The organism is Sphingorhabdus buctiana, assembly GCF_042680825.1.
Classification (GTDB): Bacteria; Pseudomonadota; Alphaproteobacteria; order Sphingomonadales; family Sphingomonadaceae; genus Sphingorhabdus_B; species Sphingorhabdus_B buctiana.
In genome coordinates, this window is sequence record NZ_JBHUEL010000012.1 from 1 (window position 1) to 56,593 (window position 56,593).

A 56,593-nucleotide genomic window follows, 5' to 3' on the forward strand; every position below is an offset into this window, starting at 1 on the left:
CCAATAGATGAGGCCAAGGCTCCACTAATTTACGCAGCCATCAGTGCCAAATGTTCTGACGACGGACAGACCGGCTTCGCAATCGGATCGCATGTTGATGCGGCATCTGAAGCACTGATCGCAATCCAGCAGGGCGATATGTTCGCCAAGGCTGCGGTTGAGGAAGTCGTTGCAGACGCCCTCGCAGGCGGCTCTAGCGAAGGTGCCAATGTTGATGCGTTGCTCAACGCACTGGCAGGCCCTGCCAATGATACGCAGCTTCTGGGCGATACGCTTTCCCAGCAGTTTGGCGACCACCCGGCATTTGAGGGCTTCAACCTCGCTGCCGCAAACGACATGCTCGACCAGTTGGCGAGCACCCACATGGAACTGTCCGCAGCTACCGGCCAACACGGCTGAGCTGCGGACGCAGATTTTACCGAGACCAGACAGGGAGCAAAAGCATGAAAAAGAAGCTTCTAGCCGCAGGAGGTATCGCGTTAACCATGTTTTCCGGCGGGACGGCCTATGCCCAGGCCAGCCCGCGTTCGCCGCTTAATGACCTCGGCATGTCCGAGTTGCGGTCGGAACTGCGTACGCGACACGATGCTGCCGTAGCCATGACGCAAGACAGCAATGTCGTGCGATCAACCGATAGCAAATTCCAATGGGCATCCGAAGCCAAGGCGTGGTGCGGAATAGCCGTCGGCTATGCCAAATCCTCAACCAAGGATGAGGAAAGCATCAACAAATGCGATGCATTTTATGCCCGCATGAACGCGGCCCCGCCGCCACCGCCGGCAGCGCCCTATGTGCCGCCGCCAGCGCCGCCTGAGCCTGCTTGCACGGCTTCACGCGCGACCGAAGTCTTTTTTGACTGGAATGTCGACATGCCTGCCGGTGAAGCTGAAACCACGCTTGCCGCTATCGCACAAAACCGCACGCAATGCGGCTGGGGCCCGCTGACCATAACCGGTCACGCCGATAAGTCGGGCGGCGACGCTTACAATGCGAAGCTTTCACAGCGCCGGGCAGACAATATTGCAGCCGCACTTGAGCGGCTCGGTGTGCCGCGCGGAGACATGACAGTGGTCGCAAAAGGCGAAGGCCAGCCCAAGGTCGATACCGCCGATGGTGTACGCGAACCGGCAAACCGGCGCGTTGAAATCCTCGCGCAAGAACGCGGCAATTGATTGGGAGTAAGATCATGAAAAAGAGCATAAAAACAAAGCTGATGCTTGCGACCCCTGCGGCCCTGCTGTTCGCCATGTCGGGCGCAGCGCATGCACAGAGCGTAGACCTGAAAAGCGCGGTTGAGGTGGCGATTGAAAGCCATCCGGAAATCAACCAAGCCGCGATGAACAAGGAAGCAATCGAGTTTGAGCGTGAGCAAGCCCAGGGCCTGTTCCTGCCGCGCATCACGGTTGAAGGTTCTGTTGGCGTTCGCCGCTTAGAAAACCCGACCCGCCGTGCGCTCGGCATCGCCGACAACGAACTCTATCCGATGGAAGCCGGCATTCGTGGCGAACAGATTCTGTTCGATTCGGGCAATCGTGCCAACGAACTGAAACGCCAGGCCGCACGCACCGATGGTGCAGCCTACCGCGTCGACGAGCGTTCGCAGTTCATCGCACTGCAGGTTTCGCGCCAGTATCTCGATTATCTGCTGCAGCAGCGTATTGTCGCCGCTTCGCAGGATAATGTCGCGTTCCACACCAACCTCGTGAACGACCTTCGCGAAGGCGTGACCCAAGGTTCGATCAGCATCGCTGACCAGCAGCAGGCCGAAGAACGCCTGCAGGCTGCATCTGCGCGCCTGACCGAGGCCGAGCAGGACATGGTCAACACCGGCATCGCATTCCGCACGTTGACCGGTCTTGATATCGATGCATCGGCAACGTTGCCGCAATCGCTGCGCGCGAAACTGCCCGGCTCGCTTGCTGAAGCGATCGAAAAGGTGCGCCTCCAAAGCCCGAGGGTCCGTGAAGCGCAGGCTGATCTGGATGCCGCACATGCCGTTATCGGCAAGGCAAAAGCCGATCTTGGTCCGACAATCTCGCTCGAGGGCAATGCCCGTGTCGGCGACGATATTGACGGATTTCGTGGAGAAACCAATGACTTGCAAGCCCGGGTGGTCGCACGCTGGCTGATCTTTGACGGCGGCATAAACCGCGCGAAGGTCCAGGAAATGGTTCGCCGGGCAAGCGAAACTCGTTTCCGCTTGCATCAGTTAACCCGTGAAGCTGAAGAGGACGTCCGCGTTTCGTGGAATGCCTGGACCAGCCAGGGCAAGCTGGCCGGCGAACTCGACCGCCAGGCCAAGGTTTCGGACGACCTGCTGCTTTCCTATCGTGAGCAGTTCAACGTCGGACGCCGTTCGCTGCTCGACGTGCTCGATGCGCAGAACACACGTTACAACGTGCAGGTTCGTGCAGAGACCGCGCGGTTCGCGGAAACCTTTGCCGAGTACAAGATCCTCGCGGCAGCGAATGAGCTGATGCAGGCCTTGGGTGTAGCCGCTCGGTCGGATGCAGAGGCCAATGCCCGCGAACGGTTCAAGGTGGGTCCGACGCCGCCGTCGGAAACCGATCGCCGCCGTTACTCGAATTGACGTCATGAAAGGTTGCCAAGGGCTTTCGGGCTCTTGGCAGCCCCAAAATCTAGGTTAATGCCTTTTTCGTCGAAATTAATTTATGTCGGTAATCCAGTATTTTACGACAGATTTTGCGGCAAAGTTGGTTAACCCGTTTTTGACTCTTCGAAGGTGCGTTTAGTGGCACCTGCCTCGGCAGGGCTTTGGTCCGGACTCGCTGATGCACAATGTACGGGGGTTTGAAATTGACGCTGCAAGAGTGGCATAATGCTCCGCCGCAAGGCGATGAGTTGCTTGCATGCATTAGTGTGCTCGCCGCGCTGAATGAGCGCCCGTCTTCACCTGCTTCCATACGCGCCGGTCTCGTCCTTGATGAGGCTGGCCTTTTACCGTTCCATCAGACCGAATATGCGCTCGATCAGATCGGGCTTCGTGGGGAAACCACCACGCGCCGCCTTCGTGGCTGGCAGGAACGCGACCTGCCGGCGATCCTGTTTGCCGGCCCGGGCCGTGCTCTGATCGTACACGGCGTCAATGGCAATGATTTCGAAATCCAGTTGCCCGGAAATACTGAGCGGGTCTGGGTTGACCGCGAAGCCCTTGAAGCCGTCTATGGCGGCGAGGCTGTCATCGTCGATCCCGATCCAAGCCGTGATCGTGAAGGCGAACGGCCTTGGGAAAAGGTACGCCGGAACCACTGGTTCTGGTACGAAGTTTGGAAGATCCGTAAATCCTTCCTCTATGTGATGCTTGCTGCATTGGTGATCAATCTGCTCGCTTTTGCTTTGCCACTGTTCACGATGAACGTGTATGACCGCATCATTCCGAACAAATCGGCAACCAGCCTGTGGGTGCTCGCTTTTGGCGTGTTGATCGCGATATCGGTCGAATTCGGTTTGCGCCTTGCAAGAACCCGCTTGGTCGACGAATTGGGTCGTGCGCTCGACGCACGCCTGTCGCAGCGGCTATTTGAAAAGATCCTCAACCTGCCGATGGCAGAGCGCAAGGGAAGCACCGGGGCTATGGCCCGCCGCGTCACCGACTATGAAGTGGTGCGGGATTTCTTCGCCTCGACCACGGTCGTGCTGATGGTCGACATTCTGTTCCTTGTGCTCTTTGTCGCGCTGATTGCCATCCTCGCCGGATGGCTGGCGTTGATACCGCTGGTTGCGATCATCGTGATGGCGGCTGCCGGTTATACTCTGCAGAAATCGATGGGCCAAGCCGCCCTCGATGCCCAGGCCGATGCAAGCCTCCAGCAAACGGCACTGATTGAATCGATCAGCGGCATCGAAACGCTCAAGGCTTGCCGCGCCGAAGGCCGTATGCTTGGCCGCTGGCAGCGTTATTCGACCGCCAGTGCACAGACACAGGAAAAGCTGCGCAACCTGACAGCGACCGCAGTCAATCTGGCCGCTTTGTGCCAGCAATCGACCAATATCGCGCTGGTCATTGGCGGCTTTTACATGTTCAACGCTGGCACCATCTCGATGGGTGGCATCATCGCGATCGTCATGCTCGCTGGTCGCTCACTTGCACCGGTTGGGCAACTGGCCTTCCTCATGACGCGTGGCCGCCAAGCCTTTATAACCCTCGAAAGCCTTCAAACGCTCATGGAGCAGAGCGACGAACGCGAAAAGGGAAGCCGCTCGGTTGTCCCAGTGATTTCGCAGGGACAATTGGAACTGGAACATGTCGGCTTCAGCTATCCGGAGGCGGGCAAGGAATCGCTGTCGGACATCAACCTGAAAATCGCCCCCGGCGAACGCATCGGCCTGATCGGTCGCGTCGCCTCAGGAAAATCGACGCTGGGTCGCCTGATCTGCGGCCTATATGAGCCTACTGAAGGCAGCTATCGCATCGATGGCCTCGACAGCCGCCAGCATCATCCGCATGAACTGCGCGCCGCGCTCCGCTTTGTCGGCCAGGACGCCGAATTGTTTAGCGGCACCGTTCGCGAGAACTTGCTGCTCGGCGCGCGCAACCTTGATGAAGAACGCCTGCTCGCCGCTGTCGCAGCTTCAGGCGCCGACGGCTTTATCGGTCGCGACGCAGCTGGCTTTGACCTTCATATCGGTGAACGCGGCTCGCGCCTTTCGGGCGGCCAGCGCAGCTTCATGGTTCTTGCCCGCGCGCTCGTCGAGCCCAGCAAATTGCTGTTCCTCGACGAACCCACTGGCGCAATGGACACACAAACCGAACGCCTTTTCATTGATCGTCTCAACAAGGCCATAACGCCGGGGCAGACGCTCATCGTTTCCACCCACCGCAACGCCATGCTCGCGATTGTCGATCGCCTCATCGTGATCGACAAAGGTCGCATCATCGCAGACGGGCCGCGGGATCAGATACTTGCCAAGGCTGGCCTGGCGGGAGAATGACCATGCATGCTTCGCTTCTCGATGGAACCAAGGACCAGGAAATGGTCCGCAAGTCCAACCGACCTGTGTTGATCTTTTTTGGCATGTTAACGGCGCTCGCGATTTTCGCGGTTACGATGCGCGACGCCGACCTTTCGCGCCTTCTGCCTATGCTGGGCCTTGGAGAGCCGGCCGAGGCCGCAGCCATGCCGCAGATGAGCGCGGAAGAGCGCGAAGCCCTGCTTTCGATTACCGAAGAGGCCATCGACAAGCCGGAATTGACCGGAGAAGATGCGCTGGCGAAGAATGAAGCGCTGCCCTTTTCGGACGCTCCCATCCTTGCGGCCAAACCCTTTGCAATCCGCAACTACTTCTCCGGCACCGGCCTTACAGCGCTGCAGTGCATGACGCAGGCGGTTTATTACGAAGCTGCCTATGAACCTTTGCAAGGGCGCCGTGCCGTTGCGCAGGTTGTGCTGAACCGCGTGCGCCATCCTGCATTCCCGAATTCGGTTTGCGGCGTTGTCTATCAGGGCTCGAACCAGCCGGTCTGCCAATTCAGCTTCACCTGCGATGGCTCGCTCAACCGCAAACCCTCTGCCGCCGCCTGGGCAGCAGCTGAAGCAGTGGCCCGCGAGGCACTGAGCGGTTATGTCGAGCGCTCGGTCGGCCAAGCGACGCATTACCACGCCAATTATGTCTCGCCCTATTGGGCACCCAAGCTCACCAAGATTTCGCAGCTTGGCGCGCACATCTTCTACCGCTGGCCGGGCAAATGGGGGATGCCAGCTGCATTCACCGACAGCTATTCAGGCGTGGAGAATATCCCATCGGCAACCGACCTCGCTGGTTTGGGCGACGAAGCCCTAGGTGAAGGCCAACTGACGACCGACCAGCAAACCGAGGCGCTGGCCCGTTCCAAATTGCCGCCGGAGCTGGTGCCGATGCGCGCAGCCGAAAACGATGTTGGCGGTCGCCTGGACATCAGCAAGGGCTGGACTTTGAAAATTCCCGATCCGCGAGAAACACGCCGCGCAGCTGCCGCCGTGAGCAGCCGTCAATCGAGCGGCGGAGCGGAAACGCCGAAAACAACCATGGGTGGTCAATGAAAGCCGTACTCGAATGGTACAAGAGCCAAAGCGGCTCGCGCCAGATTATCGTCGCTGCAAGTGCCGGTTTCCTGATCTTCCTGATCTGGGCCAGCCTTGCTCCGATTGAAGAAGTGACGCGCGGTCAGGGCCGGGTGATCCCGTCGAGCAAGATGCAGCTCGTGCAGGCGGCAGAGCCGGCGACAATCCGCGACATCCTGGTCCGTTCGGGACAGCGCGTTCGCAAGGGTCAGTTGCTGGTGCGCCTCGACGACACCGAATCCTCATCACAGTTGGGCCAGATTGCCGCCGAGAACCGTTCGCTTGCCGCCCGTGCTGCGCGCCTATCGCGTGAAGGTGGTACAGGCGGGGATTGCCCGCCCAATCCGGATGGCAGCCTGCCTGAAGAATGCCGCCAGGAAGCTGCGCTTCAATCGGTACGCGCCGCCGCATTGCGTAGCCGTATTTCGGCAATGGGTGCGGCAGTCGAACAGCGCCGCCGAGACTATGCCGAAGCACAGGCAACGGTCGCCAGCTTGCGCCAGAGCCTCCAGCTTGCACAGAATCAGGTCAACATGCTGGCACCCTTGGCTGCCAAGTCGATCGTTCCGCAAACCGAATTGCTGACCGCGCAACGCGAAGTTACCGATCTGCAAGGCCGCCTCGCTGCTGCACAGCAAGCATCGTCGCGTGCGCAAGCTGCAATCGCCGAGGCTCAGGCACAGGCATCCGAAGCCGGGTATCAGTTCCGACAGGATGCGCTCGACGAGCGCAGCCAGATTGCGACCAAGATGGCTGTCAACGAACAGTCGCTCAAAGGTGCGGCAGGGCGCGTGAACCGGGCGGAAATTCGTTCGCCGGTCGATGGAGTCGTGAACGATGTTCAGGTGACGACGATTGGCGGCTTCGTACAAGCTGGTGAAAAAATCATGCAGGTTGTACCCGTCGGCGACAAGCTGCTGGTCGAAGCCCGGGTGACGCCGCGCGATATCGCCTTCATCAAGGTCGGCGACCGCGCCAATGTAAAAGTCACGGCCTATGACTTTTCGATTTATGGCGGGCTATCCGGCAAGGTGGTGCAGGTATCGGCTGACAGCATCTATGATGAAGTGGCCAAGGAAGCCTATTTCACCGTCGTGGTCGAAACCGACCGGTCGTATCTGCTGTCCGCGGGCAAGCGCCTGCCGATCAGCCCTGGCATGATCTGCGATGTAGAAATCATCACCGGCCGCAAGAGCATATTGAGCTACTTGCTCAAGCCGCTGATCAAGGCTCGTTCGGAAGCCCTGCGCGAACGCTAAGGCTTTCGTTTAGCTGGTAAGCGCGGCGATCCGGATAGGCGCTTGCATGATCGGTGCGGGCTGCGCGGCATAGCCGTGCAGCCAAGCCTTACCCGCAGAATAGCTCATCACTGGCCGGTAATCGCTGATCGCCGCCGCATCAACGATGCGATCGGTGTTGTTATCGAGGACGACGAGGCGATCTCCGTTACGCACCACGAGCAACGCATGGTCTGCACGGCGGACCAGATCCTTGGCGATGACAAGGAACATGTCGTTGGTTGAGACACCCGAAGCCTCGAGCAGCTTCATCTTTGCGATGGCGTAATCCTCGCAGTCACCCTGCCCGGCTCGCAGCGTTTCTGCCGCGGTCGCCCAGCGATCGGCGACCTTGAACCGCGCCGAATCGTCGATGAAGTTGACACGGCGGTTCACCCAGCTGTTGATCATGTCGAGCTTGCGGCCCTGGTCGAGATCGCGCGCTTCACCCACCACCGTGCGCCACTCGCCACCGCGGCGCGGCAATTTCGCCGCTTGGGCACGCTGCCATTTATTGTCGAGCGGGGTGCGACCAATGGCCAACGCCACGCTGCCAAACACGTTGGGCTTGCTGGTGTCGACCGGCTGGAGCAGCAAGCCCGAATCCAGAAGCGGACGCCGCGCAATCGAAACCGCAGCAAGGCGCGCCACCCATTGCGTCGCGCGAGCGCGCGGAGCCAGCGTGGATTCTTGTGCCATCTGCGGCAGGCGCGCGAACGCCATTGCGGTGCACGGCGCGGCAATCGTGGCAGGGCCAGCCGCCGGGCTGAGCATCGCCAGCTGCACTATCGGCGCGGGAGCAGGCGCAATTGCTGCCGCGGCTGCAGCCGCCTGCTGGGCTTTCAGCTCTTCCAGCTTGCTGCGCGTGCCACCCAGAATGGCTTCTGACTTGGTTTGTACCGCTACCTGTAACGGGGCGACAGTTTCAATGCCCGTGGCTGGGCAAGCCTGCTCCGCAGTCGGAACCGGAATCTCCAATGCCCAAGCGGACGCCGGAGCCAAAGTTGCGAACAATGCGATGGTCGCCGTTGCAAAACGCGCGCTGCGCTTTTTTCCGCTGGGAGCATGAGTTTTCATGCTGCCCTAATTTGCATGTAAAATACAATTTATCGTTGAACATCATGGTTGACGTCCATGGTCTCTAAATTGTGAAGAAAGAGGGTTAACTGATTTCGGTCGGTAAAGTTTAGGCTTTTATTTCAGTGCCGTAACCAATCGAACCAACGCTGTGCCAGACGCTGCAGCCGCTCGGGCTTGCGGGCCAGACGATATTGTCCGGCAACAAATTTGTTAGCTTCGTTCCATGTCGGGTAACTGTGGCTGGCGGCCATCAACTTGCCCAATGTCAGTCCATGACGCATCGCCAACACGATTTCCGCAATCATCTCTCCAGCATGCGCGGCGACAATCGTGGCCCCCAAGATGCTGTCCTTACCCGGCGGAGTGAGGATCTTTACAAAGCCGCCCGTTTCATCCTCGGCAATGGCTCGATCAAGATGTGCAATGTCGTAGCGGGTGACCTCATAAGCCACGCCCTGTTCCTTCGCCTGCTCTTCGGTGAGCCCAACACTAGCTACTTCGGGATCGGTATAGGTGACGCGTGGCAGGAACCGATAATCCGCGCGAAAGCGCTTGAATGGCTGCGCCAGCGCATTGACCGCCGCATACCAAGCTTCGTGGCTAGCGCCATGCGTCAGCTGCTGGTTTCCGGCAACATCGCCAGCAACCAGGATATGCGGCATGCGCGTACGCAAATAGGGATCGACCTGGAGCCGGCCGTTCTCGACAAGCCCCAACTCTTCAAGGCCAAAACCGGTGATCCGGGCCCTGCGGCCAGTCGCGATGATGATGTCGTCAAATGCAAGGGTGGTGTGCTCGCCGCCTTTTTCAACGGTCAGGATCTTGCCATCAAAACGCACCGCTTTGTGGCCGGTAAGAACGCGTACCCCATCTTGTTGCAGGCATTGTGCGATGATTGCTGCGGCCTCTGCATCTTCCTTGAGCAGCAACCGTTCGGCCATCTCGACCAGTGTCACATCACTTCCAAGGCGCTGGAACGCCTGCGCCAGTTCGCACCCAATCGGCCCGCCGCCCAATATAACCAGCTTTTTCGGTGCCTGGGCCCGCTGAGCCATCGCGTCCCACAATGTTTCGCTGGTGAGGTAACCGCTGCTTTCGATACCAGGCAGTGGGGGCACCACTGGTGCCGCACCAGTCGCAATGACGAAGGCTCGCGACGTCAGGCGTTGGCTGCTGCCGTCATTACCGGCGATCTCCACCGTCCAGGGATCAACAAATCGCGCATAACCTTGCAGGCACTCGACGCCGAGGCCGCTATAGCGCTCGACACTGTCATTGGGCTCAATGGTGGTGATGGCATCGCGCACGCGCCGCATCACCATGGGAAAATCGATGCCGGATACCGATGCCGCTATGCCAAATCGCGCCGCATCGGCGACCTGGTGCGCGACTTTCGCGCTTTTGAGGAGCGTCTTTGATGGGATGCAACCGGTGTTGAGGCAATCGCCACCCATCCGCTCGGCCTCGATCAGAGTGACCTTGGCCTTGGTCATCGCGGCGATATAGGATGAAACCAGGCCTGCCGCCCCACCACCGATAACGATCAGGTTACGATCGAAACGGCGCGGCTTGGTCCAGTTAGCGGTCATGGACTTTCTTTACCGCCGCCACGAGCCCGCGCGCGATCCATGGGAACAGGCCAAGCAGCACAAACGAGCCGATGAGTGTGGGCGACAGCAGCCCTGCGGTGCTCTCGATCTTGCTGATCTGCGTCCCAGCATTGACGAAAACGATAGTCGCCGGAAACATGCCGATCTGGCTCACCCAGTAAAATGTGCGCGTCTTGATCCGCGTAAGACCCATCAAGAGGTTCACGACGAAGAAGGGAAAGAGCGGTATCAGGCGGATGGTGAAAAGATACAAAGCGCCGTCCCGCGCTATTCCATCGTCAATGGCTTTCAGGCGCTCGCCAAATTTCGACTGCACCCAATCGCGCAGCAGGAAGCGGGCGGAGAGGAAAGCAAGCGTCGCGCCGATGGTCGACGCGAACGACACGAGGATCGTTCCGGTCACCACCCCGAAAAGCGCCCCCGCCACCAAGGACATGATCGCCGCACCCGGAAGCGACAATGCCGTTACGATGACGTAGATCAGGAAAAATCCGCCGATATAGAGCAGCGGATTTGCATCCTTAGCGGCGACTATGTCGGCCTGGCGTTGCTTGAAATTTTCAAGGCTGAGGACGTTTCCAAGGTCGAACCAGAAATAAGCCGCTATCGCCGCAGCAAGCAGGACGAGCAGGGCGATGCGCTTATTCATGGGTTATCGGATCGGATCAGAACCGCTGGCCGATCAGAATGGCACGTCGTCGTCAAGATCGTCGGAGAAATCACCTCCGCCAAATCCCGATGAGCCGCTTTGCCAACCGCCGCCTGACTGACCACCGCTCGCGGGCGCGCTGCCACCGCTGCCCCAGCCATCATTACCACCGCCGCCTTGGCCACCGCGCGCGCCATCGAGCATTACCAGTTTTCCATCAAAACCGCCTACGCTGATTTCGGTGGTGTAACGGTCATTACCCGATTGATCCTGCCATTTGCGGGTGCGCAACTGGCCTTCGATATAAACCTTCGCGCCCTTGCGCAGATAGCGCTCGGCAACGCCGACCAAGCCGTCCGATTGCAGCACCACCTGATGCCATTCGGTACGTTCTTTCTTTTCGCCTGTCTGGCGGTCTTTCCAGTCTTCAGAGGTCGCAATGCGCAGGTTGGCGATGCGTCCGCCATTTTGGAAGCTCTTCACTTCCGGGTCAGCACCCAGATTGCCGACCAGAATAACCTTATTGACGCTACCCGCCATGATGTCCCCTCTTTTGGAATAGAATCGCCGTCAGCCCAGACCGGCGGCCACTGCAGTCCAGTAGGTAATCCCTGCGGCGACATAGGCAAGTGCAAACAGATAGACGACCATGAAGGTTGGCCATTTCCAGCCATTGGTTTCGCGTCGTGTGACGGCGATGGTCGAGATGCATTGCGGTGCGAAAACGAACCAGGCGAGGAATGCCAAGGCGGTCGCCAGGCTCCATTTGCCCGTGAGTTGCGTACCAAGGGTCATCGCCTGTTCGTCTTCATCTTCCGCATCAACGGCATAGGCGGTTGCCAGCGCCGAAACGGCGACTTCACGCGCCGCCATGGCGGGAACGAGCGCTAGTGCGATGTCATGGTTGAAACCGATCGGGCTGACGACCACTTCGATCCCGTCCGCGATGCGACCGGCGACCGAGTATTCGACTTGGCTTTCATTCGCGCCTTCGGGGGCTTTCGGAAAGCTGAGAAGCGCCCACAAAATGATCGTTGCGGCAAAGATGATCGTGCCTGCGCGGCGCAAGAATATCCAGGCGCGCTGCCACAAACCGATCGCAATATCCCGCAGCCGCGGCATCTGGTAACGCGGCATTTCGATCAGGAAACTGCTCTGGCGGCTGTTGGTCACGAAACGCTGGATGATCGATGCGGCCAGCATTGCGCCAACAATGCCCGCCACATACAACCCGAACAGTACCAGCCCCTGCAACCCGATGCCCGGGCCGACGCTGGTTGCCGGGATGAAGGCACCAATGATCAGGGTATAAACCGGCAATCGGGCCGAGCAGGTCATCAACGGTGCGATCAGGATCGTCGCCAGCCGTTCTTTTTGATCCATGATCGTGCGCGTCGCCATGATGCCGGGAATGGCGCAGGCGAATGACGACAAAAGCGGGATGAAACTGTGCCCGGACAGCCCGACGGCGGCCATCAACCGATCCATCACAAAGGCCGCCCGCGTCATATATCCCGATGCCTCAAGCAGCAGAATAAAGAAAAACAGGATCAGGATCTGCGGCAGGAAGACCACGACCGAACCCACGCCCGCAATCACGCCATCGGTCAGGAATGATCGGAAAAGACTGTCAGGCAAGGCACCATTGATCGCCTCGGTCAGCAGGGCAAATCCGCCCTCGATCCACCCAATGGGCGCTTCCGACCAGGCATAGACACCCTGGAACATCACAAACAGCAATGCCAACAAAACGACAATTCCGCCGACCGGATGCAGCAGCACACTATCAAGACGCCGCGTCCATTGGCGCCCTTGCGTTTCGCTTACGATGACCGAGCGCGCGATCGCATGTGCTCGCTTGGTGATTTCGGCGCGGCCCGATGGCGCATTTGCCGATGTCGAAGGCGACGCGAGTTGCCCTGCAAGCGCGGCCATTAGCGGATCGAGCCCGCGTTTGCGTACCGCAACGGTTGCAACGACGGGAACGCCTAACTCCAGTGAGAGCTTTTCGGCATCGAGTTCCAACCCATCGCGCGAAGCCAGATCGACCATATTGAGCGCCAATACAGTTGGCAGCCCCTGCCCGATCAGTTCAAGTGCGAAGCGCAGGTGGTTGTCGAGATTGCCTGCATCGACAACGACGATCAACGCATCCGGTCGCCTGTGCCCCTCCAATCGCCCGAGGACGACATCGCGGGTGACGGCTTCATCAAGGCTGTCGGGTTCAAGGCTATACGCCCCGGGCAGGTCGATTAGCTCTACCGGTCGCCCGTCAGCAAATGCAGCGCGCCCCGATTTACGCTCAACCGTAACACCGGGATAGTTGGCGATTTTCTGCCGCGCACCGGTGAGTGCATTGAACAGTGCGCTCTTGCCGGCGTTGGGATTGCCGACCAGCGCAACCAGTGGCACCGCCTGCGTCATGACAGCGGCTCACAGCTGATGGCTACGGCAACCTTGCGCCGCAAAGCCACAGTCATCCGGCCGACACGCACCGCAATGGGATCACGCCAGAATAGGATTCCCTTGTGCAAGGATTCGACGATAACGCCCGAATCAAACCCCAATGAGCGAAGGCGATGCCCTTCGGTTTCCGGAATCGCAGCCCAGTCGATCGCGACGATGCGCGCCGTTGCGGATTTGGGGAGAGTGTCGAGGTTCACGCGCGCTTTTTGATAATGTTTCGCATTAAAAGCAAGTGCAATATCTAGCGCGGTGGATAACGCAAACGTCCGATGAAACGCGACAGGCTTGGCATATGCTCGCTACGCTTTTTTGCCTGCGCCTTGGCCTTTTCGAACTGCATGACATTCTCAATGCGACGGTCGAGGAAGGCGCGTGTTTCGGCAAAGTCATCGCTGTCGTCATTGACGAACACGGCGAGCGTCGATGCATAAACTGCCGATAGCGTCGCCCGCTTGGTATAATGATTGAAATCGGTCGCTGTATCGCCTGCAAGGCGCCACATTCGGTCTGCACTGCGCCAACCAATACGCGCCGATGCCGCGACATTTTGGGGCATTGCCATGATGGCAATTGCGCGGCGCTGACCTTCCCGATCGGGCGCTGCGATTTCGAGGCGGGTCGCTACCAATGCCGTAATGCGCTCCCGGATCTTCATCGATGCCAGTTTCTCAGACGGAAGGCGGCGCGCCATTTCAGCATCGATCGATCCGATCCATACATCGATCAGCGCCATCGCCCCGCCCTTGAGCGCGAGCTTTGCCAAATCGGCATCGACGCCAACCTCCATCGCCGCAGATTCGACCGCAAGGTCTGTCCAACCGTCAAAAGCGGCGTGCGCAGCGAGATGCGGGGCAACAGCCTCTCTGATTTCGTCGAGAGTCGGGTCAGCAGGAAGTGGTGCGGCAGCCATGAGTCGCCTCTAGGCTTTTGCCCGCCCCTCGGCAAGGCGCACAAGCACCAGCGCGGCCATCACCATCGCACCGCCGATAAAGTCGAGCGGAGTCAGCGCTTCATCAAATGCCGCCCAGCCTGCAAATGCCGACAATGCTGGCTGGAGGAGCAACGCCAGCCCGATGATCAGCGGGCTGAAATGCGGCAGCGCATAGGTCAGGAAACCCTGCCCAAGCACTTGGCTCGACAAGGCAAGGATAAGTAGCGGCGTCCAGTTTCCCGGCACAATCTGCTCCCCGGCGACCCAAGCAGCGGGTAGCAGGAAAAGCGCAGCCGACCCCGATGCCAGCGCAAGCGAAGACCAGCTTTCGGTGCTTTCGCGCACCCGGATCATCGCGAGCAGGTAAAAGGTGTAGAACAGCCCGGCGAGCAGGCTGAGCCAATCGCCCTCAAAATGTTCGGGTGAGAGTTCGAAGCTCTGCCCCATCAAGAGCGCAGCGCCCGCAAAAGCGAGGAGGATGGCTATGCCTTGCATTGGCGGCGGCAATTTGCGCGCAAGGAATATCCCGTAAATGGCCAATAAAAGGCTCGCACAATTGGCCAGCAAGGTGGCGTTACCCAATTTGGTTTTGAAGATGCCGATATGCCAAGCGATAATATCGACCGCGAAAAAGAAGCCAGCTAGAAGCACCAGCCCAAGCAAGCCTTTGGGCATCGATTGGACGCGAAAACCTGCGCGGTAGCCGATCAGGGCAAGAATCGGGGCAGCAAGCGCCAGCCGCCAGAAACCGGTCGCAATTGGCCCGGTATCCGCCAAGCGCACGAGCAACGGGCCAAACGCGATGCAGACATTGCCGGCAACCAGCGCGGCAAAGGCGAATGACGCTCTTGGCGCGGGCGCCTTTTGAAAGATTTGCTTGTCCGACATAAACCCCCGTTGCAATTTGCAACCCGTATCCGCATGTTACTAGCCAAGCAATGCAATAGGGAAAGCACATAACCATGACCACCAGCCTTTTCGATCCGATACAGCTCGGCGCGATCCATGCCCCCAACCGTATCCTGATGGCCCCGCTCACCCGCGGTCGCAGCGAAGGCGTGCACGTACCGATCAGCGCGCTGAAAGCTGATTATTATGCGCAGCGGGCAAGCGCCGGCCTGATTATCGCCGAAGCCACCGGGATCAGCCAGGAAGGTTCGGGCTGGCCCGCAGCACCCGGAATCTGGTCTGCCGAACAGGTAGAGGCGTGGAAGCCCGTTACTGATGCGGTGCACAAGGCCGATGGCCGCATCATCCTGCAACTCTGGCATATGGGCCGCTTGGTCCACCCGGATTTCCTCGGCGGCGCTCAGCCTGTTTCCGCGTCGGCGACGACGGCACCGGGCTATGCCCACACTCCGACTGGCAAGAAGGACTATGTCGAAGCGCGTCCGCTGCGTCTCGATGAAATCCCGCGCGTCATCGGCGACTATGTGAACGCTGCGAAAAATGCGATGGCAGCCGGCTTTGATGGCGTACAGATCCACAGCGCCAACGGCTATCTGCTCGACCAGTTCCTGCGCGGTAACTCCAACTTCCGCGATGATGATTATGGCGGCCCGATCGAAAACCGCATCCGCCTGACCACCGAAGTGGCGCAGGCGGTTTCGGATGCAATCGGTGCAGACCGCACATCGGTTCGCCTCTCACCCAATGGTGAGACCCAAGGATGCGATGACAGCGACCCAGTCGGCCTATTCACAGCGGTTGCGGCTGCCTTGCAGAAAGTCGGCATCGCCTTCCTCGAACTGCGCGAGCAAAAAACGTTCGGCAATTTCGGCACCAGCGATGTCCCGCCGGTTTCACCGCACATCCGCAAGGTCTTCACCAATCCGCTGGTGCTCAACCAGGAATATACGCTGGAAACGGCGCAAGCCGATGTCGCAAGCGGACTTGCCGACGCCATCAGCTTTGGCCGCCCCTATATTTCAAACCCCGACCTCGTCGAGCGTTTGCGCCGGGGTGCAGAGGTCGCGCCCGATAACTTCAAGACGTGGTATTCGCCGGGACCAGAAGGCTACACCGATTATCCGACGCTGGAGTCTGTCGCGGCCTGAACCATGGGCGATATCGGGTTAAAGTTTGTCGCGCTTTTGCCGGCAATTGCACTCGTCCTCGTCGCCCTTTTCGAAACCAAGCGGCCGAGGCGCACTTTGCGCTTCGGCCGTTTTTATCGCTGGCTGACCAGCCTTGTCCTGTTCGTTAGCAATCGGGCCGTTATTTGGGCGCTTGCATGGATTGTCGCAGTGCCCGCTGTGGCGCTTTGGGCTGGGAATCACGGGCTAGGCCTGTTCAACCAGATCGCATTGCCTTTCTGGTTGGAAATCCTCGCGACCTTCCTGTTGCTCGATTTTGCGATGTGGTTGCAGCACCTTCTGACCCACAAGGTCCCCTTGCTTTGGCGGTTCCACAAAGTGCACCATGCCGATCCAGACATTGATGTCTCGACCGCGATCCGTTTCCACCCCGGGGAGATCGCCTTTTCAGTGATGTGGAAGGCAGGTTGGGTCGTGCTACTTGGTGTATCCGCGCCGCTTTTCCTGGCATTTGAAGCGTGGCTTGCCGCCAATGCCGCCTTTAACCATGGCAATATCGATCTACCCCGAAAGCTGGATAGACTGTTGCGCCGTCTTCTGGTCACGCCGGACATGCATCTGGTGCATCACTCGACGGTCAAGGCTGAACAGCAGAGCAATTATGGCTTTGCACTAACCCTTTGGGACCGGATCTTCCGAACCTACCGCGTCGAGTCGCAATATGGCCGTGATGCCCAATCGATCGGATTGGCTGAATTGCAATCGAGCGAGCCAACCCGTCCGGCTTTTACATTGAAACTCCCCATGACGTAACGTCAGCTATTTACATGCTGGAAGGTATTGACGAAGCACGAGGAAAAGCGCAGTTTTCCGGGTAAGGGAGAGGGGACAATGGCATCAATTCGCAAGATTGCGTTGGGTACAGTTGCGGCTGTGGCAGTGGGCGCAGGCCTTTATTGGGGCTGGGGCGCGTTCAAGGAAAGCCGCGAAGCGAGCAAGGCGGAAGAAGTCCAAGCCGCCAATGACAAGGAAGTCACAAGCGGCATCGCGACCAAATTGCTGTGGGGTGATACCCATTTGCATACTTCCAATTCGATCGACGCTTTCGGCTTTGGCGTAAAGCTTGGGCCTGAAGAGGCGCTGCGTTTTGCGCGCGGCGAAGAAGTGAAATCGACCTGGGGCCTGAAGGCAAAGCTCGACCGACCGCTCGATTTCCTTGTCATTGCCGATCATAGCGGCGGCCTTGGCGCGACCCAGCGACTCTATGATGCGCCGCGTGTGATGATCAAGGATCCGACGCTGCTGCGCTGGTACGATATGATGCATGAAGGTCATCAGGGCCGCCAGCGCGCGACGATGGAATTGATCAACGCTGCAGGTGAAGGCAAACTCGGCAGCATTTTGCCGCGCGAAGAGCAAGCCAAAGGCACAATGCAGATTTGGAAGAGCCATACCGGCATCGTCGAGCGCTATAACGAGCCCGGCAAGTTCACTGCGTTCATGGGCTTTGAATATACGCTGATGCCCAATGGCGACAATTTGCACCGCGTTGTTATCCTTCGCGATGGCAAACCGCGGGCCGACCAGGTTCGTCCCTATGACCCACAGACCGAAGGCACCGAAACGGTGGACAAACTGTGGGACTATATGGACGCCTATGAAAAGAAAACCGGCGGTAAGATGCTCGCCATTCCGCACAACAGCAATGTTTCGAACGGCCTGATGTTTGAAATGGTGCAGCCGGGCGGAGGAGCCATTACGGCGGATTATGCCCGCCGACGTGCCGCCCGCGAGCCTCTGGTTGAAATCACCCAGATCAAGGGCGACAGCGAGAGCCATCCCTTCCTTTCACCGAATGACGAATTTGCCAATTTCGGCGATGCCGGTTGGGAATTGGGCAACCTGACAATGCAGCGCACCAAGACACCCGACATGTTGGCGGGAGACTATGTGCGCGAAGCGCTTAAGCGCGGCCTCGCAATCCAGGCCAAGACCGGCGTCAACCCGTACAAGCTGGGTTTCATCGGATCGACCGACAGCCACACCGGACTTGCCACTGCGGACGAGAATAACTTCTTTGGCAAGCACTCGGATGGCGAACCCAATGCCGAGCGTGCATCGCAGGCGCAGAATTTGGGGACCCGCCAGGGTCGTTTCGGCTGGCATTACCTGGCAGGTGGATATGCTGCCGTTTGGGCAACCGCCAACACCCGTGCAGCCATCTTTGATGCGATGATGCGCCGCGAAGTCTATGCGACCACCGGGCCGCGCATGCAGGTGCGCGTCTTTGGCGGCTGGGATTTCACCGACAAGGATTGGGCAGGCGACTGGGTAAAAGCCGGCTATGCCCGCGGCGTCCCGATGGGCGCCGATCTGAAAGACGGCAAGGGGCGCCCAAGCTTCCTGATTTCGGCGCTGAAAGACCCTGAAGGTGCCAATCTCGACCGAGTGCAGGTGGTCAAAGGCTGGGTCGATGCATCGGGCAAAATGCAGGAAAAAATCTTCGACGTTTCCTGGTCCTCACCAGACAAGCGCAAGCTGGTGGGTGGCAAGCTGACCCCGGTCGGTGACACGGTCGATATCAAAAAGGCCACATACACCAACACCATCGGCGCACCCGAACTGCGCACCGTATGGAGTGATCCGGAGTTCAATCCGGGGCAACGCGCCTTTTATTATGTGCGTGTGCTCGAAATCCCAACACCGCGTTGGGTGCTGTTCGACATGATCCGTTTCGGCGCGAAACTTCTGCCCGAAACCGAACTCAAGTCGCAGGAACGGGCCTATACCTCTCCAATTTGGTATAACCCGACGGTGTGATCATTCGGCGATGATCCCGGCCAGCGACGGGTCGGGATCCGCAATCCCCATCAATCTGCGCATGGCCAACCGTGCCAGTCGCTGCATCTCGACCTTGCGTCGTGCAGCGGCCAACGGAACGAGCGAGGCCGAGCGGATGATCTCAGCATCATAGGCATCGGCAACGATCAAACCGGTACGGTCGGGCAGGAACGCCTCCCCATCTATCGGAGAAAAATCGAAGCCTGCGGGAACCGCCCAGAAAAAGCGGTCGCAATAGTCGAGATATTCGGGCCATTTCTGGTCGCCAAGAAGGTCCGCGCGTGACACCTTGATCTCTACGATGATGATTTCGCCTTTGGCGTTGATGCCCATGAGGTCCGCCCGGCGATTGTTGCGGAGCGATACTTCAGGTTGCACCATTATCTGGTTGCGCAGGAACAAGCGGCTGACGCCGCGCGCAACCGAAGCCGAATCGATCTGGATGCCAAATGCGTTGCTCGCCATGGCCATTGGCTAGAACGAATGGCGAACAAGATAAAGCCCTTTCTGCCTTGGCAGCTGCCAATCAGCCAGATAGGGAATATGTATGAGTGCGAAAACGATAGCTGAACTGGCCGCCGAACATGGCGGTTTCGATCCGCGGATCGCGATCAGTTTCATGGGCAAGGCAGGCCATGGCGGCTTTCTGGGCATGGACTATGTCGGCCATGGCGAGAACTGGGTCGAATTGTCGATCGATTGGCGCGAAGACCTGGTCGGTGATCCCAATACCGGCGTTCTGGCCTCTGCTGTGGTCATCAGCCTGATGGACAATGCCACGAGCATGTCGATTTGGACAAAGCTGCAAGAGTTCCGACCGCAAGTGACGATGGACCTGCGCGTGGACTACCTCCGTCCTTCACCCAAGGGTGCGAAAGTGTTTGGCCGCGGCTATTGCTATCACCTGTCGCACAGCATCGGCTTTGTCCGCGGCATTGCGCATAATGGCAATCTTGAAGAGCCGCTGGCGCACGTCAGCGGCACCTTCATTCGCGTGGGGGATCGCCTCGGATGACGACGCCCGATCCTCGCACCGAATTGCTGCCGCCCTATGCGCGTGCGCTCGATATGGTCATCACCGGGCTGCACAATGGCGCGCCGCTCATCGAAATGCCGTTCGCCAACAAGGTTCAGGGTCGACCGGGCTTCCTTCACGGCGGGGCCATATCTGGCTTGCTCGAAATGGCAGCGGTTGCGGCCATCCAGCATGCGCTGCACGAACGCGGTGATGAGGCGACGTTCAAACAGGTCAATGTCACCATCGATTTCATGCGCGGCGGCGTACGCCAGACGACCTATGCTGTCGGCGAAGTTACCCGGCTGGGACGCACCATGGCCAATGTCGAAGCGCGCGCCTGGCAGGATGATCCCGCAAAGCCCATCACCATTGCCTATCTGCATTACCTGCTGAAGCGCAGTTGAGGGTTCAGGCCTCTCCGTGGGTTTCGACCAGCGCGGCGGTGATTGCATCTTCGGGTGATTTTCCACCCCAGATGATGAACTGGAATACCGGGTAGAAACGCTCGCATTCATCAAGCGCAACGTCGATGATCGTTTGCGCCTGATCGACACCCAGCAACCCGTTGGGCGGCAACAAGCTGCCATGGCGGAAGAGCAGCATGCCGTTGGACGACCAAAGATCGAAATGCCCGATCCAGAGCTGCTCGTTGATCAGGCCTAGCGCTTTGTACACGGCATCGCGCTTATCACTTGGCACGGTAACGTCAGGCATCACAAGAAGCTGCAAGGCATTGTCTTCCTCGCGCCAGATCGCCCGGATCTGGTAGCTCGTCCAACTGCCTTTGAATTCGGCGCTGACTTCTTCGTCGCTGACGGGCTCAAAATCCCATCCTCGCGCGTCAAAAAGCGCGGCGAGCATGTCCAATGGCGCTGTCTCTTCGCGCTCGAACTCGGTCAAATCTTCGTCCTGATCGCGCATTGCGGCCCTGTCGTTCCGTTCTGCACTGTAGATGCCCGTCACAGGACTCGCACGCAACCATGCATGTGCTGCATGGTGCATTAGTTTGTGGGCGGTTTGTGGATAAGGCTGCGAAGCGCCCTATTTATTGGGCGCAGCTTTCGGCTTGGCCGGGGCTTTGCCTTTGCCCGCAGCAGCTTCTAACGCCGCGATACGGGCTTTGAGTTCCTCGGCCTCTGCACGGGCCGTCGCCGCCATCTGCTTGACCGCCTCAAACTCTTCACGGCTCACCAGGTCCATTCCTGCAACCCATTCGCGGGTGCGCTCGCGGAAATTGGATTCGGCCTCACGCCCCATGCCCGCGACCGTGCCGGCAACGCCATTCAGGAATTTGGAAAGGTCGTCGAAAATGCGCTTGTCACTCTGCATGGCTCAGGCTCCGATATCGGCAGTTACTGCTGGCACATATAGCCGCTCTGCGTCCGGGTTCAATTGGTCGATCTGGTAATTCAAGATTGCTGCAAAACTTAGCCACGCCAGATAAGGCACCATCAACCAAGCTGCCAGCGACCGGATCCGGCCAAAGACCAGCGTGGTCGCAAAGGCAGAAACCCAGATAGCGAGCAACAGATAGAATGCAGCTGTCACCTGGTGCTGGCCGAAGAAGAGCGGCGACCAATAGAGATTCAAGGCAAGCTGGACGACAAACAATGCCACCGCGATGCCGCGCAACCGCGCACCACGCGCATTCAGGATGATCGAGACCGCGATACCCATCATCAAGTACAATATTGGCCACACCACGCCGAAAGCCCAGCCCGGCGGTTGCGCCTCGGGCTTGACCAACTCGGCAAACCAGCTGTTGCGCTCGCTCGATCCGGAGACGGTACCCGATAGGAACCCAAGCAGCATGATGATCGGAACAATGAACAGTGCCCACCGAAGTAGCGACATCCGCAATTGCGAGGGGGAAGCAAGCTGGCTCATTTTGTTCCCGTCGGAGTGAGAGAATCGATTCCACAAGTCTTAGCAAGCCCCCCGTAAACGACAAGGCCGCCATCCCTGGGTGGGGTGGCGGCCTGCCAGATTTTGCACGTTATGACGTGTAGTTAGGCTTTACGCGTACCGGTGACGGGCATCGAACCGAAAGCACCTGCCTTCACTTCACCAGTGATGGTGTCGCCATCGACGGTCGCGGTGCAATCCAGCGTCATTGGCATCGGCACGGTCATGTCCATTTTCCAGCTGAGCGTGTTGCCGTTCACGGTACCGCTCGGGATATCCATCGAGCCGAGGCTGCCAGCCATCTTGCCCGAAAAGGTATCGCCATTGCTGTTGATTGTCAAAACCGACTTCTGGTCACCCATCGGGCTTTTGACGGTTACGTCCCAATCGCCATCTACTGCTGCCATTTTTCTTCTCCTCTTACTCAGGCTTTAATTTGCATTGGTGTCAGTAGGCTTAGCAGCTTGCGATTGCATTTCAACCGGCAATCCAATTGCTTCCAGCTGCGGCTTCACCTTGGCAGCGTCACCGACAATCACCCACACCATCTTGTCTGCATCCACTTTCGACTTGAATTCTGCCGTCATGCTTTCGGCAGTCAATGCTTCATATTTGCCAGCCAGCTTTTCGGCATAGTCGAACGGACGCTTGAACAACGCATCGGCACGCATCTGGCCAAGAACCGCGACCGACTGTTCATAGCTGCCGGGCAGTTCGAGGATGTTGCTGGTGATAGTGACATCACGCTCAGCCTTGGTAATCGGCTTCGCTCCCGCGACATCCTTGGCATGATCGATCAACACCTTCAGCGAGGGGCCGGTCTGGTTGGTCTGCACTGGCGCAATGACCATGAACGGAACCCGGTCTTCATTGCCGGCAACCTGCGAGCGAACGCCATAGGACCAGCCCTTGGTTTCACGCAGGTCCATATTGATGCGCGAGGTGAAATCGCCACCGAAGATTTCGTTAGCAGCGCGCAGTGCAACCAGATCATCGCTCCCCTTGGCATCGAGGACCTTGCCGCCATAAATGAATGATTGCGGCGAATTGGGGCGATCGATCAGAACAACGCGTCCCTTAGCTTCGGGCAATGCGATGCCGAAATTTTTTGCCGGGGCAGCCTTTGCTTTCGGCTTCCAGCTGCCGAACTGCTTGTCGAGCAGCTTGGTCACTTCCTTCAGGCTGGTGTCACCGACGACGAAAATCTCGGCCTTGGCCGGATGGATCCACGATTGGTGGAACGCAACGATATCGTCCCGGGTCAGTGTGCGAACCGCGGCTTCATCGCCGGTGCCGGTTTGCGAAGCACCATACGGATGTGCCTTGCCGTAAATCAACGGGGGCAATGCGCGCAAAGCCAAGCCCTGCGGCTGGTTCTTCTCACCTGCAATGCGCGTCAACTGCTGGACGCGGACGCGTTCAAGGTCCTTTTCGGCAAAGGCGGGATTCTTGACAACATCGGCCAGTAGGCTGATCGAAGCTGCCAGATTGGGCTTTACGGCGCGCAAGGTGGCAACGGTGCGATCCTGGGTCGACGCGATATTGATGTCGGCACCCAATCGCTCCTCGGTTTCCGCCAGCTGGGTGGCGTTCAGCGTCAACGTACCTTCGGACAGCAAATTGCCCATGATGTTTGAAATACCGCGCTTGTCGAGCGGATCAGCCGCATAGCCCGCATCGAAGCTTACCGCGACACGCACAGCGGGAACGGCGGCACGGCGCGCGAAATGCACCTTGATGCCGTTCTTCAACGTTCCGGTTTCGACAGTCGGGAAATCCAGCGCCGGAGTTGCGCCGGGGGCTGGCATCTTGCTGCGGTCGGCTTTCACCGTCGTCGCAGCCGGCGCATCGGTGCCGGGTGCAATATAATAGGCAGGTGCCGAAAGCGTACCAGTGCGCGCACCGCCACCCGACGCGACTTCCTTATAGGCCTCGCGCTCACCCGGTTCGACGCGGATTTCGAGGACAGGGCGGGTCAGCCATTTCTGCATGGCGGACTTCACCGTTTCCGGCTTCAACGCAGCAAGCCGCTCGAGCTCGGTCTTGTAATAGGCCGGATCGCCAACATAAAGCTGCCCCTGTGCCAGGGCGCTCGCCTTGCCATCAAATCCACCGATCTGTTCAAGCCCGTCGATGCGATCCGCTGCATCGCTGGCGGCGACGCGCTGCACTTCGTCTGCGGTGGGGCCATTGGCGATGAAGTCAGCCATGATTTCGTCGAGACGCTTCGCGACGGCATCGGCATTGCCGCCCGGCTTCACGTCGGCTTGGATCCAGAACAGGCTAGAATGCACGAAAGGCAAGACGAAGGATGACACCGAAACCGCACTCTGCTCTTCGCGCACCAGCTTGTTGTCGAGGCGTGAGCTGGCGAGGCCACCAAGCACCGATGCACCTGCGCGCAGGGCGGTGAATTCAGGATCGGCGAGGCCCGGCACTACCCAATGACGATAGATACGCGTCGTCGGCACCTTGTCCTTCATGTCGATGCGGACGGGCTTTTCGAGCGTCGGGATGGGCGCATTGACGGGCGGCACATCGCGGCCGCGCGCAATGTCACCAAACCATTTCTGCACCAATGGCTTCGCGGTTGCGGCATTCACATCTCCGGCCAGCACCAGCACGGCGTTATTCGGGCCATAATAATCCTTGAACCACTGCTTGAAATCATCAAGCTTGGCAGCCGCAAGATCCTCAAGGCTGCCAATAGTATCATGATGATAGGGGTGGCCGACTGGGAACAGCGCTTCCGAGCGCTTGTAATCGACTAGGCCGTAAGGCTGGTTATCACCTTGGCGCTTTTCGTTTGAAACCACACCGATCTGGTTCTTCACCGATTGCTCGGTCAAGCCACCGAGCAAATGGCCCATGCGATCGCTTTCCAGAAACAGCGCGGATTCGAGAGCGCTGGTCGGCACTGTCTGGAAATAGTTGGTGCGATCGAGCCAGGTCGTACCGTTGAGATCGGTTGCGCCCAACTGCTTGGTGTACTGGAAATAGTCGCCGGGCGCGTTTTCGCTGCCATTGAACATGATGTGCTCGAACAGGTGGGCGAATCCGGTCTGCCCCTTTGGCTCATGCTTTGATCCGACCCCATACCAGATCGAAACTGCAACAACCGGGGCCTTGCGGTCTTCGTGCACCAGCACTGTCAGACCGTTATCGAGCGTGAACTTCTCGTAGGGGATGTTCACGGTCTTGACCAGATCGGCAACAGGTGCCGGCGCGGTTTTGGCCATTGCGGCGCCCGAAAGCGCGATCGTCGACACGGCAAGGGCCAAGGTCAATTTGCGGATCATTGAAATGCTCTCCTCAGGGAAACTTGTTCGCCCTTTCAGGCGGATAGGCTCGATATAGCGCCGCAAGCGACGAATCCAATGCAGGTAAACACCTTTTCGACAAACCGGCTAATGACAACGATTACAGCGTGATTGTTGCTGCCGCACCCGGTCGCTCGTCATCATCAAGCCGCCGTACGCGCAGCTTGTCGATCTTGCGACCATCCATATCGACAATTTCAAAATGCCAGCCCGAATAGGCAAAGCTCTCCCCCTCTTCGGGCAAGTGACGCAGCACGTGCAAGACATGACCCGCTGCTGTCGCATAGTCCCTGTCTTCGGGAAGCTGGATATCGAGAGCCTGCGCCATCGTGTCTGCAGACATGCCGCCATCAAGCAATAAGGAACCATCGTCCAATGCCACGATATCGGCGGCGCTGCCTTGCTCCTGGTCGGACGCGAACTCGCCGGCAATCGCGGACAACAGGTCATTCGGGGTCACGATGCCTTCGAAATGGCCATATTCATCATGTACGAGAAGCATCGGCACTTCGGAGCGCCGCAATATTTCAAGCGCGTCCATCGCATCGAGCTGGTCCGGCACGATTTCCGCCTTGCGCATCATCGCCTTGAGATCGAGCGGGCGCCCCTCGATCTGGGCGGCAACGATATCGCGCGCCTGCACCACGCCTATTATGTCATCGACGCTTTCGCCCATCACCGGCAATCTTGTGTGCGGCGAATGCAGCAAGCGATCGCGAATATCATCAAGGCTGGCTTCGGCAGAAATGGTGTCGACTTCGGTACGCGGCGTCATCACTTCGCGCACCGGTCGATCGGCAAGGCGGACCACGCCCGAAATCACCTTATGTTCATGCTCTTCGATAATTCCGGCATGGGTTGCCTCGGTAAAGACCACCTTCAATTCTTCAGTGGTCAAGGCATCGCGGTTATCCCGATCGAGCCCGAACAGCTTGAAGAACAATGCGCTCGAGGCATCGAGCAGCCATACAAAGGGGGCGGCTATCCGGGCCAGCCATTCCATCGGCCGCGCGACCAATGCGGCTATCCGTTCAGGCGCGACCAGCGCTACCTGCTTGGGTACCAGCTCCCCTATCACCAGCGATGCATAAGTGGTCGCACCGATAACAAGCCCGAACCCGATATTCATTGACCACTTGGTTCCGAAAAGGCCCAGCTGCGCTATCCGTTCTCCCATCGGCCCACCGAGGCTGGCACCGGAATAAGCGCCGGCGATGATGCCGATCAGCGTGATGCCAATCTGCACAGTGGATAGGAATTTGCCCGGATCCTTGGATAGCTTGATCGCGGCTGCTGCACCGCTGCTGCCTCCATCGGCCATCGCCTGCAAGCGAGCAGGACGTGACGACACGATCGCCAATTCGGACATGGCAAATACGCCGTTGAGAGCAATCAGCGCGAGGATGATGAAAACATCGATCCAGGGAAATGGGCTAGGGTCCATGATGTGCCGCAACATTTATGCCGGAGCCTTGGGCTTGGCAAGGGTAGTGGCACCGCCTATCGGTTTTCCGCATGAATATCCATCGCACCACCAGTCCGGCCATTGCCTTTGCAGTCGCAGCGGCCGGCGTTGGGCTATTCTCGCTGATGGACGCAGCAATGAAGGATCTGTCGATAGCGTTGGGGGCCTATAATGCCGTGCTATGGCGCAACCTGACCGGCAGCCTGATCGCTGGCGCCCTGTTCCTCGGCACTGGTCAAGGCTGGCCGTCGACGGGCAATTTGCGTCTGCACCTGTGGCGCAGCTTTATCGTTGCGGGGATGGCCGTGAGCTTTTTTTGGGCGATCGCCCGGCTGCCACTCGCCGAAGCCATCGGGCTTTCATTCATCGCGCCGGTTATCGCGCTCTATCTTGCGGCGATCCTGCTCGGCGAAAAAATCGGTCGCGAGGCCATTTTGGCATCGGTAGCCGGCTTGGGCGGCGTCGCCATCATCCTCTATGGCAAGTTCAGCGGCCATTGCAGCCAGGATGCGTTATGGGGGGCTATCGCAGTCCTGTTCTCTGCAGTCCTGTTTGCTTACAACCTCATCCTCGCGCGCCAGCAGGCGCAGGCAGCAGGCCCGATAGAAATTGCCTTTTTCCAGAATCTATTGACCGCTTCGGTACTTGCGCTGGCAGCACCATGGTTTCTGGCTCCGTTCGTTGTTGCGAAAGCACCCATGCTCGTCACCGCCGCGTCACTTGCCATCGTCTCGCTGCTTTTGCTGAGTTGGGCTTATGCACGGGCAGAGGCTCAGGTCCTCATCCCGGTCGAATATACAGCCTTTGTATGGGCAATCGCATTTGGATGGCTGTTTTTCGATGAGCCAGTGACAGCGACCACCCTTATTGGAACAGCCTTGATCGTAGGTGGCAGCCTGATTGCTGCACGTGTAAAACCTTCTGCCGTTAATCATGTCGAAATAGCCTCAGCCTAACGGAGCCGTTAGACGCGCACTATTGCGCATAAGGACTAGCGGTTGACCCTGATGGAAATCATTACGGCAATTGGCCGAAAAGCAGGTGCATGGGCACATGATCGTGCCGTACAGGGTATTTTGGATACCCCACCCATCGTCGCACAAGATGATGGCGTGATCCTGTTTTCGATGATCGGCACAGCGGTGCTGCTGCCTTATCTGGTTGCAGTCAAATCGCTGCACCACCATTTGCCGCGCGGGAAAATCGTTTTGCTAGACGATGGAACGCTGACGGTTGGCGACAAGCAATTGCTCGCGCGCCATTGCGACAATCCGGAAATCATCGGCAAACAGCATGTCGATACATCGCCGTGCCCGCGCGACAATTGTTGGGAACGACTGATTTCGATCCTGGACCGGCGTCACGACCATTATGTCATCCAGCTCGACTCGGATACGGTTACCACCGGTCCGGTTCCGGAAATTGCCGCTGCCATCACAGCCAATCGCAGTTTCACTCTCGCGGGCGGCCTTGATGAAGCGCAGCATGGCTTCAAAAGCGCTTCGGAAATCTCCCGGATTTTTCATGCGAACGGCCCAACGACCGACCATGTTCAGGCGCATGCCGAGGCTGCAATGAAAACGCTGCCCGAAGCCGATAGCCGCCGCTATATTCGCGGGTGTGCAGGCTTTGCCGGCTTTGCAAAATCAGCTGAGGGCCGCGCAACGGTATCACGTTTCAGCGACGAAATGGATGAGCGGCTGGGCGATATCTGGCGGCAATGGGGAAGCGAGCAGGTCGCGTCCAACTGGGTGGTCGCGAACGATCCCGATCCGATCCAGCTGCCCTATGACCGCTATATCAACCATTGGGATGAACCCATGCCCAAAAGCCCTGCATTTGTGCACTATATCGGCACCTATCGCTATCGCTGGGGCAACTATTCACGCACGACCCGTGAAGCGATTGCGGCATTAAAGGCGTAGGTCCGAAACAACCCGTCCAGAAGAACATGACCTATGTTCGCTATAGGCATTGACCCCTGCACAGACTCGGTTTAATCGCACGATTAAATCACACAAAGGAGTCCTGTCATGGCCACAGCCTATATTGTCGATGCCGTTCGTACCGCCGGTGGGCGGCGCGGTGGAAAGCTTGCCGGGGTGCACCCGGTCGATCTCGGCGCAGCCGTTTTCGATGCGATTGCCGACCGCAATGATTTTGACACCAGCGCAATAGACGATGTCATCACCGGCTGCGTCTCGCAAGGTGGCCAGCAGACGATGGATCTTGGCCGCAACGCCGTGCTCGCATCGAAACTGCCCGACAGCATCCCCGCCGTCACCATCGATCGCCAGTGCGGCTCCTCGCAGCAGGCGATGATGTTTGCGGCGCAGGCCGTTATGTCGGGCACGCAGGATATCGTGCTTGCCAGCGGCATCGAAAGCATGACCCGTGTTCCGATGGGTTCGGTCGCGACCTTGTTCATGAAGGAAGGCCTCGGCAACTACAAGTCGCCGCGCCTCGAAGAGAAATTCCCCGGCATCATGTTCAGCCAGTTTGCCGGAGCGGAAATGATCGTCAAGAAGCACGGCTTCACCAAGGATGACTTGGACGCCTTCGCTCTCGCCAGCCACCTGCGCGCGAAGGCTGCTACCGAAGCGGGCCATTTCCAGAATGAAATCGTCGGCATCGAAATCGAAACGCCCGAAGGCAAGGAAATCCATCTGGTTGACGAAGGCATCCGCTTCGACGCGACCATGGAAAGCATCGCCGGTGTCAAGCTGCTGCAGGAAGGCGGCGCCATCACCGCTGCCACCAGCTCGCAGATTTGCGATGGTGCCTCGGCTGCCCTCATCGTTTCGGAACAGGCGCTGAAGGACCATGGCCTGACGCCGCGCGCGCGCATCCACCACATCTCGGTCACCGCGGGCGACCCGATCATCATGCTCGAAGAACCGCTTTTCGCTACCGAAAAGGCGCTGAAGAAGGCCGGCATGAAGATCGAAGACATCGATGCCTATGAAGTCAACGAAGCCTTCGCCCCGGTTCCGCTCGCCTGGATGAAATATCTCGGCGCTTCGCATGATCGCCTCAACGCCCATGGCGGCGCAATCGCGCTCGGCCACCCGCTCGGCGCTTCGGGCACAAAGCTGATGGCAACCTTGCTCGGCGTGCTCGATGCCAAGAACGGCAAATATGGTTTGCAGACGATGTGCGAAGGCGGTGGCCAGGCCAACGTCACCATCATCGAACGGCTTTGAGCCCCGTCGCCCCTGCGTAGGCAGGGGGGACGGCCTGCTCACGCAAAACCTAATGAATTAACCTCCAACGGCCCCGGCCTTCACCGGGGCGACGAACAAGAAGGAAATTAGAATGATACTCGACTCATCAGTCGCAGCTGTAGTCACTGGCGGCGCATCGGGCCTTGGTGCTGCCACTGCTCGCGCGCTCGCTGCCAAGGGCGTCAAGGTTGCGATTTTCGACCTGAACGAAGAAAAGGGCAACGCCATGGCTGCCGAAATCGGCGGTGTTTTCTGCAAGGTCAATGTGACTAGCGAGGAAGAAGTCGACGCAGCCTTTGCCAAGGCGCGTGAAGCGCATGGCCAGGAGCGCATCCTCGTCAACTGTGCAGGCACCGGCAACGCGATCAAGACCGCCAGCCGTTCGAAGGAAGACGGCTCGATCAAGCATTTCCCGGTTTCGGCGTTCGAATGGATCATCCAGATCAACCTGATCGGCACCTTCCGCTGCATAGCCAAGTCGGCAGCCGGCATGCTGACGCTCGATCCGCAGGCTGATGGTGATCGCGGCGCGATCGTCAACACCGCTTCGGTCGCTGCCGAAGATGGCCAGATTGGTCAGGCTGCCTATTCAGCGTCGAAGGCTGGTGTTGTCGGCATGACCCTGCCGATTGCGCGCGACCTTTCGAACGAAGCGATCCGCGTCAACACCATCCTTCCGGGCATCTTCAACACCCCGCTGCTCGCCGCTGCGCCGCAGCCGGTGAAGGATGCACTCGGCGCATCGGTTCCCTATCCGAAGCGTCTCGGCAATCCCGAAGAATATGCTGCTCTCGCGATGCTGATGATCGAGAATGGCTATTTCAACGGCGAAGACGTCCGCCTCGACGGCGCCATCCGCATGGCGCCGCGTTGATGCACTATTCGCTCCCGCATGCGGGAGTTTCGAAAGCGGCCACATGGCTCGCTTTCCATGACACCCCTCTCGCGCAGCGAGGGGGGTTTCTTTTTTCCAAGAGGATGCCCGAATGAGCAATTACACACAGATTTTGTACGAAGTCGAAAATGGCGTTGCGACGATCACGTTACACCGCCCCGACAAGATGAACGCCTTCACTGGCACGATGATGAACGAGATGATTTCGGCCTTTGACGAGATCGACGCCGACGACAATGTCCGAGCTGTCATCGTCACCGGCCATGGCGATCGCGCCTTTTGCGCAGGTGCCGATTTGACGCCGGAAGATGGCAAGCATGTCTTTGCCAGCGGTGAAGCGGTAAGCGACCTTTCCGATACGCGCGTGCGCGATGGCGGCGGCCTGCTGACCCTGCGCATCTATCAATGCAAGAAACCGGTGATCGCTGCTGTCAACGGCGCGGCTGTCGGCATCGGTGTGACCATGCAGCTGGCTATGGATATCCGCCTTGCAAGCGAAAGCGCGCGTTTCGGTTTCGTCTTTGCCCGCCGTGGTATTGTTCCCGAGGCCGCCTCCAGCTGGTTCCTGCCGCGCCTTGTCGGGCCGCAACAGGCACTCGAATGGTGCTATACCGGCCGCATTTTTGACGCACAGGAAGCGTTGAAAGGCGGTCTCGTCCGTTCGGTGCATCCCGCAGGCGAGCTGCTGGCCGAAGCCCGCAAGCTGGCCCGCGAAATCGCCGACAACACCGCACCGGTTTCGGTCGCGCTAACCCGTCACATGCTGTGGCGCAACGCCGCCCAACCGCACCCGATGGAGGCGCACAAGATCGATAGCCGCGCCATCTATCGCCGCTCGCGTTCCGGCGATGCAAAGGAGGGAATTGCCAGCTTCCTTGAGAAGCGCGCGCCCAACTATCCGGATAAAGTATCCACAGATATGCCAGACTTCTTTCCTTGGTGGGAGGAACCGGTATATAACTAATCGATTAAATGGGTCGGGGCCTTAACCCGACCCAGATCCCCGGGGGAGTAAAACCGTGGCAACAAACGGTCAAAAGGCGACAAACGCCAACGAAACGCAAAGCGGCGCACGCGAACAGCTGCTGGAAGCAGCAAGCGAAATCATGCGCGAAGGCGACACAATTGATCTTTCGCTTTCCGAATTGTCGCTGCGTGCTGGCCTCAACAGTGCGTTGGTCAAATATTATTTCGGTAATAAGAATGGTCTGATGCTCGCGCTTCTCGATCGTGACATGGGCAAGATCGTGATCGACCTCAATGCGCTGGTGGCGAAAGACATGCCGCCGGAAGAGAAGCTGCGCCGACATATTAGCGGTGTGATCGACACCTATTACACCTTCCCCTACCTCAACCGCCTGATGATGCGCATGGTCCGCGATGCCGCACCGATTGAGGCGGCGCGCATAGCCGAGCGCTATCTGAAACCGCTCTCCGATGCCTATGACGTGCTGATCGAGGAAGGCGTGAAAGCCGGTAAATTCCGCCCGGTCGATCCGCAGCTTTTCTATTTTTCGGTTACAGGTGCGGCAGACCGCTTTTTCTCGGCACGCCTCGTATTACGGCACTGCTATGACCAGCACGACATCTCACCCGAAATGCGCGACGCCTATCGCGAACATACGATCGAGCTGATCATGCGAGGCTTGCTCGCCGATTGAGCCGAGGCCGACCGAAGTCGAAAGCAGAGTGCTATTGGTCGAATGCCCGGGTTGCCACGTCCGGGGAGCGGATTTACTCCTCACCCAGCAACAGAGGAGTTTCCATATGCGTAAGACTGCACTCATCGCAGCCATGATTCTGCCGTTTGCGCCTGCAATGGCGCAGGAAGGCAGCCCGGCCAATATCGTACCCAAACCGGCAGCCCTGATTGCCGATGGCATCCCCGATGTCCCGGCCGAACTGGCAGCGGAAACCCGCCCTTATATGGAAAACCGCAGCGCTGGTTTTGTCGGCTGGCACCCGGTCGACAAATCGATGCTGATTTCGACCCGTTTCGGTAACACTGCGCAGATCCATCGTGTCGCGATGCCGATGGGTGCCCGCAAACAATTGACCTTTGAGGCCGAACCAGTTGGCGGCGCGACCTGGGCGCCCAAATCGGGCGACATCATGCTGGTACAAAAGGACATTGGCGGCAACGAATTCTACCAGATCTACGCCATGAAGAATGGTCGCCTCGAAATGCTGACCGACGGCAAAAGCCGCAACGGCCTTAATGCCTGGAGCAAGGATGGCGAGCTGATCGCCTATAGCTCCACCAAGCGCAATGGCACCGACAACGACATTTACATCATGAATCCGCGCGATCCTTCCTCGGCGCGCATGGTCGCTGAGGTCAAGGGCGGCGGCTGGGCTGTCGCGGATTTCGCCCCCGACAAAAGCTGGGCGCTGGTGGGGCAGTATGTCTCTGTCCAGAAGGTCAACCTGAACCGGCTCGATCTGGCCACAGGGGCGATGACGCCGATCGGTGACCACAGCCAGACAATCGCCTATTCGGGCGCCCAATTTGCCCCAGACGGGACCTTGTGGGTGATGAGTGACGAGGGGTCGGATTTCCAACGCCTCGGCACGCTCGATCCAGCCAGCGGCAAATTCACCCCCACAGGCCCTGCGGAGAAATGGGATGTCGATACGTTCGACATCGCCGATGACGGCAGCTTCCTCGCCTATGTCATTAATGAGGCGGGGATGAGCAAATTGCGGCTGATGGACTTGAAAACAGGCAAGGTACGGACGGTAGATGCCCTCCCCGCAGGCATCGTTGGCGGTTTGGATGTCGCCCCTTGGGGCGAGATCGGCATCACCTTCACCTCCGCCCGCAGTGCGGCCGATGCTTTCAGCATCGATCCGAAAACCCTGAAAATCACGCGCTGGACCGAGAGCGAAACTGGTGGGCTAGATGTGACGAAAAATGTCGAGCCGGAGTTGGTGACTGTCAAAAGTTTTGACGGGCTCGCGGTATCCGGCTTCCTCTACCGGCCTGATCCGGCCAAGTTCCCGGGGAAACGGCCGATGATCATGAATGTCCATGGCGGGCCCGAGGGGCAATCCCGCCCGGGTTTCCAGGGCCGCAGCAACTATTTGCTCAATGAACTGGGCGTCGCCATTTTCTACCCCAATGTCCGTGGATCGACCGGCTATGGGAAGACCTTTGTCAGCCTCGATAACGGTCCCTTCAAGCGCGAGGATTCGGTGAAGGACATGGGCGCATTCCTCGATCATCTGGCCAAAGATAATGGCCTAGATGCGAGCCGGTTTGGCCTGACCGGCGGTTCCTATGGCGGCTACATGTGCTACGCTGCGGCAGTGCAATACAAGGCGAAGCTGCGGGCGACCAATTGTATCGTCGCCATCTCCAACTTCGTCACCTTCCTCGAAAACACGCAAAGCTATCGCCGCGACCTGCGCCGGGTGGAATATGGCGATGAGCGCGATCCGGTGCAGCGTGCCAAGCTGCTCGAAATCTCTCCGCTGACCCGTGTTTCCGAAATTGAAAAGCCGATGATGGTGATAACCGGTTCAAACGACCCGCGCGTTCCGCAGTCAGAGGCTGACCAGATCGTGAAGGCGATACGGGACAAGGGCGGTTCGGCCTGGCACCTTGTTGGCACCAACGAAGGCCATGGCTTCGCTAAGAAGGAAAATGTCGATTACCAGTTTTGGACGTCGTTGATGTTCTGGCAGAAAAACCTGCTGAACAAATGATTACAGCCGCCCTGCCGTAACTTATTTGGGTTGCGGCAGGGCGCCGTCCTGCAATTCCTTTTCGGCCGCAGCTTCAGCTTCGGCTTGCAGGCGCGCTTCGCGCTCGGCACGTTCCTTTTCAAACTGCTGTACCCGCTGCTCGACCAGTTCTGCCTCGGCATCGATGGCAGCAAGGCGCTTCTTGCGTTCGGCAGCGATCATCCGGCCAAAGGCAAGGCCTGGATCCTGTTCCTTTTCCGCATAAGCGGCATCGATTTCCTTGAGGCCGCAACCTGTAAAGCCGCCACCGCCGGTGGGCGTGCAGCTCATCGTGCCTTCGCGACCGACATATTCATAAGCGAGGACGCGCTGCGTCCAGGCTTCCTTGCGCGGGTTGTTGATGTCATCACGCAGCGGCGTGGGGATGCGATAGCGATCCGCTTCCGAAAGCCGTGCGCAGACATTGATGGTATCCGCATTGCTCTCTTCGCATTTGTCGTCGCCATAAACGATAACCATGTTGATCTTTTCGGCATCGGTAGCCGCAGGCGCAGCCTCCGCCTCCTGCGCCAATGCAGGTGTGGCGGAAAGCGCGAAAAGCGCGGCCAGTGCGGAAAGGGTCGCTTTGCTCATGAAATGGCTCCTCATTTGGCCAATTTGCCTAAATCCTGCTGCCTGAATAGGGCATGAAAACTGCATCGTGCATTGACGTTAATCAACATCATATGCGCTTTGAAAGCGCAATCGCCGCGCGGCACCCCAAGCGGATCGCAGCGCTGAGCAACGGATAGCCCGGCGCCTGCTCTGCACCAGCGGCCAACGCTGCTTCCTTATGCTCGACCTCTTCCTGGCGGAATTCCTCGATCATTTCGGCCAATGCAGGGTCGCTATCGCCCAGTTCGGCAAGCTGCTCACGGTAATGGGCGTCGATTTCGGTTTCCACTGCTACGGTGCAGGCCATCGCGGCTTTTGGGCCGATCGCGGCGGTCACGGCGCCGAGCGCAAAACCAGCGACATTCCAGAAAGGCTGCAATGCCGTCGGGCGCACACCTCGTTCGGCCATCAGGTGATCAAATGCGTCGAGATGGCGCTTTTCCTGTTCGGCCATATGCGCAATCTCGCGGCCCATGGGATGGCGATCGCCGAGCATGGCAAGCTGGCCGGCATAGATGCGCGTTGCGCCATATTCGCCGGCTTGGTCGACACGGATCATGCTCGCCCGAGCTGCAGCTTGATCGCCGATCATGCGTTGCCCCCTTTGCGCAGCAGCGCGAGAATCGCGATTGCCCCCAATGTCGAGATCAGGAAGTTAAATCCGGCTAGCGAGATGCCGAACAAGGTCCAGGGGGCAACATCACAGCGGATCAGCGGCGCATTGAGTATGGCATCAAGCACATCCTTCCCGCTGCCCGGGGTGACAGTGGAAGAACAAGTCGTAATTCCTTCCCACCAGCCATATTCAACACCGGCATGAAAGCCACCGATGAGGCCGCTGACAAGGATCGCCAGCGCCGCGGCGGCGACCAGCGCCTTGCGCGCACCGGGCCCGCCAATCACAAATGCGCCAAGCGCCAGCGGAAGGGCAGCGAAATGTGGCCAGCGTTGCCACCAGCACATTTCACACGGATATAATCCGCCAATATATTGGGATCCATAGGCCCCTGCGAGAAGCCCGAAAGGAATGAGGAGCGCCAACCAGCGCGCACGATCGAAACCGGTCATGCGCGCTTCCCTAGCAGGCTCTAGTTATGCTTGCCAGCCTTGGGTTGCGCACCGGCGAGCCGTGAACTGGTACCGAGCCGGGCGATGGTTTGCATCGCATAATGCAGCTGGAAATCCTCGATACCCTGCTTCTTCAGCTCTTCCGGCGACTGGGCAAAGCGCGGATCATCCTTGCCGTCTTCCTCAAGGCTCTTGTCGTCTGCAAGATTCTCGTTGACCAAGTGCCGGCGCAAGTCGGATTCGCGCACAGCGACACGCTTGCGGTAATCGGGGTCAGAAATCTGCGGCACTGCGACGTCGGGCTTTACGCCACCTTCCTGCACCGACCGACCCGATGGCAAGTGATAGCGGGCGACGGTCAGGCGAAGCCCGGTGTCGCGCGAAAGCGGCAGCACATTCTGCACCGAACCCTTGCCAAAGCTGCGCTCACCCATGATCAACGCCCGGCGATGATCCTGCAAAGCCCCAGCGACAATTTCCGAAGCCGAGGCTGATCCGGCATCGACGAGGACAATGACAGGCTTTCCACCCGTGACATCTCCCTTCACCGCCTGTTCGGCGAACCAGCGGTTGACGATCACCTTGTCACGGCCGCGTTCGGAAACGATCTCCCCCTTGTCGAGGAAGGCATCCGAAACCTTGACCGCTTCTTCGAGGATTCCGCCGGGATTGGACCGCAAATCCACGACATAGCCTTGGGGCTTGCCGCCAAGCTGACGCTCGATGCCCTTGATCGCCGCGACCACATCTTCACCGGTTTCTTCCGAAAAACCGGTAATGGTGATCACACCGATCTTGTCCTTCACCTCCCACTTCACCGGCTTCAGGTCGATGATGGCGCGGGTGATGGTGACATCAAACGGCTCATCGCGGCCGGGGCGGAAAATGGTCAGCTTGATCGAGGTGCCGGGTGTGCCGCGCATCCGGTTAACGGCATCGTCCACGGTTCCGCCGACAATCAGTTCTCCATCGAGATGGGTGATATAATCCCCGGCCTTGATACCAGCCTTGTCTGCCGGAGTATCGGCGGTCGGGGCGATAACCTTGATCGCGCCATCTTCCTGCGTCACCGACAGGCCAAGACCGCCATATTCGCCTTCGATCTGGGTCTGCAGGTCGCGGAAATTGCTTTCATCGAGAAAGGCGCTGTGCGGATCGAGGGTGTTGAGCATCCCCTGGATCGCGCCCTTCATCAGCTGCTCGTCATCGACCTTGTCGACATAGTTGGCGCGGACCTTTTTGTAGACTGCGATGAATTCATCCATGTCGCGCAGCGGATCATCCTTGCGTTGCTCCGCAACCAGCGATGTGCTGGCAATCGCGCCTATTGCAAAGGCGGTGATTCCGGTGGTGAAAATCTTGCTTTTCATCGCGCTATTCCTGCTTGCCGAACGCATGTGCGCCGAGTCCAATTCGGTAGTTTGGGCTATATCCTGCCTTGCCCATATGGTGAAAGTCCATTTACCACGAAAGAGGGTTAACCTCCGACGAGCGTCTTTGCCGCCATTTTGATGAATATGGGCTGACGCTACTCCGCTGTTCAACCGAGCAGTGCGGCAATATCGATGACGCGGCCGTTGCGGCGCAGTTCGACGGTGATTTCAGCATCGACCCGAGCTGCGTTGCCGATAACCGTGCCCTGCCGCACGGCAGTGCCGGCTTCCACGCCCAAACGCTCAATGCCCGTGACCAAGCTGGCCCAACCATTGCCATGCTCAATGATCACGATATTGCCAAAGCTGCGATAGCGACCGGCAAATGTAACTTTGCCGCCCGCAGGCGCGATGATCCGTGCTTCCGGATCGACGGCAAGGCGGATGCCTCGCTCTCGATAGCCTGTGGGGTTCAGCTCCCCGAAACCGGAAACTACCCGGCCCGATACGGGAAGGACGAAAGCCGAGTTGGACGCTGCCTTTGGCATGACCCGGCCGAGACGCGGGATTGGCCCTGCATATTCGGCGAGACGGGCAGCAACCTGCCCGCTTTCGCGTTCGGCATCGATGCGCTCGACAAGGTCGCGGGCCCTTTCACCTTGCCCGATCGCGCGCTCAAATTCGAGCGCAGCGTCGGCATTGAGGCTGAGCGCCTTGCCGCGGCTATCGTTTTCGAGTGCCGCCAGCGCCTTGCGCCGCCCGGCCAATTCCGAACGCGCCTTGCGGAGCGAGCGGATCGCAGTGTTTTCCTGCTTTTGCAGGTCGCGCTGCAGCGCCATCTGGCTGCGTAACGCCGCAGTCCGCTTGGAGATTACCGGCTCGATAGAAGCCATTGCAGCACGCAGGCGCACATAATCCCGCCGGTCGCCGGGTCGCGCCAGCAATAGCGATGTCGGCTGGCGGGTCATATTCTGCAGAAGTGCGTTGAGGCGCAGCATTGGCGCATGGGCCTCTCCCAACAACGCTGCCTGCGCCTTTTGGCGGCGCGTTATGATCGCAATCCGGGCGTTTGCCGTTGCGATCTGGGCATTGGCAGCATCGATTTCCGCAGCCAGCGCAGCCCGGCGAGCGACAAGGCGGTCTGCGGTTGCCTCGGCATTGGCCGCTTCCTGCCGCAAAACCTCGCTTCCCGCTTCGGCGGCGGCGGCGCGCGACTTGGCTTCGCGGAGCGCTTCGATGTCGCTTTGCCCTGCCGCCGAAACCGCGAGCAGCCCGCCCGCCGCCATCGCACCTGCAAGGAATTTCGCCCACCGCATGGCCTTATCCTTCGCGATGATAAGGGTGGTTGGCAAGTATCGATGTCGCCCGGTAAAGCTGTTCGGCCAGCATCGCACGCGCCATGAGGTGCGGCCATGTCGCACGGCCAAAAGCGATCAGCTTGTCGGCAGCTGCGCGGTCTACTTCGTCAAAGCCATCGGCCGCCCCCAGGCAAAAGCGCACCTCGGCAACGCCTTCATCGCGCCAGCGTTCGAGCAGTTTGGAAAGATCCATCGATGAAAGCTGCTCGCCCTTCTCGTCGAGCAGCACGGTACGGCTATTGCGCTCCGTTGCGGGCATGTTTCCACCGCGATCGGGGAGTTCGGTCAGCTTATGCGGCCATGTCAGCCGTTTCAGATATCGGTCAACTAGTTCGCCTTCTGGGGAACGGCCTATCTTGCCGCGCGCAATGATATGCAACCGCATCGCGGCCTCCCCAAATGCTCGGGCGGTAATGAGCCGCCCCTAAACCATCAGGCGTTCGCCGCCTCAGGCGCGTCGCCGAAGCCCCACATCCGCTCAAGATTGTAGAAGCTGCGTACTTCGGGCCGGAACAGGTGCACGACCACATCCTCGGCATCGATCAGCACCCAATCGGCGCTGGGCAGGCCTTCAATATGCGCATTGCGCCCAGCCTTTTTGATTCGTTCGGCAAGCTTCTGCGCCATCGATGCCACCTGTCGGCTCGAACGGCCGCTCGCCACGACCATATAGTCGGCGATGCTGCTCTTGCCTTGAAGCGGGATGGAAACGACCTCTTGCGCCTGATCGTCGTCGAGCGACTGGAGGATGAGTTTGTGCAGTTCGTCAGGCTGCAGGACAGGTCCCTTTTTTGCGGCCTTGCCGTTGGGGACTGTAGCGAGTTCGATCAAAATTGCTCCTTAATACAAATATTTGTGGGTAACGCCGTCGATAACGCGCTTGCCTTCATAGTCGCGATGCCAATGAGGATTGGCCTGGCGAACCGCCGTGGCCGAGCGTGGATCGGGGCGAAAGCGCAAAAAAACAAGCGCCGGTGTGCTCCACATCGTCCAGTAAAGCCGCTGGTCCGGACGCCGGACGTACCGCCTGAGCCAGGCCATTGCGGGACCCACAACAGCATCATCATCATAGCCCGGACGGGCAATTACCGCAATCGGCATTAATCGGGCAATATCGCGCCAGCGTCGCCAGCGTGTGAAATTTGCCACATTGTCGGCGCCCATGATCCAGATGAAGCGGCGATTGGGATAGCGCCTTATCAGTTTGCGCAGCGTATCGACCGTGTACCGCGTGCCCATTTGCGCTTCTATGGCTGTGGCACGAATAGGTGCGCGGCGGGCCATTTTGCGGGCAGAGGCCAATCGCGCCTTAAGCGATGCCATGTCTTTTGCATTGGCCTTCAGCGGATTTCCCGGAGACACCAGCCACCAGATTTCATCAAGATCCAGCGCGTCCAGCGAGAACAGGCTGATCGACCGGTGCCCGCCATGCGCAGGGTTGAACGATCCGCCGAGCAGCCCCGTCAGCATTAAGGCCGCGTCTGCCCCGAGCCATGCACCAGCCATTTGTAGGTGGTGAGCCCTTCGAGCGCGACAGGGCCACGTGCATGAAGCCGCCCGGTCGCAATCCCGATTTCAGCACCCAGCCCGAATTCACCGCCATCGGCAAACTGCGTCGAGGCATTGTGCATCACGATTGCGCTGTCGACGCCCGACAGGAACTGCGCTGCCGCGGCTTCGTCGCTGGTGATGATGCTTTCGGTATGTTGCGAACCATAGCGGGCAATATGCTCGATCGCCTCATCCACGCCCGAAACCATCTTGGCCGAAACGATCGGTTCCAGATATTCGGTGCCCCAATCCTCCTCGTCGGCTGGGACGGTGCGCTGATCAAGTTCCATCAGCATATCATCGGCGCGCACTTCGCAGCCGGCATCAAGCAAGGCGCCAATCAAGCGACTAGGTTCGGGATAGTCCTGATCGATGAGCAACGTTTCGGTCGCGCCGCAAATGCCGGTGCGGCGCATCTTGGCGTTGACGGCTATCGCCTCTGCCATCGCCGGATCGGCCTTTGCGTGGACATAAGTGTGGCAAATGCCATCGAGATGCGCGAGCACGGGCACGCGCGCCTCATCCTGCACCCGTGCGACCAGCGACTTGCCACCGCGCGGTATCACCATGTCGATCTGCCCCTGCGCCTTGAGCAACGCGCCGACAGCCGCGCGATCCTGCGTCGGGACGAGTTGGACGGCATCGGCAGGCAGGCCTGCCTTTACTATCCCTTCCACCATCGCAGCGTGGATTGCGCGGTTGCTGTTCACTGCCTCGCTGCCGCCCCTAAGGATGACGGCATTGCCCGAACGAAGGCCGAGCGCCGCGGCGTCTGCGGTAACATTGGGGCGGCTTTCATATATGATGGCAAGCACGCCAACCGGAACGCGGACACGCTCCATCACCAGCCCGTTGGGCCGTTCGCTCCGGTCAATCACTTTGCCGACAGGATCTTCCAGTCGGGCAACCTGCTCGACCGCGCTTGCAACGCCCTCAAGCCGCGCTTCATCGAGCTTCAATCGGTCAAGCATGGCTGCGGACAGCCCATTTGCCGCACCCGCCTCCATGTCCTTCGCATTGGCGGCCAATATGGCAGGCACGGCTGCGCGCATCGCCGCAGCAGCAGCAAGCAATGCCTCGGCCTTCTGGGCATCGCTGGCGCCCGCAACATGGCGTGCCGCAGCGCGGGCTTTGGCCGTCATATCGGCAATTATCGAGGTTACATCTTCGGTCATCGTCCAGCCTCCTAATCCGGGCAGCGCGCAAGCGGAAGCCGCAGAATCCTATGGCTTCGGCAAAATTTGCCAAGCTTGAATGTCGATTCGCGACATCAATCTGAAAAACAACCATTTTTCTCAATTTTCACAGCCAAAGCACAACGGCTTTTGTACGGTCCGCAACCGATTTCATGTAAATGTTCACAACTCACCGCACGACTCCACCGACTCGGCACGAGTCGAGGTAAAGCGATTCGTCAGCTTCAATTCGCTCTGCTATGCGCCCGCCACCAAATAAAAACGGGGTGGGTCGTGTCACAAATGGCCAGGTTTGCCGGTTGGAAAAACCGGTTGGCTGGATGGTTCGTGGATCGTGAGTTCTTCATGCGGTCTAACGGGCATGTCCGGTTCATCAAGATTAGTGCCAAGCTGCAACGTCGCGTCGCAGGTGCGATTGCGTCGGTTGTCGGCATATGGCTTGTCATCACGCTGGGCATGATGGTCAACCAGCTGAGCGTTTCCGCAGAACGCATGATGTTGAGTGCCAAGCAGGAAAAGATCGAGACCGCCGAAGAACGCGTCGCCAAATATCGCGACGATATGGATGCGGTCGCAAGCGATCTTGAGGCGCGGCAAAAGCTGATGGAAGGCGCGTTCGAAGAGCATTTCGGTGAGATGCCCGCTGCCGAAGCAACCACACAGCCGGAAGGCGAAGCTGCTGAAACCGCCAAGAAGATTGGTCAGGCTATTCCCGAAGCCGCAAAGCTTGCCGAGTTGGAAGCACAACAGATCGCCTTTGCCGAGCGGATGACCCAGATCGCGCTTGCCCGGTCGAAAAAGGCGGAAAGTGCCATTCGCCAGTTTGGCCTCAACCCCGCGCAATTGGCCCGCGAAGCGGCCAATGGCGTGGGTGGCCCCTTCATTCCCTTCTTTGGCAAGAAACAGAAACCGGTACGCGACCCGCGCTTTACACGCATGTTGACTGCGCTTGAACGCATGGAAGCGCTCGAAACCGCGCTCGCCGGCATTCCTACCAGCATGCCCGCAGCCGTCGGTTTGATGTCGAGCCGCTTTGGCTATCGCGCCGATCCGTTCAATGGCGGCGCTGCCATGCACGCAGGGCTTGATTTCAAAGGCCCGATCGGAACGCCGATCCTCGCCGCAGCTGATGGCAAGGTCACTTCGGCCGGATGGCAGGGCGGTTATGGCAAATGCATCGAAATCACGCATGCCAATGGACTGGTTACGCGCTATGCGCATCTTAGCGGCTTCAATGTTGCAGTCGGACAAGAAGTAAAGCGCGGCGTGCAGATCGGTCGTATGGGCTCGACCGGCCGTTCAACCGGGCCGCATTTGCACTTTGAAGTTCGCATCAACGGGACCGCAATCAACCCGCTCAAATTCCTGGAGGCAAACCCAGATGTTCTCGAAATCCAAGCCGTCGCCGGAAACCGCTCAGCCGGTCGCGGCAACGCAGGGGCGTAACACTATGCGCGGTGGACATACTTTTTCGGTAATCGCTTCGGATGTCGAAATTACCGGCAACCTCTCTGCCAAGGTCGATCTCCACATCGATGGCAAGATCCATGGGGATGTGACTTGCGGTTCGCTCGTCCAGGGCGAAGGCAGCGTCATTGCCGGCAAGGTGATTGCTGAATCGGCGCGGCTTTCGGGCAAGGTCGATGGCTCAATCGAGGCAGGCGATCTTGTGATCGAGGCAAGCGCGCGTATTTCAGGCGATGTTGTCTATCAAAGCCTTACCATCGCGCCAGGCGGCCTTGTCGAAGGCAAGTTCAAGCATCGCGGCAGCAGCCATCCGAGCATTGCCAAGACAACGGTCGATCTGAACAAGGTTGAACCGCTGATCCTCGACGCGCAGGCCAAGGCGGGCTGAACTAGACCAATATTTCCAACGCAGGTCCCTGGCCAAGGAAGTTGGCCGGGCTGGCACTCGCGCCATAGGCCCCGGCACAGAAGATGGCTACCAGATCGCCAACCTCGGCATTGGGCAGCAAGGCGCTGTCGGACAGCCGGTCGAGCGGCGTGCACAGGCATCCGACGACCGATTGCACCTCGTCGGCAGGCGCATCAAAGCGTGTCGCGATCGCCACCGGATAATTGCGGCGGATTACCGTGCCAAAATTGCCCGATGCCGCAAGCTGGTGGTGCAACCCGCCATCAGTGACGAGGAAGACCTCGCCATGGCTGATCTTGCGATCGACAATGCGGCACAGATAGACACCCGCTTCACCGACCAGATAGCGGCCAAGCTCAATACAGAAATGGGTGTCGTTGAGGATGGCAGGCAACGCCGATAGCGCCTGACCGAGCGCACCGCCGACAGCATCGAGGTCAAAGGCTGCGTCACCCGGAAAATACGGGATACCAAAGCCGCCGCCGAGATTGACCTTGGCTGGCGAAGCGCCAGCCGCCTCCGCCAGCTCTGCGGCCAGCGCCAGCGTCTGCGCCTGCATGGCGATGATTGCCTCTGCATCCAGCGCTTGCGATCCTGCATAGATATGGAAACCGCGCCAATCGGCCCGAGAGGAAATGACGCGCCGAACCAGTGCGGGCACGCGCTGCGCATCGACGCCAAAAGGCTTTGCCCCTCCGCCCATTTTCATGCCGCTACCTTTGAGGTCGAAACTGGGGTTCACCCGCACGGCAATTTTCAGCGCGACGCCCAGTCGCTCGCCTATCGCGAAAGCCCGCTCTGCCTCGCCCTCTGACTCACAGTTAAGCGTGACACCGTTCGCGATCGCAAACTCCAACTCACGGTCACGCTTGCCGGGGCCGGCAAAGCTGATCTTGTCTGCTGCTACACCGGCCTCGAGTGCGAGCTTCAACTCCCCGCCCGATGCGACATCGAACCCGTCGACCCTCGCGCTCATCCAGCCGAGCAGAGGCGCAAAGGGATTGGCCTTTATCGCATAATGGATGCCCAATTGCTTAGGCATCGCTGCGCGCAGCTCGCCGATCCTCGCCTGCAGCGCCGCAGTCGAATAGACGAACAAAGGCGTGTCGCCAGCCTCGGCAACCAGCGCAGACGCCGTCTTCCCCCCAACCGCAAGTTCGCCGTCGATCATTTCAAAATAGGGCGGGATCGGGCCGGTCGGTTTGGCTTTCGCTTCGCTCATGCCGCCAACCTATCTTTCAGCCCGTCCCTGTCCAGCTTGCCATTAGCGTTTTTGGGAAATTCTTCGAGCCAGACATAGGCGGCTGGCTGCATGAAATTGGGGAGCGCAGCCTTCATATGTGCCGCAAGGGCCGCCTCATTTGCCGCACCGTTGGCGCGGACGAACAGGACAATCGCCTCGCCCAGCCTGTCATCCTTGCGGCCGAGCGCGCAGGCTTCGGCGACCAATCCACTCTCGATCGCGGCTTCCTCTACCTCGGTAGGGGAGACTCGGTTTCCGCTGGTCTTGATCATGGCATCGTCACGGCCAACGAAATAGAGCAGGCCATCCTTGTCGCGCCACACGGTATCGCCTGACCATACCGCCATACCGCCATAACGCGAGAAGGCCGGGGCGGGCTTGTAGCGTAGCGCCGTGCGCTCGGCATCTTTCCAATAGCCCTGGGCGACCAGCGGCCCGGCATGGACGAGTTCACCATGCTCCTCCGGCTGCGCCTCGTTGCCATCCTTCGTGACGACCATGATTTCGGCAAAAGGTATGGCCTTGCCCATGCTGGTCGGATTTGCGTCGATCAATGACGGATCAAGATAGGTTGAACGGAAAGCCTCGGTCAGTCCGTACATCGCATAGATATCAGTCTTAGGGCCAAATATGCCGCGCAGCGCCTTGACCAGCGAGGGCGTCAATGCACCGCCGCTGTTCGTCAGTCGGCGCATCGCCCCAGTCGCCTCTTCTGGCCATGCCTGTTCGGCAAGCTGTACCCAGAGCGGCGGCACCGCGGCAAGCGTCGTCACTCCATGCTTCGCGCACGCCTTGATCACATCGCGCGGCGTCAGATAATCCAGCGGCGCAACACATCCCCCTGCCTGCCAGGTGGAAAGCAGCTGGTTCTGCCCATAGTCGAAACTCAAGGGCAGCACCGCAAGCGTGACATCATCTGCCACCAGCTTGAGATAGCGCGCCACGCTGACCGCCCCGATCGAGAGGTTGGCATGGCTGAGCATGACCCCCTTGGGCCGACCGGTCGATCCGCTGGTGTAGAGGATCGCTGCTAGGCCATCGGTGTCGGTTTCAGCCGGAAGTGGCGACAAAACCTCGCCGGGTTGGTCGATTGTTGCAAGGAGTTCGGCTTCGTCGAGCTCTATTGTGCCGTCAGGCACATCGCCCTCATCCAATTGGCCCGCACGCAGCTTTGCCGTCAGCAAGCCCCTCGCCCCACTGTCGGACAGGATATGCCGGACCTGCGCAGGTTTAAGCAGAGGGTTTATCGGAACATGCACCAGCCCCGCACGCACCGCGGCCAAGGGCATCAGGCATGCAAGTTCGGTCTTGGGCAGCCAGGTGGCTATCCGGTCACCAACTGTAAAATCTTGCGCACGCAATATTGCGGCCAGCCGGCCGATACGATGATTTAACTCCTGATAACTATAGACCTTATCCTTGATACGCAGCGCAGGCGCGTCGGGCGCCCCGCGAAACGCGAGGTGATCGAGGGGAAAGGCTGGCAAAGTGTCAGTCATGGGGTCAAATATCTGGTCTAGCAGGGTTAATCGGGGTCGGTAATTGCCAGTTAAGTGTGAATATCACGATAATTTCCTGACCGCGCAAGCGGCTGCGGCTGGCGCGCTTGATCGCGAGGCGCAGCCTTGCCTCTTTGACAGGTTCGATTGGATCGAAAGCCTGCACCGCACTTCATTGCGGCATAAACGTCCAGCCCTGCTGCATGCCATGCGCGATCAGGCCCAGGCCTGGCTGCCTTTGCTCCATATCGGAAGCGGGCATTTATCCGCCCTCGCCAACTGGTACAATTTCACTTGGGCGCCGATTTTTGCCAATGCGCAAAGCGAAGTCGAACGGCTGTCCTTGTTGCGCGCGATCGCCCAAACAGCAAAGCTGCACGCCCGACGGCTGACATTTGCGCCGATCCCAGACGAATATGGTCATGCAAGCGAGCTGGAAGCGACGCTTACCGCGGAGGGCTGGTCTGTCTTCCGCGAAGTTTGCGACCAAAATCACATCCTCAATGTCAACGGGCGCAGTTTTGACAGCTATTGGCAATCGCGCCCAGGCCGCCTCAAAAATACAGTCAAGCGCAAGGCCAAGGCGGGCGTGGTGACCATCCGCATCGACACCGAATACAGCCCCGAAAGCTGGCGGGATTATGAGCGGGTCTATGCCCGCAGCTGGAAACCCGAGGAGGGCAGCCCGGAATTTCTGCGCCAATTGGCAGAGCGCGAGAGCACGGTCGGCGCAATGCGACTGGGTCTCGCATATATCGACAGCAAGCCGGTGGCCGCGCAATTCTGGACGGTCGAAAACGGTGTCGCTCTCATCCACAAATTGGCGCATGACGAGCGCTATATGCAGGCATCGCCCGGAACCCTGCTGTCTGCCGCGCTGTTTCAGCATGTCATCGATGTTGATCGCGTCACGCTAATCGATTTTGGTACGGGCAACGATGCCTATAAGGCGGAATGGATGGAGGAAGTGCGCGAGCGTTTCCGACTGGAAGTCTTTTGGCCCAACCACCCAGCCAATTGGCCGCACATTGCCATTCGCAAATGGCGAGCCTATCGCGCCAGCAAACTAGTGAGAGAGATTTGAAATGCCCTTCGTTCCCGACAGTGTCGAAACCACCATCCGCGAATTGCTGGTCGATGTGCTTGGCGTTGCGCCTGCAACGGTCGCGGCTATGACCGACGATACACCATTGTTCGGCGCACTGCCCGAGCTCGATTCGATGGCGGTTGCCGGCCTGCTGACTGAAATGGAGGACAGGCTCGAAATCATGATTGATGATGACGACATCGATGGCGACCTATTCGAAAGCTTTGGCAGCCTTGTCGCCTTCGCAAAGGCCAAGATCAAAGAGTGAGCCTGCGTCCTGAATTTCGGACATATCATTTTGCCGGGCATGACGAGCATGTCCTTTGCTTTGGCACGGCATCAAATCGCCAGTTACTGATCGTTCCGCCTCTTTTCGATGAAATGAACCGCTGCCGCCGGATGTTGGTGCAGGCGATGCGCGAACTGGCCGGACGCGATGTGGGCTGCATGCTGCTCGACCTTCCTGGCTGCAATGAGAGCCATGCCGCACTCGAAGTGCAAAGCCTCTCGACTTGGCGCGCTGTAGTGGCCGATGCCGGCGAGCAGCTAGGCGCAACGCATATCGTATCGCTGCGTGGCGGCACACTCATTGATGCCGGAACTGGGCTGCCGCTTTGGCGCTTGGCACCAGTCAAAGGTGCAAGCCTTTTAAAGACCATGATCCGCACGCGCATCGCCGGAGACAAGGAAGCAGGCCGGTCCACCAGCGAAACCGAACTGTTGGCAGCGGCGCAAAGCGGACCAATCGAGCTGGCGGGCAATCGCCTTGGTCCGGCAATGGTCGCTGAGCTGGCATCGACCGAACCGCAAGACACTGCACAGCTTGTGGTACGCGCTTTGGGGCAGGACATTTCCGGTTCGCCCTTATGGCTTCGCGCCGAGCCGCAGGACGACGCAGCAATGTCTGCCGCCGTTGCTGCCGATCTCGACCAATGGAGCGCGTCATGCGGCGGCTGACCGGTTTTGTATGCGAGGGCGCTTGGTGCGCAGCAACGCTCGATACGGGCGACAGCGACACGGGTTTGTTGATCGTCAGCGGCGGTAACGAAATCCGCAGCGGCGCCCATGCGGGGTATGCATCACTTGCCGCGCATTTCGCGACGCAAGGCCATCCGGTGTTCCGCTATGACCGGCGCGGAATTGGGGAGAGCGAGGGCGCGAATGCAGGTTTTGAAAGCAGCGCAGCCGATATCGCTGCCGCCATTGCCGCGTTCCGGGCGGAAATGCCGAACCTGCGCCGGCTGGTCGCGTTCGGCAATTGCGATGCCGCGAGCGCGCTGGCGCTTTTCCATCAGCCGCTTGCCATCGATCATTTGGTGCTCGCCAATCCATGGGTCATCGAAGCGGCAGAACAGGATACACCGGCGCCAATCTCCCCTGCCGCCATCAGATCCCGCTATTGGGCACGGCTCAAAAATCCGCGCAGCCTGATCGACCTGCTGACGGGTAAGGTCGATATTTCAAAACTGGCTGCTGGCCTTGCACGGGCCACGCACAAGGATGGCCCATCTGGCTTGGCGCAACGCATAAGCGGGGCACTCACCGCAAGTTCGGTGCAAACCACGATTCTGCTGGCCAACCGCGACACGACCGCCATGGCCTTTGCCTCGGCATGGAACAGCAGTGCTTTTTCCGTCGTGCGCCAGCGCAGCAATATCGCGTTGCATTCGATCGATAGCGCGTCGCACAGCTTTGCCGACGCAAAGGCAAAGCAATGGCTGATAGCCCAGATTGAAAAGGCGTTGGCGATTTAAGCCCTCAGGCAAAAGTGCGTTCGATGAACCAGAATGCCGATATTGTTCCAATGGCATAAGCCGAAAAGCGTAACACCGGGCTGACCATAACCGCAGAGTAGCGACGCAATAGTTCAAGCACCGCCAGCGACAGCGCGACAATCACCATTTGGCCTGCCTCTACACCAAGGTTGAAAGTCAAAAGCGCGGTCGGCACATCGCTTTCGGGCAAACCGATTTCGTTCAACGCGCCGGCAAAACCAAAACCGTGCAGCAGGCCAAAGCCGAAAGCGACGACCCATGGGATGCGCTCCGAAAGCCTCGGCTCGTCAGGCTTGCGCTTCACAATTTCGACCGCGAGAAACAGGATCGAAAGCGCGATCACACTTTCCACTGGCCGCTGTGGCAGTCCGAGAAAGCCTAATGTAGTCCCGATCAGGGTGATCGAATGTGCGACTGTGAAGGCTGTTACCGCCTTGGCGATCGTCCAGAAACCGGAGAGCAAAAGCACCAACGAGACCACGAACAGCAGGTGATCATATCCAAACAGGATATGTTCGACCCCGGTGATGAAATAGGTGCGCGCCACTTGCCAGCGATCGGGCTTGGCCTTGATTTCCACCTTTGGTTCGGCAGGGGTCAATCGCAAGGCCTGTACCGGTCGCCCTAGAGGTGCGACACGAACAAGTACGTCAGTTTGCGATGCTTCAAAGTTCGATAGGCCGATAAGCTTGCCCGAAACATCGCCTTGGCAAGCCACCGCCGTCGTGGTGACAAGTGCAATGCCCGAAACTGCCTTGCTTGGCTGGCCCTTACATACGCAATTGTTGGGCAGGATTGGCTGCGTTTGCGGTGTCAGCCCGCCACGCATCGGTGCTTTCCACACCAATGTCCAAGCGCCTTGTGTCTTTTCGGTGAACTCAAGATAGCCCGGCCGCAGTTCATCGGCGTGCGCCGGCAGTGCCCACAACATAGCGAGCAATAGGAAGAGCGCGCGTATCACGGTTTGGCGATCTTGATCGTATAACCGTCGAGCAGCGCCTGATAGGCGGCTGCTTCGCGTTCGCGCGTGGTGGTTGCGCGCCAATCATTCTCGACCGCTTGCCGGACCTCTGCCAATTTCGGCTTTTCGGGTGTCTTCACGGCACGGATCCGCACCAGATGCAGCCCGAAACCCGATTGCAGCGGCCCGGTCCATTTTCCAGTAGGCGACGACGCCAGCGCGGCTGCAAAACCTTCACCAAAATCGCGGCCAATGTCTGCTTGAGGTGCATTTTCCAATGACCTTGGCAGCGAAATCGTCTCACCCAATTTGGTCCAATCACCCCCGTCGGCAAGTGCGGCTTTTATACGCGAAGCGGCTCCATCGCCCTGCCCGAGATAGATCTGGTCAAAACTATAGGCCGCATTGGCGGTGTAGCGCGCGGGGTTGCGATCGAGCCATTTCTGCAGCGTGGTATCGTCGGGGGTTGCATTCTCTACCTGCGCGGCGGCGATATATTCCATTTTGGCACGCAAGCGGCGGCGGATGACGGTGTCATCTTCGTCAAGGCCGAGCCGTTTGGCTTCACGATAGTAAATCTCACCCTTGATATAGTCGCGGATCAGGCCGTCGATTTCCGCCTGCGTTGGTGGACGCTGCCAGGTCTGTTGCCAGCTGGCGACCAGCCGCGAGACCTGTTCCTCGTCGATCGTGATTGTGCGGCTGGCAGGATCGACTTCCTCGCCGCGCCATGCCGAAAACAGGAATACGGCCAAGCCTGCCAGCAGGAAATGCACCAGCGGCTCACGCAGCAGCGGCTTCAATCTCTCGTTTATGTTCATGCCCCTCCCAAGACGCGCCATATGGGCGCGGGCAGTTCATGGCATCAAAGCCACGCTGCGCCAAGCCCCTGAAGTCGGCAATCAGACCACTGCAGCCAATTCCGATGCCTGCTTGATGGCGCGTTTGGCATCCAGCTCTGACGCCTCATAGGCCCCGCCGATGAGGTGCGCCTTGACGCCGCCGGCCTCCAATGCATCGAACAGCCCGCGAGCAGGTTCCTGTCCTGCACAGATGATGACGGTGTCGACATCAAATGTGCGCGGCTCACCATTAACCAGCGTGTGCAAGCCATCATCGTCGATCGAGAGATATTCGACCCCTGCAATCATCTCGACCCCACGCCGTTGCAGCGTGATCCGATGCGTCCAGCCGGTGGTCCGGCCAAGCCCCTTGCCAACCGCGCTGGTCTTGCGCTGCAGCAGCGTTACCTGACGGTCGTTGCGCGCGACAACCGGCTCGACACCTGTCACGCCGCCGCGCGGGTGATTCTTGAAATCGATGCCCCATTCGCGCGCGAAGACATCGATATCGAGAGCAGCAGACGTTCCCTCATGGGTAATCAGTTCGGCAACATCAAATCCGATGCCGCCAGCCCCCATAATGGCAACTTTCTTGCCGACCTGCGCCTTGCCTTGGATCACATCAATGTAACGGACCGCTTTGGGATGGTCGATGCCCGGTATGGATGGCTTGCGCGGTTCGATACCGGTGGCAACCACCACTTCATCAAAGCCCTGCAGGTCATCGCTGCTCACACGCTTGCCGAGCTTGAGCTCAACCCCGGTGGTTTCGATCCGACGACCGAAATAGCGCAGTGTCTCGTAGAACTCCTCCTTGCCGGGGATGCGCTTGGCGAGGTTGAACTGTCCGCCAATCTCTTCTGCGGCGTCGAACAGGGTCACCTTATGGCCGCGTTCCGCCGCCAATGTCGCAAAAGCCAGACCCGCAGGGCCAGCACCCACCACCGCAAGCCGCTTGGCGGCCTGCACGGCGGGATAGTCAAACTCCACCTCTCGACAGGCGCGGGCGTTGACGAGGCAACTGGTGAGCTGACCGGTGAAAGTGTGGTCGAGGCACGCCTGGTTGCAACCGATGCAGGTGTTGATCTCATCCTCACGGCCCTCGCGCGCCTTGTTGACGAGATCCGGATCGGCGAGCATCGGACGCGCCATCGAGACGATATCGGCATCGCCGCGCGCCAGAACTTCCTCTGCGACATCGGGCATGTTTATGCGGTTCGAGGTGATAAGCGGGATCGACAATTCCTTGCGCAATCGCCCGGTCACCTGAGCAAAAGCGGCGCGCGGCACCATGGTGGCGATGGTGGGGACAAAGCTTTCGTGCCAGCAGAAATGGGTGCTGATAACATCGACGCCTTCGGCCTCGAGCGCCTTGGCTAGGCTCACCACCTCATCCCAGGCGAGCCCGCCTTCAAGCATGTCCATGGCCGAGATGCGGAAGATCAGCACGAAATCGGGGCCGACCGCGGCACGGGTGCGCCGCATCACCTCGATCGGGAAGCGCATCCGGTTTTCCCAGCTACCGCCCCATTGATCCGTCCGCTGGTTGGTTTTTTCGACAAGGAATGTCGAAATAAGATAGCCAGCCGATCCGATCACTTCGACCCCGTCATAGCCCGCTTCCTTGGCGAGCGCGGCGCAGCGGGCGAAGGCAGCAATCTGCTCTTCGATACCGGCTTCATCGAGTTCGCGCGGGGCAAAGCGTCCAATGCGTGATTTGACCGGCGAGGGCGCGACACAATCGGGAGTGCCAGCGAGCGGTCCGGTGTGCAGGATTTGCATGCAGATCTTCACGTCCGGGTCGGCGGCGTGGACAGCCTCGGTTACCTGCTTATGCAGCGCAACATCTTGCGGCGTGATCAGCTTGGCGCCCATGCCCGCAGTTTCGTGCGGTCCGATACCGCCGGTGATGATCATCCCCACCCCGCCCTTGACGCGCTCGACGAAATAGGCCGCGAGTCGCGGACCCGCATCGGGCAAGTCCTCAAGCCCGGTGTGCATCGATCCCATCAGGATCCGGTTCTTGATTGTCGTGTTGCCGATTTTCAGCGGCGAAAAGACATGAGGGTAGCGGGCGTGGGTCATGGTTTAATCCTGCTGATAGGCTTATTCGGGGGTGTATTCTGGTTTGCGCTTCTCGAGGAAGGCGCGCATCCCTTCGGCAAAATTCTTGCTACCGGCGGTCATCAACTGGTTGCGGTTTTCGATCGCCATTGCAGCTTCCAGACTGCCGGCGTCGATCGCCATGTTGAGGCCTTCCTTGGTCATGCGCAGCCCCATGGGAGATGCGTTGAGCAAGTCATCGACCCAAGGTTGGGCCGCAGCCTCCAGCTGGTCGTCGGGAACCACCTCTGCCACCAGCCCGACGGCCAGCGCGCGCTGCGCCTGAATGAAGCGCCCCGTCAGCATCAGTTCCGAGGCAATCGAAGCACCTACCAGACGCGGGAGGAAATAGCTGACGCCCATGTCGCAGGAGGAAAGACCAATGCGGATAAAGGCCGCATTCATGCGCGCGCTATCGCCCGCGATGCGGATGTCGGAGGCAAGCGCAAAGGCAAAGCCACCGCCGCAGGCTGGGCCATGGACGAGCTGACGTGACCCCCAGCTTTCCTCCAGCCGGGATTAGAGCCGAGCCGTTTTGTTGCGCATGAGCGCGGTTGAAGCAATGGGCTGCGTAGCGGAGCCCGTAGGGCGGAGCGAAGCAGGCCATTGCTTATTCAGTTCGGCGGCGAACGCCGCCGGGGTTGCGTATCCAAGGGATGAGTGTGGTCTCTCCCGGTTGTAGTCATCCACCCAGGCCGCGATCTCGACCCGGGCATGGGCCAGGCTGAGGAACAGTGTCTCGTTGAGCAGTTCGTCGCGCATGCGGCCGTTGAAGCTCTCGACGTAGCCGTTCTGCATCGGCCTGCCCGGCGCGATGTAATGCCACTCCACGCCGAGCTCCCCGCACCATGCCAGCACCGCATTGCTGGTGAGCTCCGTCCCATTGTCGCTGACGATCATGACGGGCTTACCACGCCGTTCGATCAGCGCGGTGAGTTCGCGCACGACACGGCGCCCAGAGATCGAGGTGTCCGGCACCGCTGCAAGGCACTCCCTGGTCACATCATCGACCACGTTGAGCACCCGGAACCGTCTGCCAGAGGCCATCTGGTCGTGAACGAAGTCCAGGCTCCAGCGCTGGTTCGGTAATGCGAGCACCTGAGCAGGTCCCCTCGTGCCGACAGCTCGCCTGCGACTTCGCCGTCGCCTTACTGCCAGCCCTTCTTCTTTGTAGAGCCTCTGTGTCTTCTTCCGGTTGATCACGATCCCCTCCCGGCGCAACAGGATGTGCAGGCGGCGATAGCCGAATCGCCGTCGCTGGTTAGCCAGTTCGCGCAGCTTCTCACGCAGACCGGCGTCATCGTCCCGGGCGGAACGGTAACGCACGCTCTTGCGATCAGCATCGATGACACGGCACGCCCGCCGTTCGCTCATCCCGTGGCATGCCTGGAGATGTGCGACAGCTTCCCGCTTCGCGGCGGGCGTCAGAACTTTTTTGCCAGGAGGTCCTTCAGCGCAGCCTGATCCAGCATCGCATCGGCCAGCAGTCGCTTGAGCTTGGCGTTCTCGCTCTCCAGCTCCTTCAACCGGCGGGCATCGGACACTTCCATCCCGCCATACTTCGACTTCCAGTTGTAGATCGTCGCTTCCGATACACCGTGCCGACGGGCCAGGTCGGCAGTCTTCGCTCCCGCCTCAGCCTCCTTCAGCACACCGATGATCTGCTCTTCTGAAAACCTCGTTCTCTTCATCTCGTCCGTCCTTCTGTCAGGGCCGGACTCTAATCCAACTTGGAGGAAAATCAGGGGGGCATGTCACATACGCTCAGAAACGAATGGCGCAATCTTAAAGCCGATAAAGGCCGACAGGAAAATCCCGATAGAAAGATAGCCGGTTTCCGCGGGCGTGAATTCCCAGAAATAGGAAACAAAATACAGATGCAAAGAGGCTTTGAGACCCAAACCCATAGCGCCGAGCATCGAAGCGGCAAAAATCGATACGAACGAGCGATTGGCAAGCGTTTCAAAAATCTCTTTGAAGATTTTGGGCACTGTAAGTTTGCGTTGTTGGGGCGGGCTATAAAGCGTTGGAATTCTTGAATGCGTGCCCGCCGATGACACCATAATAGAGATAAAAATCAACACCGAAGCGATAACGCCATAGGCAGTGTAAGGCGCCCGCGAGCTTACTGCCTCGGACATGGAGCCGGTTACGAAAAGTGGAAAGACAATGAAGAACATGGCGATGTTCATGAAATTGCCGCCCGACCAGGCAAAGAAATGAGCGTAGCTGATGAGCCTGCTTCTATCGTTGTAATCCTGAGTCAATTCAGGCGCCAAAGCTATATTGGGCGTTTCAAAAAATGTGATGCCGGTCCGTATCAAGACGGATAAACACAACAGATACCAAAAAGTCTCTGTGTCAGAGAAGCTTTCGGGGGGCATCCAAACTAAGAAAAAACACAGCGCAACCGGAATCGCAGCTCCATACATGAAAGGATGCCGGCGCCCCCATCTGGAGCGCAGATTATCCGACCAATAACCCACCAATGGATCGCTTACCGCATCAAAAAGCAGCGATATAAACAGAGCCAGCCCAACCAATCGGGGATCCAGGCCCACAACCTGGCTGTAAAACGCCAAGAGGTAATAATCGAAGCCGTTGGATTTGATACCAAAGGCCATAGCGCCCATCCCGTAAAAGACGCGCGTGTGCCAAGGAAGCGGTGGCGTAGGAATTGGCGATTGCGAGATTGGTTCTAACGGTGGATTCACGGTCGCCATGCCAATCTAATTTTTGATTTCTGAGCCGAGGACAGATTTGTATTCCAGAAATTCATCAAATCCAATCTCGCCCCATTCACGGCCATTGCCTGACTGCTTATAGCCGCCAAATGGTGCGTTGAAATCCGCATGGGCCGCGTTCACGAAAACTTGGCCCGTGCGCATCTTTCGAGCCACTTCGACAGCTTCTTGATGTTCGCCCTGAACATAGCCGGACAAGCCATAGGGCGAATCATTGGCGATCTCGATCGCGTTATCAACCGTGTCGTATGCAATGATGCTCAGCACAGGTCCGAATATCTCTTCTCGTGCAATTGTCATATCATTGCTGACATTTGAAAAGATCGTTGGCGCAATAAAATAGCCGCTCCTAACACCATCGGGCCTGTCTGCGCCGCCGGTTTCCAGCTTGGCGCCTTCTTTGACACCTTCTGAAATCAGCCGCACAATTTCTGCATGCTGACGTTTCGTCGCAATCGGGCCGATAGCCGGCGCCGGCGCATCCCAACTTGTCGCCAGCGGGATGGATTCGGCGACCTCAACTGCAATTCTAGTGGCCTCTGCCACTTTGTCTGACGGAACCAGGAGGCGCGTGCCCGCTGTACAAGTCTGGCCCACATTACTCATAATCCCTTGAACAGCCCTGCCAACAGCATCCTTCAAATCGGCACTTGGCAAAACAATATTGGCTGACTTGCCGCCAAGCTCGAGCGATACTCTTTTGATCGTATCCGCCGCTGCCTTTGAGACGTTGGCTCCGGCCATCGTAGACCCAGTAAAGCTGACCATATCAACATCTGGATGCTCAGCTATGGACG

At 59.0% G+C, this 56,593-nt stretch carries 57 protein-coding genes (1 of these 57 cut by a window edge); 24 read left to right on the forward strand and 33 right to left on the reverse strand.

The features are described from left to right. The 6 genes from ACFSAG_RS14365 to ACFSAG_RS14390 form a co-directional block, all read left to right on the forward strand. Positions 1-399: hypothetical protein (locus tag ACFSAG_RS14365; protein ID WP_381516208.1), on the forward strand; the 399-nt coding region annotated here is incomplete at its 5' end. A gap of 44 nt (positions 400-443) precedes the next feature. Further along, positions 444-1,172, forward strand: a complete 729-nt coding sequence (locus tag ACFSAG_RS14370; protein ID WP_381516211.1) for an OmpA family protein — start codon at positions 444-446, stop codon at positions 1,170-1,172. Positions 1,173-1,186: 14 nt separating this feature from the next. Then, the gene (locus ACFSAG_RS14375) at positions 1,187-2,590 is read left to right on the forward strand and encodes a TolC family protein (RefSeq protein ID WP_374614122.1); all 1,404 of its coding nucleotides are present in this window, start codon (positions 1,187-1,189) and stop codon (positions 2,588-2,590) included. A gap of 209 nt (positions 2,591-2,799) precedes the next feature. Continuing rightward, a complete protein-coding gene (locus ACFSAG_RS14380) occupies positions 2,800-4,953 on the forward strand; it encodes a type I secretion system permease/ATPase (RefSeq protein WP_381516214.1) in 2,154 nt (717 codons plus the stop codon). Positions 4,954-4,955: 2 nt separating this feature from the next. Further along, complete coding sequence (locus ACFSAG_RS14385; RefSeq protein ID WP_381516217.1) at positions 4,956-6,041, forward strand: cell wall hydrolase; 1,086 nt, start codon at positions 4,956-4,958, stop codon at positions 6,039-6,041. Continuing rightward, on the forward strand, positions 6,038-7,321 hold the full coding sequence (locus ACFSAG_RS14390; protein WP_381516220.1) for an HlyD family type I secretion periplasmic adaptor subunit: 1,284 nt from the start codon (positions 6,038-6,040) through the stop codon (positions 7,319-7,321). Before ACFSAG_RS14385 ends, ACFSAG_RS14390 begins: the two co-directional genes overlap by 4 nt. 9 nt (positions 7,322-7,330) lie before the next feature. Here ACFSAG_RS14390 and ACFSAG_RS14395 read toward each other — a convergent pair whose 3' ends face one another. From ACFSAG_RS14395 to ACFSAG_RS14430, 8 genes are all read right to left on the reverse strand, one after another. Then, the gene (locus tag ACFSAG_RS14395; protein ID WP_381516223.1) at positions 7,331-8,416 is read right to left on the reverse strand and encodes a transglutaminase-like cysteine peptidase; all 1,086 of its coding nucleotides are present in this window, start codon (positions 8,414-8,416) and stop codon (positions 7,331-7,333) included. Between the two features lie 122 nt (positions 8,417-8,538). Continuing rightward, entirely contained in the window at positions 8,539-10,008 is a 1,470-nt protein-coding gene (locus ACFSAG_RS14400; protein WP_381516226.1) for a dihydrolipoyl dehydrogenase family protein, read from the reverse strand. Next, the gene (locus ACFSAG_RS14405) at positions 9,998-10,678 is read right to left on the reverse strand and encodes a TVP38/TMEM64 family protein (protein WP_381516229.1); all 681 of its coding nucleotides are present in this window, start codon (positions 10,676-10,678) and stop codon (positions 9,998-10,000) included. The genes ACFSAG_RS14400 and ACFSAG_RS14405 overlap by 11 nt, the downstream gene beginning before the upstream one ends. A gap of 33 nt (positions 10,679-10,711) precedes the next feature. Next, a complete protein-coding gene (gene ssb, locus ACFSAG_RS14410) occupies positions 10,712-11,218 on the reverse strand; it encodes a single-stranded DNA-binding protein (protein ID WP_381516232.1) in 507 nt (168 codons plus the stop codon). A 30-nt stretch (positions 11,219-11,248) separates the two neighbouring features. Further along, positions 11,249-13,102 carry a ferrous iron transporter B gene (feoB, locus tag ACFSAG_RS14415; protein WP_381516235.1) on the reverse strand — a complete coding sequence of 618 codons (1,854 nt, stop codon included), beginning with the start codon at positions 13,100-13,102 and terminating at the stop codon, positions 11,249-11,251. Further along, positions 13,099-13,341, reverse strand: a complete 243-nt coding sequence (locus ACFSAG_RS14420; RefSeq protein ID WP_374614106.1) for a FeoA family protein — start codon at positions 13,339-13,341, stop codon at positions 13,099-13,101. The genes feoB and ACFSAG_RS14420 overlap by 4 nt, the downstream gene beginning before the upstream one ends. A 44-nt stretch (positions 13,342-13,385) precedes the next feature. Then, a complete protein-coding gene (locus ACFSAG_RS14425) occupies positions 13,386-14,054 on the reverse strand; it encodes a COQ9 family protein (protein WP_381516238.1) in 669 nt (222 codons plus the stop codon). Between the two features lie 9 nt (positions 14,055-14,063). Further along, positions 14,064-14,963: a DMT family transporter gene (locus ACFSAG_RS14430; RefSeq protein WP_381516242.1), complete on the reverse strand. Its 900-nt coding sequence runs from the start codon at positions 14,961-14,963 to the stop codon at positions 14,064-14,066. A 74-nt stretch (positions 14,964-15,037) separates the two neighbouring features. On the opposite strand from ACFSAG_RS14430, the gene ACFSAG_RS14435 reads away from it, so the two are divergent. From ACFSAG_RS14435 to ACFSAG_RS14445, 3 genes are all read left to right on the forward strand, one after another. Continuing rightward, positions 15,038-16,132, forward strand: a complete 1,095-nt coding sequence (locus ACFSAG_RS14435) for an alkene reductase (RefSeq protein WP_381516245.1) — start codon at positions 15,038-15,040, stop codon at positions 16,130-16,132. A 3-nt stretch (positions 16,133-16,135) separates the two neighbouring features. Beyond that, positions 16,136-16,924 carry a sterol desaturase family protein gene (locus ACFSAG_RS14440; RefSeq protein ID WP_381516247.1) on the forward strand — a complete coding sequence of 263 codons (789 nt, stop codon included), beginning with the start codon at positions 16,136-16,138 and terminating at the stop codon, positions 16,922-16,924. Positions 16,925-17,002: 78 nt separating this feature from the next. Then, complete coding sequence (locus ACFSAG_RS14445; RefSeq protein WP_374614097.1) at positions 17,003-18,931, forward strand: DUF3604 domain-containing protein; 1,929 nt, start codon at positions 17,003-17,005, stop codon at positions 18,929-18,931. Here the strand turns inward: ACFSAG_RS14445 and ACFSAG_RS14450 are convergent, their stop codons facing one another. Continuing rightward, positions 18,932-19,417 (reverse strand): MmcB family DNA repair protein, encoded by a 486-nt coding sequence (locus ACFSAG_RS14450; RefSeq protein ID WP_381516252.1) that lies wholly within the window; start codon positions 19,415-19,417, stop codon positions 18,932-18,934. It lies immediately after the preceding gene. An 82-nt stretch (positions 19,418-19,499) separates the two neighbouring features. Here ACFSAG_RS14450 and ACFSAG_RS14455 point away from each other — a divergent pair, with 82 nt between their 5' ends. Both ACFSAG_RS14455 and ACFSAG_RS14460 read left to right on the forward strand, forming a co-directional pair. Beyond that, the gene (locus ACFSAG_RS14455) at positions 19,500-19,967 is read left to right on the forward strand and encodes a PaaI family thioesterase (protein ID WP_381516255.1); all 468 of its coding nucleotides are present in this window, start codon (positions 19,500-19,502) and stop codon (positions 19,965-19,967) included. Then, complete coding sequence (locus tag ACFSAG_RS14460) at positions 19,964-20,374, forward strand: PaaI family thioesterase (protein ID WP_374614092.1); 411 nt, start codon at positions 19,964-19,966, stop codon at positions 20,372-20,374. Before ACFSAG_RS14455 ends, ACFSAG_RS14460 begins: the two co-directional genes overlap by 4 nt. A 4-nt stretch (positions 20,375-20,378) precedes the next feature. Here the strand turns inward: ACFSAG_RS14460 and ACFSAG_RS14465 are convergent, their stop codons facing one another. The 6 genes from ACFSAG_RS14465 to ACFSAG_RS14490 form a co-directional block, all read right to left on the reverse strand. Continuing rightward, positions 20,379-20,891, reverse strand: coding sequence for a type III secretion system chaperone family protein (locus ACFSAG_RS14465; RefSeq protein WP_374614090.1), 513 nt, complete (start codon positions 20,889-20,891; stop codon positions 20,379-20,381). 120 nt (positions 20,892-21,011) lie between these two features. Then, the gene (locus ACFSAG_RS14470) at positions 21,012-21,299 is read right to left on the reverse strand and encodes an accessory factor UbiK family protein (RefSeq protein ID WP_381516258.1); all 288 of its coding nucleotides are present in this window, start codon (positions 21,297-21,299) and stop codon (positions 21,012-21,014) included. A 3-nt stretch (positions 21,300-21,302) separates the two neighbouring features. Then, complete coding sequence (locus ACFSAG_RS14475; RefSeq protein WP_381516262.1) at positions 21,303-21,857, reverse strand: TspO/MBR family protein; 555 nt, start codon at positions 21,855-21,857, stop codon at positions 21,303-21,305. Positions 21,858-21,979: 122 nt separating this feature from the next. Beyond that, on the reverse strand, positions 21,980-22,282 hold the full coding sequence (locus tag ACFSAG_RS14480) for a hypothetical protein (RefSeq protein WP_374614085.1): 303 nt from the start codon (positions 22,280-22,282) through the stop codon (positions 21,980-21,982). A 24-nt stretch (positions 22,283-22,306) separates the two neighbouring features. Further along, positions 22,307-25,174 carry a M16 family metallopeptidase gene (locus tag ACFSAG_RS14485; protein WP_381516266.1) on the reverse strand — a complete coding sequence of 956 codons (2,868 nt, stop codon included), beginning with the start codon at positions 25,172-25,174 and terminating at the stop codon, positions 22,307-22,309. A gap of 121 nt (positions 25,175-25,295) precedes the next feature. Further along, positions 25,296-26,654 (reverse strand): hemolysin family protein, encoded by a 1,359-nt coding sequence (locus ACFSAG_RS14490; protein WP_381516270.1) that lies wholly within the window; start codon positions 26,652-26,654, stop codon positions 25,296-25,298. A gap of 56 nt (positions 26,655-26,710) precedes the next feature. Between ACFSAG_RS14490 and ACFSAG_RS14495 the strand changes: the two genes are divergently transcribed. The 7 genes from ACFSAG_RS14495 to ACFSAG_RS14525 all read left to right on the forward strand — a co-directional run bounded on the left by ACFSAG_RS14495 (position 26,711) and on the right by ACFSAG_RS14525 (position 34,487). After that, complete coding sequence (locus tag ACFSAG_RS14495; protein WP_381516273.1) at positions 26,711-27,616, forward strand: DMT family transporter; 906 nt, start codon at positions 26,711-26,713, stop codon at positions 27,614-27,616. A gap of 51 nt (positions 27,617-27,667) precedes the next feature. Further along, positions 27,668-28,585, forward strand: coding sequence for a hypothetical protein (locus ACFSAG_RS14500; RefSeq protein ID WP_381516276.1), 918 nt, complete (start codon positions 27,668-27,670; stop codon positions 28,583-28,585). Between the two features lie 108 nt (positions 28,586-28,693). Next, the gene (locus ACFSAG_RS14505) at positions 28,694-29,863 is read left to right on the forward strand and encodes an acetyl-CoA C-acetyltransferase (RefSeq protein ID WP_381516280.1); all 1,170 of its coding nucleotides are present in this window, start codon (positions 28,694-28,696) and stop codon (positions 29,861-29,863) included. A gap of 112 nt (positions 29,864-29,975) precedes the next feature. Next, a complete protein-coding gene (locus tag ACFSAG_RS14510) occupies positions 29,976-30,758 on the forward strand; it encodes an SDR family NAD(P)-dependent oxidoreductase (RefSeq protein WP_381516283.1) in 783 nt (260 codons plus the stop codon). A gap of 112 nt (positions 30,759-30,870) precedes the next feature. Continuing rightward, entirely contained in the window at positions 30,871-31,743 is an 873-nt protein-coding gene (locus tag ACFSAG_RS14515) for a crotonase/enoyl-CoA hydratase family protein (protein ID WP_381516287.1), read from the forward strand. Positions 31,744-31,798: 55 nt separating this feature from the next. After that, complete coding sequence (locus ACFSAG_RS14520) at positions 31,799-32,440, forward strand: TetR family transcriptional regulator (protein ID WP_381516289.1); 642 nt, start codon at positions 31,799-31,801, stop codon at positions 32,438-32,440. A 106-nt stretch (positions 32,441-32,546) separates the two neighbouring features. Further along, entirely contained in the window at positions 32,547-34,487 is a 1,941-nt protein-coding gene (locus ACFSAG_RS14525) for a S9 family peptidase (protein ID WP_381516291.1), read from the forward strand. Between the two features lie 21 nt (positions 34,488-34,508). Here the strand turns inward: ACFSAG_RS14525 and ACFSAG_RS14530 are convergent, their stop codons facing one another. The 9 genes from ACFSAG_RS14530 to ACFSAG_RS14570 form a co-directional block, all read right to left on the reverse strand. Further along, positions 34,509-35,099 carry a hypothetical protein gene (locus ACFSAG_RS14530; protein WP_381516294.1) on the reverse strand — a complete coding sequence of 197 codons (591 nt, stop codon included), beginning with the start codon at positions 35,097-35,099 and terminating at the stop codon, positions 34,509-34,511. 88 nt (positions 35,100-35,187) lie between these two features. Beyond that, the gene (locus ACFSAG_RS14535; protein ID WP_381516297.1) at positions 35,188-35,712 is read right to left on the reverse strand and encodes a demethoxyubiquinone hydroxylase family protein; all 525 of its coding nucleotides are present in this window, start codon (positions 35,710-35,712) and stop codon (positions 35,188-35,190) included. Beyond that, positions 35,709-36,188, reverse strand: a complete 480-nt coding sequence (locus ACFSAG_RS14540) for a disulfide bond formation protein B (RefSeq protein ID WP_381516299.1) — start codon at positions 36,186-36,188, stop codon at positions 35,709-35,711. The genes ACFSAG_RS14535 and ACFSAG_RS14540 overlap by 4 nt, the downstream gene beginning before the upstream one ends. A gap of 20 nt (positions 36,189-36,208) precedes the next feature. Then, the gene (locus ACFSAG_RS14545) at positions 36,209-37,558 is read right to left on the reverse strand and encodes a S41 family peptidase (protein WP_381516301.1); all 1,350 of its coding nucleotides are present in this window, start codon (positions 37,556-37,558) and stop codon (positions 36,209-36,211) included. A 170-nt stretch (positions 37,559-37,728) separates the two neighbouring features. Continuing rightward, positions 37,729-38,877, reverse strand: a complete 1,149-nt coding sequence (locus ACFSAG_RS14550) for a murein hydrolase activator EnvC family protein (RefSeq protein WP_381516303.1) — start codon at positions 38,875-38,877, stop codon at positions 37,729-37,731. Positions 38,878-38,881: 4 nt separating this feature from the next. Further along, positions 38,882-39,304, reverse strand: coding sequence for a 23S rRNA (pseudouridine(1915)-N(3))-methyltransferase RlmH (locus tag ACFSAG_RS14555; protein ID WP_381516306.1), 423 nt, complete (start codon positions 39,302-39,304; stop codon positions 38,882-38,884). A gap of 47 nt (positions 39,305-39,351) precedes the next feature. After that, positions 39,352-39,696, reverse strand: a complete 345-nt coding sequence (gene rsfS, locus ACFSAG_RS14560) for a ribosome silencing factor (protein WP_381516367.1) — start codon at positions 39,694-39,696, stop codon at positions 39,352-39,354. Positions 39,697-39,759: 63 nt separating this feature from the next. Next, positions 39,760-40,425 carry a nicotinate-nucleotide adenylyltransferase gene (locus ACFSAG_RS14565; protein WP_381516310.1) on the reverse strand — a complete coding sequence of 222 codons (666 nt, stop codon included), beginning with the start codon at positions 40,423-40,425 and terminating at the stop codon, positions 39,760-39,762. Beyond that, entirely contained in the window at positions 40,389-41,645 is a 1,257-nt protein-coding gene (locus ACFSAG_RS14570; RefSeq protein WP_381516313.1) for a glutamate-5-semialdehyde dehydrogenase, read from the reverse strand. The genes ACFSAG_RS14565 and ACFSAG_RS14570 overlap by 37 nt, the downstream gene beginning before the upstream one ends. A gap of 348 nt (positions 41,646-41,993) precedes the next feature. Between ACFSAG_RS14570 and ACFSAG_RS14575 the strand changes: the two genes are divergently transcribed. Continuing rightward, entirely contained in the window at positions 41,994-43,112 is a 1,119-nt protein-coding gene (locus tag ACFSAG_RS14575) for a M23 family metallopeptidase (RefSeq protein WP_381516316.1), read from the forward strand. Positions 43,113-43,116: 4 nt separating this feature from the next. Continuing rightward, entirely contained in the window at positions 43,117-43,521 is a 405-nt protein-coding gene (locus tag ACFSAG_RS14580; RefSeq protein WP_374614053.1) for a bactofilin family protein, read from the forward strand. 1 nt (position 43,522) lies between these two features. On the opposite strand, the gene ACFSAG_RS14585 is transcribed toward ACFSAG_RS14580, so the two are convergent. Both ACFSAG_RS14585 and ACFSAG_RS14590 read right to left on the reverse strand, forming a co-directional pair. Beyond that, positions 43,523-44,764: a pyridoxal-dependent decarboxylase, exosortase A system-associated gene (locus ACFSAG_RS14585; RefSeq protein WP_381516320.1), complete on the reverse strand. Its 1,242-nt coding sequence runs from the start codon at positions 44,762-44,764 to the stop codon at positions 43,523-43,525. Beyond that, a complete protein-coding gene (locus tag ACFSAG_RS14590; RefSeq protein WP_381516322.1) occupies positions 44,761-46,284 on the reverse strand; it encodes an acyl-CoA ligase (AMP-forming), exosortase A system-associated in 1,524 nt (507 codons plus the stop codon). Before ACFSAG_RS14590 ends, ACFSAG_RS14585 begins: the two co-directional genes overlap by 4 nt. Positions 46,285-46,327: 43 nt before the next feature. Here ACFSAG_RS14590 and ACFSAG_RS14595 point away from each other — a divergent pair, with 43 nt between their 5' ends. The 4 genes from ACFSAG_RS14595 (at position 46,328) to ACFSAG_RS14610 (ending at position 49,125) form a co-directional block, all read left to right on the forward strand. Further along, positions 46,328-47,368 (forward strand): GNAT family N-acetyltransferase, encoded by a 1,041-nt coding sequence (locus ACFSAG_RS14595; protein ID WP_381516325.1) that lies wholly within the window; start codon positions 46,328-46,330, stop codon positions 47,366-47,368. Position 47,369: 1 nt separating this feature from the next. Continuing rightward, entirely contained in the window at positions 47,370-47,639 is a 270-nt protein-coding gene (locus ACFSAG_RS14600; RefSeq protein ID WP_374614046.1) for a phosphopantetheine-binding protein, read from the forward strand. Between the two features lie 113 nt (positions 47,640-47,752). Next, positions 47,753-48,328: an alpha/beta hydrolase family protein gene (locus ACFSAG_RS14605; RefSeq protein ID WP_381516329.1), complete on the forward strand. Its 576-nt coding sequence runs from the start codon at positions 47,753-47,755 to the stop codon at positions 48,326-48,328. Continuing rightward, positions 48,316-49,125: a hydrolase 1, exosortase A system-associated gene (locus ACFSAG_RS14610; RefSeq protein ID WP_381516332.1), complete on the forward strand. Its 810-nt coding sequence runs from the start codon at positions 48,316-48,318 to the stop codon at positions 49,123-49,125. Before ACFSAG_RS14605 ends, ACFSAG_RS14610 begins: the two co-directional genes overlap by 13 nt. Positions 49,126-49,129: 4 nt before the next feature. Here ACFSAG_RS14610 and ACFSAG_RS14615 read toward each other — a convergent pair whose 3' ends face one another. The 7 genes from ACFSAG_RS14615 to ACFSAG_RS14645 all read right to left on the reverse strand — a co-directional run. Further along, on the reverse strand, positions 49,130-50,077 hold the full coding sequence (locus ACFSAG_RS14615) for a HupE/UreJ family protein (RefSeq protein ID WP_381516335.1): 948 nt from the start codon (positions 50,075-50,077) through the stop codon (positions 49,130-49,132). Positions 50,078-50,103: 26 nt separating this feature from the next. Beyond that, entirely contained in the window at positions 50,104-50,928 is an 825-nt protein-coding gene (locus ACFSAG_RS14620) for a peptidyl-prolyl cis-trans isomerase (RefSeq protein WP_381516338.1), read from the reverse strand. An 81-nt stretch (positions 50,929-51,009) separates the two neighbouring features. After that, entirely contained in the window at positions 51,010-53,034 is a 2,025-nt protein-coding gene (locus ACFSAG_RS14625) for an oxidoreductase (RefSeq protein WP_381516343.1), read from the reverse strand. Between the two features lie 21 nt (positions 53,035-53,055). Continuing rightward, positions 53,056-53,565: an enoyl-CoA hydratase/isomerase family protein gene (locus tag ACFSAG_RS14630; protein ID WP_381516370.1), complete on the reverse strand. Its 510-nt coding sequence runs from the start codon at positions 53,563-53,565 to the stop codon at positions 53,056-53,058. 6 nt (positions 53,566-53,571) lie between these two features. Continuing rightward, a protein-coding gene (locus ACFSAG_RS14635) for an IS3 family transposase (protein ID WP_381516347.1) occupies positions 53,572-54,743 on the reverse strand; the annotation gives its coding sequence in 2 pieces (ribosomal slippage) (positions 53,572-54,491 and positions 54,491-54,743; 1,173 coding nt in all). A 63-nt stretch (positions 54,744-54,806) separates the two neighbouring features. Next, positions 54,807-55,775 (reverse strand): MFS transporter, encoded by a 969-nt coding sequence (locus tag ACFSAG_RS14640; RefSeq protein ID WP_381516351.1) that lies wholly within the window; start codon positions 55,773-55,775, stop codon positions 54,807-54,809. 6 nt (positions 55,776-55,781) lie between these two features. Further along, positions 55,782-56,593 carry the 3' portion of an aldehyde dehydrogenase family protein gene (locus ACFSAG_RS14645; protein WP_381516354.1) on the reverse strand. 622 nt of this gene lie beyond the right edge of the window, so only the last 812 of its 1,434 coding nucleotides appear in the window; its start codon lies off the right edge, out of view; it ends in the stop codon at positions 55,782-55,784.

Excerpts from the sequence above, each read along its gene's own strand:
- ACFSAG_RS14395 (WP_381516223.1), bottom strand. The coding sequence starts at position 8,416 with ATGAAAACTCATGCTCCCAGCGGAAAAAAGCGCAGCGCGCGTTTTGCA.
- ACFSAG_RS14400 (WP_381516226.1), bottom strand. The coding sequence starts at position 10,008 with ATGACCGCTAACTGGACCAAGCCGCGCCGTTTCGATCGTAACCTGATC.
- ACFSAG_RS14390 (WP_381516220.1), top strand. The coding sequence starts at position 6,038 with ATGAAAGCCGTACTCGAATGGTACAAGAGCCAAAGCGGCTCGCGCCAG.
- ACFSAG_RS14480 (WP_374614085.1), bottom strand. The coding sequence starts at position 22,282 with ATGGCAGCAGTAGATGGCGATTGGGACGTAACCGTCAAAAGCCCGATG.
- ACFSAG_RS14460 (WP_374614092.1), top strand. The coding sequence starts at position 19,964 with ATGACGACGCCCGATCCTCGCACCGAATTGCTGCCGCCCTATGCGCGT.
- ACFSAG_RS14430 (WP_381516242.1), bottom strand. The coding sequence starts at position 14,963 with ATGTCGGACAAGCAAATCTTTCAAAAGGCGCCCGCGCCAAGAGCGTCA.
- ACFSAG_RS14620 (WP_381516338.1), bottom strand. The coding sequence starts at position 50,928 with ATGAACATAAACGAGAGATTGAAGCCGCTGCTGCGTGAGCCGCTGGTG.
- ACFSAG_RS14495 (WP_381516273.1), top strand. The coding sequence starts at position 26,711 with ATGAATATCCATCGCACCACCAGTCCGGCCATTGCCTTTGCAGTCGCA.
- ACFSAG_RS14555 (WP_381516306.1), bottom strand. The coding sequence starts at position 39,304 with ATGCGGTTGCATATCATTGCGCGCGGCAAGATAGGCCGTTCCCCAGAA.
- ACFSAG_RS14615 (WP_381516335.1), bottom strand. The coding sequence starts at position 50,077 with ATGTTGTGGGCACTGCCGGCGCACGCCGATGAACTGCGGCCGGGCTAT.
- ssb (WP_381516232.1), bottom strand. The coding sequence starts at position 11,218 with ATGGCGGGTAGCGTCAATAAGGTTATTCTGGTCGGCAATCTGGGTGCT.
- feoB (WP_381516235.1), bottom strand. The coding sequence starts at position 13,102 with ATGACGCAGGCGGTGCCACTGGTTGCGCTGGTCGGCAATCCCAACGCC.
- ACFSAG_RS14455 (WP_381516255.1), top strand. The coding sequence starts at position 19,500 with ATGAGTGCGAAAACGATAGCTGAACTGGCCGCCGAACATGGCGGTTTC.
- ACFSAG_RS14565 (WP_381516310.1), bottom strand. The coding sequence starts at position 40,425 with ATGGCTGGTGCATGGCTCGGGGCAGACGCGGCCTTAATGCTGACGGGG.
- ACFSAG_RS14380 (WP_381516214.1), top strand. The coding sequence starts at position 2,800 with ATGTACGGGGGTTTGAAATTGACGCTGCAAGAGTGGCATAATGCTCCG.
- ACFSAG_RS14570 (WP_381516313.1), bottom strand. The coding sequence starts at position 41,645 with ATGACCGAAGATGTAACCTCGATAATTGCCGATATGACGGCCAAAGCC.
- ACFSAG_RS14385 (WP_381516217.1), top strand. The coding sequence starts at position 4,956 with ATGCATGCTTCGCTTCTCGATGGAACCAAGGACCAGGAAATGGTCCGC.
- ACFSAG_RS14490 (WP_381516270.1), bottom strand. The coding sequence starts at position 26,654 with ATGTTGCGGCACATCATGGACCCTAGCCCATTTCCCTGGATCGATGTT.
- ACFSAG_RS14525 (WP_381516291.1), top strand. The coding sequence starts at position 32,547 with ATGCGTAAGACTGCACTCATCGCAGCCATGATTCTGCCGTTTGCGCCT.
- ACFSAG_RS14505 (WP_381516280.1), top strand. The coding sequence starts at position 28,694 with ATGGCCACAGCCTATATTGTCGATGCCGTTCGTACCGCCGGTGGGCGG.
- ACFSAG_RS14375 (WP_374614122.1), top strand. The coding sequence starts at position 1,187 with ATGAAAAAGAGCATAAAAACAAAGCTGATGCTTGCGACCCCTGCGGCC.
- ACFSAG_RS14500 (WP_381516276.1), top strand. The coding sequence starts at position 27,668 with ATGGAAATCATTACGGCAATTGGCCGAAAAGCAGGTGCATGGGCACAT.
- ACFSAG_RS14545 (WP_381516301.1), bottom strand. The coding sequence starts at position 37,558 with ATGAAAAGCAAGATTTTCACCACCGGAATCACCGCCTTTGCAATAGGC.
- ACFSAG_RS14470 (WP_381516258.1), bottom strand. The coding sequence starts at position 21,299 with ATGCAGAGTGACAAGCGCATTTTCGACGACCTTTCCAAATTCCTGAAT.
- ACFSAG_RS14640 (WP_381516351.1), bottom strand. The coding sequence starts at position 55,775 with ATGGCGACCGTGAATCCACCGTTAGAACCAATCTCGCAATCGCCAATT.
- ACFSAG_RS14535 (WP_381516297.1), bottom strand. The coding sequence starts at position 35,712 with ATGATCGGCGATCAAGCTGCAGCTCGGGCGAGCATGATCCGTGTCGAC.
- ACFSAG_RS14440 (WP_381516247.1), top strand. The coding sequence starts at position 16,136 with ATGGGCGATATCGGGTTAAAGTTTGTCGCGCTTTTGCCGGCAATTGCA.
- ACFSAG_RS14485 (WP_381516266.1), bottom strand. The coding sequence starts at position 25,174 with ATGATCCGCAAATTGACCTTGGCCCTTGCCGTGTCGACGATCGCGCTT.
- ACFSAG_RS14580 (WP_374614053.1), top strand. The coding sequence starts at position 43,117 with ATGCGCGGTGGACATACTTTTTCGGTAATCGCTTCGGATGTCGAAATT.
- ACFSAG_RS14610 (WP_381516332.1), top strand. The coding sequence starts at position 48,316 with ATGCGGCGGCTGACCGGTTTTGTATGCGAGGGCGCTTGGTGCGCAGCA.
- ACFSAG_RS14625 (WP_381516343.1), bottom strand. The coding sequence starts at position 53,034 with ATGACCCACGCCCGCTACCCTCATGTCTTTTCGCCGCTGAAAATCGGC.
- ACFSAG_RS14550 (WP_381516303.1), bottom strand. The coding sequence starts at position 38,877 with ATGCGGTGGGCGAAATTCCTTGCAGGTGCGATGGCGGCGGGCGGGCTG.
- ACFSAG_RS14605 (WP_381516329.1), top strand. The coding sequence starts at position 47,753 with ATGAACCGCTGCCGCCGGATGTTGGTGCAGGCGATGCGCGAACTGGCC.
- ACFSAG_RS14465 (WP_374614090.1), bottom strand. The coding sequence starts at position 20,891 with ATGCGCGATCAGGACGAAGATTTGACCGAGTTCGAGCGCGAAGAGACA.
- ACFSAG_RS14530 (WP_381516294.1), bottom strand. The coding sequence starts at position 35,099 with ATGAGCAAAGCGACCCTTTCCGCACTGGCCGCGCTTTTCGCGCTTTCC.
- ACFSAG_RS14540 (WP_381516299.1), bottom strand. The coding sequence starts at position 36,188 with ATGACCGGTTTCGATCGTGCGCGCTGGTTGGCGCTCCTCATTCCTTTC.
- ACFSAG_RS14475 (WP_381516262.1), bottom strand. The coding sequence starts at position 21,857 with ATGAGCCAGCTTGCTTCCCCCTCGCAATTGCGGATGTCGCTACTTCGG.
- ACFSAG_RS14590 (WP_381516322.1), bottom strand. The coding sequence starts at position 46,284 with ATGACTGACACTTTGCCAGCCTTTCCCCTCGATCACCTCGCGTTTCGC.
- ACFSAG_RS14425 (WP_381516238.1), bottom strand. The coding sequence starts at position 14,054 with ATGGCTGCCGCACCACTTCCTGCTGACCCGACTCTCGACGAAATCAGA.
- ACFSAG_RS14445 (WP_374614097.1), top strand. The coding sequence starts at position 17,003 with ATGGCATCAATTCGCAAGATTGCGTTGGGTACAGTTGCGGCTGTGGCA.
- ACFSAG_RS14515 (WP_381516287.1), top strand. The coding sequence starts at position 30,871 with ATGAGCAATTACACACAGATTTTGTACGAAGTCGAAAATGGCGTTGCG.
- ACFSAG_RS14450 (WP_381516252.1), bottom strand. The coding sequence starts at position 19,417 with ATGGCGAGCAACGCATTTGGCATCCAGATCGATTCGGCTTCGGTTGCG.
- ACFSAG_RS14405 (WP_381516229.1), bottom strand. The coding sequence starts at position 10,678 with ATGAATAAGCGCATCGCCCTGCTCGTCCTGCTTGCTGCGGCGATAGCG.
- ACFSAG_RS14600 (WP_374614046.1), top strand. The coding sequence starts at position 47,370 with ATGCCCTTCGTTCCCGACAGTGTCGAAACCACCATCCGCGAATTGCTG.
- ACFSAG_RS14435 (WP_381516245.1), top strand. The coding sequence starts at position 15,038 with ATGACCACCAGCCTTTTCGATCCGATACAGCTCGGCGCGATCCATGCC.
- ACFSAG_RS14510 (WP_381516283.1), top strand. The coding sequence starts at position 29,976 with ATGATACTCGACTCATCAGTCGCAGCTGTAGTCACTGGCGGCGCATCG.
- ACFSAG_RS14585 (WP_381516320.1), bottom strand. The coding sequence starts at position 44,764 with ATGAGCGAAGCGAAAGCCAAACCGACCGGCCCGATCCCGCCCTATTTT.
- ACFSAG_RS14370 (WP_381516211.1), top strand. The coding sequence starts at position 444 with ATGAAAAAGAAGCTTCTAGCCGCAGGAGGTATCGCGTTAACCATGTTT.